This window comes from Marinilabilia salmonicolor (assembly GCF_003003035.1).
GTDB lineage: Bacteria > Bacteroidota > Bacteroidia > Bacteroidales > Marinilabiliaceae > Marinilabilia > Marinilabilia salmonicolor_A.
In genome coordinates, this window is record NZ_PVTS01000015.1 from 1 (window position 1) to 57671 (window position 57671).

Consider the following 57671-nt stretch of genomic DNA (forward strand, 5'->3'; position numbering starts at 1 on the left):
CTCTGGTTTAAAGATTTTCTGTGTTGCATGATTTTTTTTGACAAAGGTAGGCGTCTGGATCATGCCAGGAAAGATGTCATTGCTGGGGTGGATACAGTTAAGGACCGTGCATTCAAAAAGGAATTAAAGGAAATGTCGGATTCTACCCGCTTAGCAGCCCTGAAAAGATTAGGATTTGAAGAAAATCAAATCTTTGAAGAACGAATCATGCTCAACAAAGAAGAGATTCAGTCGATGGTTGAAAGCGGACTCGTGGAGTTTGGAGCACATACACTTACCCATCCGATTCTCCCCAGATGCTCCGATTCTAAAGCAGCAAAGGAAATTCAACAATCCAAAGAAAGTACGGAAGCATTAACCCATGCCCCCTGCAAACTCTTCTCATTTCCAAATGGAGAATACAGTGAACGGGACATCCGCATATGTAAAAAAGCCGGGTTTGAAGCAGCACTGACCCTTGACACCGGATTTAACACCGGTAATACAGACCATTTCAGACTAAAGAGATTATCGGCACCAGATAACGGGACCATCTCCGAGCTCCTGGTAAAAGCCTCAGGAGCCTGGGCATACTTCAAGGTATTTTCAGGCCAACAACAACGGGTTCGTCGTCACAGCGGCCTTTAGCCTGAATAATTCATAAATAATTTATTACGATGATCAACCAACTGCGAAATATGAACGTCCTCGATAAAATTGATTTGAAAATAGTTCACTATTTCCTTCATCAATTTCATCTGCGGTTGTCCATATTTCTTGCTGTTTGACCATCTCATCACAAAAATTCATGAATTAATCAGGTTAGAGAACGTTTGAAAAAAACAAGGGGGCCATCACAACTGACAGCCCCCTTTGGTAAATTTCTACGGTTTAAAATATAAGCCTTTTCAATTACAACTTCTTCAACCCTTTGGTTTCGCTTTTGTCTTGTGCTTCGATGAGGCTGATGGCATAACCACCTCCGGGAGCACATTTCTGCGACAGCTTGGACTTACTGGTTACCACATACTTTTTGATCTCATAAGCCTTGGGATTTTTCTTGTAATGAGCATCCTTTTTATCACTGTAAATCGTTGCCACATATTTTTTCCCTGGTTCCAGGAAATCAAATTTAATATTGGATACACGGGGTTCTTCATCATTGGTACGTCCCACAAACCAATTGTCGCTATTCTTATCCTTACGGGCATAAGTGATAAAATCACCAGGCTCTGCTTCAAGAACTTTGGTATCCGCCCAATCCACCGGAACATCCTTAATAAACTGAAGCGCATCCAGATATTTATTGTAAGTTTCGGGCAGGTCGGCAGCCATTTGCAAAGGGCTGTACATTGTGACATACAGTGCCAGCTGGCGGGCAATGGTGGTATTAACCCATGAATTGTTGTCGGGATTGTATTTACTCACATCCTGTTCGAAAATACCCGGCGTATAATCCATCGGTCCGCCAATCAGACGGGTAAACGGCAGAATGGTGGTATGCGCCGGCTTATTGCCTCCAAAAGCCTCATATTCGGTACCACGGGCCGACTCATTGGCCAACAGGTTGGGATAAGTACGTCGCAGTCCCGTTGGACGAACAGCTTCGTGGGCATTCACCATCACTTTATGTTTTGCAGCCTCTTTTACTGCATAGATGTAATGATTCACCATCCACTGACCGTAATGATGTTCCCCTCGTGGAATAATATCTCCCACATATCCACTTTTCACAGCATTGTAGTTATTGTCCTCCATGAACTTATAGGCCTCATCCATGTGACGTTCATAATTGCGAACAGAGCTGGAAGTTTCGTGATGCATCATCAATCGCACACCTTTACTTTTGGCATATTCACGCAGTTCATCCACATCAAAGTCGGGATATGGAGTTACAAAATCAAAAACATAGTCTTTGGATTTCCCGAACCAGTCTTCCCAGCCAACATTCCAACCTTCAACCAACACCTGGTCAAAGCCGTGTTTTGCAGCAAAATCAATGTGCATCTTCACATGTTCGGTATTGGCGGCATGCTTACCAGTAGGCTGAGCATTCGAAAAGTCGGTTTCACCTAATTTCACAGATGGCAAGTCAGCGTAGGCCCAGGAGCTTTTCCCGGTAATCATCTCCCACCACACACCAATGTATTTCACGGGTTTGATCCAGGAAACATCATCATAAGCGCATGGGTCATTGAGATTGAGGGTAATGTTGGATAAAAGAATATCGCCTGCATTTTTACTGGCAATAACGGTACGCCAGGGAGTTTGCGTAGGAGCCTGCATGTAGGCCATGTTCCCCACTGCGTCAGGAGTCAGATGTGATTCAAAAATCATATTCTCATCATCCAGTTCCAGGTGCATGCAGGAATACTCAATCAAGGCAGCTTCGTGCAGATTGATGTACAATCCGTCATCTGTCTTCATCATGAGAGCTGTCTGCACACCGGTGTCCGAAAAAGGAGTCTGTGAAGCATTGGGGGTAATAGCCTGATCCATCAAACCACGGATTTCGGAAAGCCTGGAAGTAGTATAATCATACTCCTGGGTATCGTAATCTCCCGGAATCCAGAATGCAGTATGATCGTCGGCCATGGCAAACTGCGTTTTTTCGTCAGTTACCACAAAGTAGGTAAGGTTGTCCTGTTGGGGAAACTCATACCTAAACCCAAGGCCGTCATCAAACAAACGGAAACGAATAACCATCGTACGTTCGGTCTCTTCCTGCTCCAATGTAACCGCCAGTTCATTGTAATGATTGCGAATCTCTTTGGTTTCGCCCCACACAGGCTCCCAGGTTTCATCAAAAGAGCTTTCATCAACTTTTGTAAGCTTAAACCCGTTGGTAAGATGCTCCAGACCTTTCAACTCGAGCCCCAGACGACTTTCAAGAATTACCGGTTGCCCCTCCAGCTGAAGGCTGTAAACCGGAACCCCGTCCTTCACCTCAAAACTGAGATGAAAACTGCCATTGGGAGACTTCAGCTCAGCTGCCTGTCCCCATACGGCCATAAAGGATATTGCCATAAAAACAAGTAAATTTTTCATTCGTTTAAAATTTTGTAATTATCTGATAAAAAACTAATTAAAAATTTGAGAACGAATGGAACCGCTTCGCTCTCGCATAATATTTTTTAAACATGTTCTCTTGTGATTTATATTTAAAAAATATCATGCTCGTTTCATCAGTATATAATTTATCTAAGTTATTGGTCTGATGGAACTCGCATGTAAGGAACTTATGCATTGTCTTTTGTGACATCCCTTGCCATGCTCGTTTCATATACACAAATATTTGGGATGTTGCATAAAACTTTTACGTCAAAGATACCGAAAAGAGCAGTAGATCAGGAAAGTGACCGAAATTCACAACATTACAAAGTACGGAAATAAAACACCTAAATTACCTGTATATCAAACAAAAAGCAACCAAAAGCTACTTGTTTTTCATTATAAAAGAAAGTGGAAAATAAATGGAATGGAAGCTTCGCAAAGGTTTTCGGAAAATCAACTACCCCTCTTTCGTACAAACAATTTCGTATTCAATATTCTCAATTAGTTTCCGATATTGTTTCTTTTCACTACCCTGCTCCATGGCTTCTGAACCGAAAGGATGAGCATCACCAACAAAAGAAGCATTTGTACTGTACCCCAAACAGCACTCTGCTGAAAGTTGTACTGAAAAACATCATTGGAAAAAGCATGCTCCCTCAGGGTGTTCGCCAATTTGACATTGCCATTGACCCAGGGGCCCAGAAAAAATGTACCGAAGAGTATTTGAGCCACGGTCAGCACCCACTTCACTGTTATCCAGTGATGTTTAAAGAATCCAAAACCAGTCCATACACCATAAACAGTGCCTATCAACAGATTGCCCATAGCACCGGGGATAATAATAAAATCGTCAATTAACTGAATAATACGGGACTTCATAAACAACTCATCGCCTGTTTCCGGCTGAACAAAAAAGAGAACAGTTAATAGCGCAATGGCTCCTCCAATCCACATCACCACAAAAAAGAGGTGAATCATTTTAAGAATTTTAAGGCCTTGTTTCTTTAGTTTTGGCATACCGTCTGTTTTTTTTTAATAGTTCCGACATTCTTCAGGAAAAGAATCACTTCATTCCCTCCCATTCTTCATAAAACTCATTAAGGAATTCCTCCATAAACTGGTGACGGTGTTCCGCCATTACCGTTCCGGTTCTTGTATTCATCCGGTCCTTGAGTAACAGCAGTTTTTCGTAAAAATGATTGATTGTGGGAGCTTTACTGTTTCTATACACCTCTTTAGTCATATTAAGATCAGGCTTTATCTCAGGATCGTAAATTTTCCTGTTTTTATACCCTCCATAATTGAACGTGCGTGCAATACCAATGGCCCCAATGGCGTCCAATCGATCAGCATCCTGCACAATATCCATTTCAGGCGACCGAAATTCCTGCTGATGATTTCCCCCTTTGAAAGAGACATGCCTAATGATCTCCACCACATGACCAATAATCTCATCCGTAACATTCATTTCGCTCAAGAAATCTGCTGCTTTCAGCGCTCCCGCTTCTTCGTCTCCATCGTTAAATTTAGCATCGGCAATGTCGTGCAACAAAGCAGCAAGTTCCACCACCAGTTTATTGCATTCTTCATATTCGGCAATACGGCAAGCCATCTTCCATACCCGGTAGGTATGAAACCAGTCGTGACCTCCTTCGGCTCCCACAAGCTCCTTTTTCACAAAATCAACTGTGGAATGAATTATTTCAGTAGTATTTTTCATCCGTATAAAATTTGTTTAAGTTATTGGCCTGATGGAACTCACATGGTTGATTGTTTACATTCTCTTTTGAGGCAATCGTTGCCATGCTCGTTTCATTTATTTCCCCAGATCATAGATAATGTATTCCAAAACTATCACTTTTCACCCTTTTTTTTACATTTAATTAGGAGTTGCTGAAAAAATCACCAGATCAATTTTTAATTTCTTTATAGATTTTCTTTTTGGCATTGCTCCATAAAGAAACAAAAAAATCTAGTCCGTTTAAACCTATCCACCCGCGAAAGCCTAAGTTTCCGGCCATTGCGCAAGGCCTTAGAAGTCGCCCATTTTGGTTTCCCCCTATTCTCCGGCCCGGAAAACGGTGGCTAAAGTTGCCACCGTACAGCAGGCAGCGGCCATTGGAAAGCTGAAAGTTCAGGAACTGGTGAACCGATTGAGAGCTGAAGTCGGACAGGATGCCATTTCCGAAGATGGAGAAAGTGGATTAACCATTAAGTATGATCAACCCGACTTGTACAACGAATCAAAAGTCACCAAATACCTTGATGCCCGCCCAATGCTGGATGCAGGCGAAATGCCTGTTCATCAGGTGATGGCCGATTTAAAAAGTTTGCCAAAAGGAGAAATTTACGAACTGACAGTTCCTTTGCTGACGATTCCGCTTATTAAAAAAGCTGCGAGTTTGGGCTTTGACCACTGGGTGGAGAAAAAAGAGGAAGATCTGTTTATTATTCGGTTTCTGAAGGATGAATGATCTTTAATCGAAAGCATTCATCAGCCGGGAGAAATTTCGTCCGGCCTATACACATACCTGCTTGGAGATTACGGATGCCGAAGAGGTATTTGAACGAGCAAAAAAACAGAACTATAAGACATACGTCAATCCGGGCGCCAATGGTAACACCTGGTTTGTTGCCGATAGCAACAAGAATCTGTTTGAGCTCAAAGAAAAAATATGAGAGCAGAACAAAGCCGGAAAGGGAATCCCCATCCGGCTTTCGTATTTTCGTTGGCGTGATATTGATAAATTGAGACTGCTTCACTACGCACCAATGACAAATTAGGTGCGGCGGATTCCAATCCGCCGTTTCGTCTCTAACGGCGGATCGGCGCTCAGCTTTGCTGCTATGCTGTCCAAAGAATCCGTCGTACCTGCTTCACAAATAATCTTTTCTGGAGTTTTAATTGAGCATCTCAGCTTGTTATTTTCCCATTATGCCCCAAAATATAATTGAGGTGCGAAATCGCAATGACGGGCTTTTACAAGATATTGGGAGTTGGCAGGGGTTGATTTTATAATCTATTTCCTTTCTCTATATCCTTAAAATACCTGTAGGTACCCACCTTCAATTCATCACAGGCAGCTTCATCACATACAATTATTCCTTTGGGGTGCATTTGTAAAGCGCTAATGGTCCACATGTGATTGACGCCCTGCTCTATGGCATAATGCAAAGCCCTGGCTTTGTTGTGCCCGTTCACAATAATCAGCACCTCTCTGGCATCAAGGACGGTTGCAACACCTACCGTCAATGCGGTTTTAGGGACTTTATTGGTGTCATTGTCAAAGAACCGGGAATTGGCGATAATAGTATCCTGAGTAAGCGTTTTCACACGAGTTCGGGACTGAAGTGACGATCCGGGCTCATTGAAAGCAATGTGTCCGTCAGGACCAATACCGCCCATAAAGAGGTCGATACCATCATATTGATTAATCTTCTCCTCATATTGCTGACACTCTTCCTCAACATCAGGCGCATTACCATTTAAGATGTTCACATTGTCCTTTTCTATATCCACATGATTGAAGAAATTGTTCCACATGAAAGAATGATAACTCTCGGGATGATCCTCCGGGATACCGATGTACTCATCCATATTGAAAGTAACTACATTTTTAAAAGAAACTTTGCCTTCCTTATACAAATCTATCAATGCTTTGTAGGTTCCGAGCGGAGAAGAACCTGTTGGCAATCCTAAAACAAAAGGACGACTCCCCTTGTGCTGGTTAATTTTTTCGGCAATATAGCCGGCAGTCCATTCAGAAACTTTGTCGTAATTAAGTTGGATGAGTAGTCTCATTTTTTATGTTTTTTGATTTATAGTAAGTTTCTGACCAGAAACAGCTCTAAAACCAGAATTTGCTTAGTTTCCGGACAAGAACTAGTTAAAATTACATCTTTTTAAGAAAACAAAGGTGTTAATCCCCCTAAAATGTTTCAGACTGCTTCCCGAACAATAAAAAAAGCCCCGTCACCAGTGGTAACAGGGCAGCTTTCTTCAAACAGATTCATCAATAAATTCCAATATAGTAGGAATCGGCACCTGCCTCGAGCGTTGTACCAACAGTAAACCCATCCGGTTCGGCAGAGTTGACATCAAACATATAGATATGTCCCTCACCTCCTTTGGGTCCCAAAGCCATACAGAATTTATCATCCACCAATATACTGTTTTGATATTGTTGAAGCCACAGATTATCGGGAACATCCAGTTCCACAGCTGTACCGTTATATAAATCAACACGGGCAACTGACCACACAGCATCGCTGGTACCTCCCAAATCTGACTGTGCAAAAGGCACATAGCCTATTCCGTTACCTACATAAAACCAGCCATTAGAGATGGTATTTTTCCCCAGTAGCTCAGATAAATTAAAACTATAGTCTTCATCGTAGGCACCATCAGTAATCTTCAGGATATGGGTGTCATAAGAATTGTCAGGAACAGTAACAATCTGATAGACATCGCCCTGCTCATCCTGGTAAGCCACGGAAGTCCGGTAACCATTGGTAGCACCTTTAGCTCCGCCGGTAGTTGTGGAGATCAGGCGTGGATTGTTCAGAGACGGATAATCCACGACAAGTGTCTCAACTGAATTATAATCCACCTGCTCCTGTGTGTCCGTATCCGGATTGTATGTTCTTTTCGCCATACCGTAATAAACTCTATCGCCCACCACCACAGGTGCATCAATCCTGAACACATAAGCACCTCTGGCTTCATCCTCCTCATTTACGGGGATTTCAAATTCCTGTATGCTGCGAAATGTCAGATCATCAAGATTGACAGAAACCAGTTGCGCCGTGGCGACGGTCTTTAAGTAATCACCACTGGTTTCATCATAAATACGCTCAGTGGTAACGTTGTGCAACAAAGCATAATCATCATTTACTTTTGTCCATCGTGGATAAGCTGTACCAATTGCATATTGCACATTGGTTTCGGAGATTTGGGTATAATCCTGCCCCCCATTGACTTCAAATTTATAGACCGATCCGCCTCCATAATCAAGGCCGTACAAAATAGTCCCGTCCGAAGAAGCAAAAATTCGGGCGGTGCGTGTGGAAGGTACTTCAAATCCATATCCGACATAGGAAATGGTGCCATCAGAAAGGTCAGTTACTGACTGGGTGTAGGTTGCCGAGGGACTGCCGGAGCCGTCGGCATATCCAATGGTATATAACCGATCCCCGGTGGGTTGCTCGACAGTTTCTGTGTTATCATCTTCGCTGCAGGCTACCAGCCCGGTAAGAACAAACCCGAACAACAAATATTTCAAATTGCGAATCATAACAAATAGTTTTTATGGTTTGAATGAATTGATTTTATAACTGATTTTGGCATACAAAGCTCTTCCGGGCTTTTGCAGTGCCCAATTATCAAAGACTTGCTCATTAAAAATATTCCGAACGTCGGCACTCAGCGTCAACTTTTGTCCCGGGAAGGTGTAGCGCATTCCGGCATCATGCACAATTTGAGTGGGAATTACATCTTTGTTCGCACCTCCCAAACTGGCCCAGTTGCGATAAAATTCATGCACATAACTGAAGTTGTATTGCAAACTCCACTCACTTCCTTTCTGAAAAAGGTCCCGTTTTCGAATCACCAAATTACTGTTGATGGTAAAATAGGGTTCATTCCGGAGCCGATCGCCGTAATAGTTATACTTTGCTCCCTCATCGTTAAATTCCCTGTTGAATCTCGGATTGGAAAGCGAAACCCCGCTAATCCAGCTAATTGATTGCTGATAATGGTAGTTGACTTCCACATCAACCCCGGTGCTTCTCACATCATCAAGATTCACGTGCGGGGTAGATTCTGAAAACTGGTCGGGAACACCCCGTTTAATCATCCCCGTAATATCTCGGTAGAAAAAGTTGGTTGTCAGCCCCATTTGGTGAAGTCCTAATTGAAACGGCCCGGCATCAAACCCAAGGTTCAGATTTCGACTTCTTTCGGGTTTCAGATCATAAGCAGGATCAATATTTTCCGAAACCACACCAAAAATTTCGGATCCCGATGGCAATCTGAGTGCATCTTCAGCTGAGGCCATCAGCTTAATTTGAGGAGTTATGGCATAAGAGGCCGCAATGCCATACCCTTTGTCCCTGGTATCATCATCCAGTTCAATGGAAGTAAGCCCCTCAGTGCGGGAGCGCACCGCATCTTTCAACCTCAGATTCTGGAAGTAATATTTAAAAAATGCGGTCGCCTTTAGTTTATCCTCCAATGCAGCGTGTTCATAATTAAATGTCCATACATTCTTAGTCAAATACCGGGTGTCTATTAGTTCCCGTTCACTCCGGGGCAGCAGGGGATCATCAGGGTTTCTGGAAAAATCAGATGCCAGCAGGTTAAATGCCACCTTATTCCGTCCATTCAAACGATATTGCATCTTAATCCTTCCTGACCACTTTTTTTCGTCGTCTTTGTTCAGCGTCGGGTCGCCTGCTTCGGCACCTCCGGACCATTCATACCATTCACCTGTTCGCTCATTATAGACACGGTTTCCGCGCCAGTTGTACATATAAGGAATGGTGTCCACAATCTGTCTTTCGAGTCTGGAGAAGGAGGTAAACAAATCCACATCCAAATGCTCGATGAGAAAATTGCGCTTTCTGTATTCCGCATGAATCAATCCGGTATTTTGAGCTGCTGCTCTGTTTCCATAAACAATTTCCATTGTCATCCCGTGCTGAATATCTTTTTCCATCTCAGAAATTAAACCACCTACCATAAAGCGATCCGCCCATGCTACATTGGTAAATCCCACATCAGCTTTTATTCCGGCAGATTGATAAGAATCATGAAAACGACGGGCAGTGATGTATTCCTTTTTCCCCTGTTCATCGACGGTGTACACTTTATCTCCCCACACCTCATAATCGTTATCAGAATAGTTGTAAAAAGCATTCCCGCTAAATGTAAAACCGGTTCGCTCATCTCTAAATCGTCCGTCGGCGGCAGCCTGATGAGTATTAAAAGAACCCGTGGAATAACTCACATTCAAACTATTGACAAAACTTTTCCGCGTAATCACATTAATGGCACCCCCCAAAGCATCATCCCCCAAATAAGCAGGAACAACCCCTTTATAAACATCGATGCGCTCAATCATAGAGTTGGGAATGCTGCTCAGCGAAAAAGATGCTCCATAATTATCGATGGGAATACCGTTCAAAAAAATCTTGATTGACTTCCCCGACAAGCCATTGATATTGTACTGAACATCAGAGCCCAATCCTCCCTCACGGCGAATGCGGACTCCAGCCGTTCTATCCAGCATGTCGGCGGCCTGCACGGTTTGTAACTCAAACTCCTGCATATCCACACCACTGATGGCAAACCCCTTTTCCCGCTGAATGGCAGCCTGATTTTTACCAATCACTTTTACTTCATCTATTTCCAAAGTTTCCTCTTCCATCCGAATGGTTACGTGTATTTGATCATCGGTGGGAACCTCAATACGGACACTTTTTCTTTTGTAACCTACTGCTGAAGTCAATAAGGTATGATATCCGCTTTCCACACCTCTGATCGCAAAGGTTCCATCAGCATCTGTGACAGTACCACGACCTGAGGTTCCCAATGCGACCGACACAGCAAACAAAGGCATCTCTGTCTCATCAACAATCTTTCCTCTTATGACTCCTGCGTCAGTTTGTGCGGTCGCAATAGAATGCTGAAAAAGGAACAACACCCCTGATACCAGCATAAAGCACCTGGAAATTTTGGTGATTTTATTGTTTTTATTTAGACTAATTTCATTGTGCATCACAAAAAATCTCTACCGTTAAAATTTTGTTTTCCGTCAACAGGATTATTTGGAAGTTCGCAATCGGATTTTCCCCAGCCACATGACGACACCCGTAACAGGAAGACTGGTTGCTATCAGCACCACAAAGAAGTATATGATTTTTGAAAAGGTTCCATATATCTCCCCGGTATGGAGAGGCTTGATCAGAGATGCTATCTGTTCATTAAGAGGCCTGTCCGAAAAGAGGTTTACTGCCAACACTTCTGATGTGTACGGATGAACCGACATTTGATCGGAACCGGCAAAGGCAAAGAACCCGGTGGCATACCTGGTAATGCGAACCGGAGTGTCCTCCTGCTGCACTACAGAAATCCGGAAGTCTGAATTATCGTCCCAGCGACCTTTGGCCTTTGCCAGCAAGTCGGCGTAAGGCAACTTTGAACTATTTTCGGGAACAACCATTTCAACCTTCTCAGTTCCTCCGCGATTAAAAACCGGAGCGCCAAGTACATTTCCCAAACCACTCCGATACCAATCGAAAGACCAGGCAAGTCCGGTAAGAGCCATAATCAGCAATATTGGAGCAGCATAAAATCCTAATACATTGTGCAATTCCCACATATTCCTCCGGAAGGTTCCACGAAGCGTAATACGCAGTCCGTTTTTCAGCATTCTGAGCTTTTTGGGGACCCATAAAACCAGGCCTGAGATTACCAGAATCACAAAAATTAATGTAGAAACACCCACTATTACTTTTCCGGTCTTCCCCATAAGCAACCACCGATGAAGTTTCATCACCCACAGGAAAAATGCTCCGGCCTTGCCCCCGGATTTGCCCACTATGTCTCCCGAATACGGATGAACATAAAAGATCGTGCCTCTCCTTTGTTCAGGAGACATTTTCACCACAGCTTCCAGTGTACGCTGTTCCATTCCCGGTACCAAAACAGAGGTTACCTCCCCGCTGTCCGAAAGGAGTTCAATCACCCGGTCAACACTGACGACCTCTGCTCCCTCCTGCTCATCGACCATATATTTATCCGGATCGGCCAACTGTTCAAATTCGGATCTGAAGGTATAAACCGCCCCGCTCAGGCAAATAATAAACAATACAAGTCCACTTACAATGCCAAGCCACAAGTGAACTTCTCCAAATATTCTTCGGGTCAAACTTTTACTGTTTCTCATTCGTCTTAAATTTGGTTTATGGTCTATTGAGCTTGCTGATCTTTTACATAAACTCGTCAGATTCTGAATCGAGGAGCACTACTCCCCGATTGTCTCCGGTTTTGTCACAGTCTGTTTAATCCTATCGGATTTCTCTGTAAAAGACTTAATCCTTTTCTTATAATTGTAATTTCGTGAATCTCGTATCACCCGGTAAAGAAGGTTTCCACCACAGGCTTCAAGCAAGTTTTGAAACAAAAGTATAGGTTGTTCCAATGGTCCACAATCCCAAAAACAGGGGATTTTACAGCGACACCGAAACCCCGGAACCGGGGCTGGAGCTCATCACGAACCGACAATAAACTGACCTTCAACCACTTAAAAGAAATACCTAAAAATAAGTACTTCCATAATCTTTTTGATGTCAAATCTAAAAATCGGATTGAGTTACACTGCAACCCAGTACAGGAAATTACCGGATTCTAAGAAAGTGGAAAGCTGGCATATGCAAACAAGAAATCGGGATCTTCCATATTTTTTTAACTTTACGTCAATAAAAACACACAACAATCCTATGAATTTTATGCTAAAAAGATTTTCACTCACATTCCTGATTATTCTGGGAATCACGGCCAATGCCTGTTCCGACCGGCAGGAGCCAACTATAGAACCGGAAGTTAAACTATCGCAAAAGGAATTCTCCTTCTCTGCAGAAGGAGAAACAAAAACCCTCACTGTTGAAACAAACATTCCGCTTGAAATGGAAGAGTCGGCCGAAGAATGGTGCACTACTACTGGAGATTTATCTGAAATCAAGGGAACTCTGCAGTTTGACATCAGCACAACAGCCAACAGCTCTGCAGACAATCGGTGGACCAACATCACCCTTCTGGGAACGGATTATGTTCGTGACATCAAAATAATACAAGCCGGAGCAGAGCAATCATCGGAAGATGAAGAAGAAACAGACATTGTAGAAGCAGAAGCCAGCCCGATCATCAAAAAACTGGGACTGGGATGGAACCTGGGTAACCAGCTGGACGCCCATAGCAATGGTGTTTCCAATGAAACCATCTGGGGAAATGACAAAACCACGCAGGAAGCTTTTGACAAAATTGCTGAAGCAGGTATTCATTCGGTTCGGATTCCCGTAACCTGGCTGGGACATATTGGCGAAGCTCCGGATTATACCATAGAAGAAAATTGGCTCAACAGAGTAGCTGAGGTCGTTGGATATGCCGAAAATGCAGGGCTCAATGCCATTGTCAATATTCATCACGACGGGGCTGACAGTCACTACTGGCTCGACATTAAAGGTGCTGCCACTGATGAAACAGTAAATACGCAGGTGAAGAACCAACTTTCTGCCATGTGGACACAGATTGCAGAAAAATTTAAAGACAAAGGAGACTTCCTGATTTTTGAATCGATGAACGAAATCCACGATGGCGATTGGGGCTGGGGTGACAACAGAACCGACGGAGGAGCGCAATATGCAACGCTCAATCAATGGAATCAGGTGTTTGTGGATGCAGTGCGCGCCACCGGAGGCAACAACAGCGATCGCTATTTGGGCGTTCCGGGCTATTGCACCAATCCCGAACTGACCATCGAACATTTCGAACTACCGGATGATGTGGTGGAAGACAGGCTGTTGATTGCCGTTCATTATTACGACCCGTATGAATATACCCTCAACGACAAATATTCGGAGTGGGGACACACCGCAGAGCCCTCCAAAAAGGAGAGTTACGGAGATGAGGCACACCTCAGGGAGGTCTTTAACAGTCTGAAGACAAAATTCACCGACAACGGAATCCCCGTCTATTTGGGAGAAGTGGGAAATGTCCACCGCAGCACCGAACGGGCCGAGTCTTTCCGGAAATATTATCTGGAATATATGTGCAAAGCCGCCAAAACTTATGGAATGGCACCTTTCTTCTGGGACAACGGAGCCACTGGTGCAGGGAAAGAGTGTTCGGGCATCATCAATCACAGTACGGGCGAATACATCAACAATGGTAAGGAGATTGTTGACGTAATGGTGAAAGCCATCACCACAGAGGATGAAGATTACACTTTACGAACGGTATATGACAATGCGCCTCAATAGGACTTCTCCTTCCCCTCGTTTCCGAACGAGGGGAAAACAGATAAGGTGGACTGGCTGTAATGAGAAAAATGAATTCACTGTGACAAGTTTTATTCCTTAATGGAATCACCCCGACAGAAACAAAAAAGGCACCCGCGCAGGTGCCTTTTTTTTGGTTTTACTTTAAAATAGATCAACTTATTTCCCACTTAAATCTTTAAGCGATTTCATGATAGAGTAGGTTGTTTGTTAACCAATATTGGATAATATATTATCAGTTTTTCCGCCCCCTGTAACGTCTCCGATACAACAAATAACCACTAATCACCACCATTACCCCGGCAAGTCCCACAAGAGGCACAATAAGAATATAAAAGTATAAACGAAAGTATAAGCCCCGGCCAGCGATGGAGCTTCTTAAAGATTTTTCCTTTTGCCATAAAATAAATGATTGCCCGAAAGCCTTCTTTGGAAATCTTCGAATCTCACATTCCCTCAATTCCGATTGAGAAACTCACAATCCGCCTGCGGCGACAGACTCTTCAACAATGTATAATGACAGCAGGCTCCAGTGCAAGTGAAAACAAGACCAAAACAATTAAAACTCCTCCCGGAAGTTTAGAGGCCCTTTCTAATCCAGCACGCTATTCAGAACAGCCTCTCCGTCTCTGATTTTTGAAGCCAAAGAACGGATGGTTGACTTTTTCACAATCTCTTCATAGCCGTTTCGCACAACTTTGTATTGATTATGCAACGGACAGGGATTATCGTCACTGCAATTCTTCATTCCGAAACCACAGCGGTGAAAGATCCCCTCTCCCTCAATTACTTTTACGATCTGGAATAGCGTAACATCGTCGTCATCATCCGAAAAAAAGAAACCACCACCACGGCCTTTGGCCGAGTGCAATAGTTTGCTTTTGGTCAATGCCTGCAAAATCTTAGCAGTAAACGCAACCGGAGCCTCAATATGATTGGCCACATCAGCAACTCCGGGACGTTTATGCTCCCAGTTTTGTAGTTGCACCGACACCATGGCGCGAATAGCATATTCCGAACTTTTTGACAACATTGTGCAAAATCTTTGGGTTTGAAGTGCTGCAAAGGTACTAATTTTTAGCAAAGTGCAGAGCGTGTCAGGCATGGAGCAGAGTGTATGGAGCATGGAGCTTATGGGCACTGCTCCTGCCCCTCGATTCCGATCGAGGGGCACACATCCCGTCGTCTCTAACGACAAACAACTAAAAGCAAATTTTCAAACAAGATACAATTCTTCATCTCAACCCGTCCTATTAGAAACTCATCGAGAGACAAGAACAAAAAAGCCCCTCGTGCTGAAACGAGGGGCCTGGAAAGTTGAAAAATCATCTATTTAATGTGAGGTCATAAATCATATTTCCATCCGCTGAAGCAAAGCAGTCTGCCGCTGAACATCTTCCGTAATGGCCTGAACAGAAATAGTGGCACCGGAAATGGCATCAATATTTTTGTTCACCTGAAGAGATTCTGACCCATCGTGACCTGCAAATTGCTTTAACCAGCCTCTGGACGTAATTTCATAACCATGCGTGGCCTGATAATTAAAGACTTTTACCACCTGAACACTTTTGTCAGCATCAAACAGAATAAAATAATCAAAATATTCACTGTTGCCTGCCGATTTAGCCTGAGTGGAACACCCTCCGGCCCGGCAACTGTTGACCCTCCCGGCATATACATATTTATATTGATCCCCGGCAGGAGAAATTTCGAAAAACTTTCCCATAGAAGTGGTCTGAATAGAGTCCGGAATACCTACCTCTGAAAGATTAGTAAATCCTGCAATTCCATCTTTGGCAAGGGCCCGTTCAAGGGCCCGATTCTGATATTCGGGTTGATCCTGGGCTAAAACCCATCCAAACATCAGGCCCAACAACACCAATAATCCACGCATTTTCATGGTTTTATTTTTTGCTTAAAACATTACCCCAAACCCGACATTGAAGGTCTTTTGGTATTCATCCTGATTGTCTGATTTAACAAACTGCATGTCGGCTTTAACCACAGCGCCTTGCGTAAGACTAAGTGTTAATCCGGTAGTGATAATATTTTTTTCGTAAGCCGGATTTTTACTGATATTATCCTCCACATCACTGTGCGTATCCAAATATTCGTACCGCAAAAAGGGCATCAGCTGTTTCTCTGTACTGTGAGATCTCAAAACATCGTAAGCTGCCTCCACATAATAACCGGTCATGGCGCTGCCCAAATCATTTAGCGTCCCATCCTCTGAGGTAAAAACATTGTATTCGTCCGTATTGGAGAGTCCGGCATAATAATACTGGCCACGTAACTGAAGTGCATTAATTGAGTATCGAGCATCAACACCAATCATGGAAACTCCCACTGCAGAAGAATCTGCCATTGCCAGGGCAGCATCATCACTTTCGCTTACCCCGTCATACAATGTCGTTTGTGTTTTGCCGAAATAACCTGACAAGCCGATATTCAAACCTCTGATACCGTAGTACTCAATTTTTCCTGTAAAATTGGGAGAACTAATGTAGGACTCAGCACCTTTTTGACGACCTTTCCGAAGTCCGTTTTTCCCGCCCAGATTGGCAGATCCGTCGAAACCATTGAATCCGTTCATAAGATAAGCCTGATACTTTAAGGAAGCTGGAAGAATATTCCCGGTTACTCCAAACCCAATTTCACGCCAGGTAGTGGGTGCAATGTATTTGTCAATCCATGGACGCTCAACCCCATGAAAGGTAGTTGGCTCATGGTACTCATTGACAATCCCCATGGGTACCAGCATCAGCCCTCCTCGCAAATTCACACTCCTGCTCAACTGATACTGAAGAAATGCCTGCTCGACATAAAGCTCTTTGACATGCTCAAATTCCAGTTCGGTAATAAATCTGGTTTTATCGCTAAAATTGTAACCAAACAGCATCACAATTCTGTGAACATCAAGTTTTCCGTTGTTTTTTGTATCGCCATCAAGTGGCTGATTGTAATGAACTTCTCCATATCCACCTACAACCAACTTACTGTCGTTCGACAATAAATTATCGGCAGCATTTTTATATATGTTGGTCTCCTCTGTGGCTTTTTGTGAATAACCCGGCACAGCCATCAAAACCAGCATCAAAAATAAAAACCCTCTCTTCATTGTATTACTTTTATTTGAACCCATTAAAATTAACGTTGCAAAACTACAATGATGGTAGGATTCCTAAAATCCCTAATTGTTGGGATTTTTTTGAAGGGAATGAATTAAAAGATACTTTATTAGGGAGTTACCTCCGGATTCTACCCCTGCCCCTATATTCCGATCGAGGGGCAAACACCCCGTCGTCTCTCACGACAAACAATAGCATACGAAGGTTCTGAAAGATACAATTCTTTTGTTCAACTTGTCTTGTGAGAGACTCGTCGGGAAACGATTAATAATGATAATCCTTAGTTTTACCTTGTTTTAAACAAACTCGTCGGGAGACGAGGGATAAGATAACCCTCTTTACAGTTTATTTCCTAAATTGCAGCTCCAAAAAGCAATACAATGACAAATACAAACAATAATACTCCCTTCCAATATTATTCCGCACGAACAAAAGAATACAGCGCACAATTAGCGAAACTGGCCCGGTATTTCCGCTTTACGGCTCCTGCCCGCCTGCTGACATTTGCAGGGCTTATCATTTCGGGCTTATGGTTCATCAAATCAAAGTTTGATGACACTTTTATCTGGCTTTCCCTGGGGTTTCTCGTTTTGTTTGTGCTGGCGGTTATCCGGGATTTGCAATTGGTGAAAAAACAACGGACACTGAAAGCACGGCTCAAGGTTAATGAAGACGAATTAAAATACCTGCAACACCAATTCAGCGAATTCGATGATGGCAGCGATCTGGCAGCAACTGCCCCGGAACTGTCCGGGGATTTTGACCTGTTTGGTGCCGGATCTCTTTTTCAATACCTGAATCGTTGTGTTACAGACCAGGGACGAACGCTTTTTGCCCATGAACTGACTAAGGGAAAAACGACCACCGAGGCCATCATAAAAAAACAGGAGAGCATCAAGGAGTTGTCCAAAACTCCGAAGTTCATAGAACATTTTCGCGCTTTAGGACTACAAACCAACATGGAGAAGGACGAAGTAAAGAGGCTGAAGGAGTGGCTCCAAAGTCCTGCACTCAAAATATCCGCGCTGAAATGGGCAGGCAGAATCTGGCCTTTTATGCTGACCGGATGGATTACTTTAACAGCACTGGGCTTTATCACTCCGAATCTTATTTTTATCCCCATCATAATACCACTTCTTATCGTTAGCCGCAAAAACAAAACCATACAGCAGGCACACAATCTGCTGGGACGAAGCGCCCAAACGCTGAAGAAACATGCATCATTAATCCAATTAGTGGAGAACCAACCTTTTTCATCGGAATTATTGAAATCGGTTCAACAACAGTTAGCCGTCAAGAACAAAACTGCCAGTGGCGCTCTCAAAGAACTTTTCAAATTGCTGGATCGGTTTGATCTCCGGCTCAATTTTATTATGGGGCCACTGTTAAACATTCTGTTTCTGTTTGATTTCCATATGCTGGTCAGTCTGGAAAAGTGGAAAGCTGCACACAAGAAATATGTTCCGGATTGGTTCGAAGCCATCAGCAAGCTGGATGCAATAACCGGCTTTGCTGTATTTGCCTTTAACAACCGGGACAAAACATCTTTCCCTGAAGTCATTGACACACCGTTCACCTACGAAGCCCTCGCACTGAAGCACCCGCTACTACCTGATGCGGAATGCGTGGCCAATGATATTTCTTTTTCCGGACAGCCCAAAATCCTGATTATCACCGGAGCCAACATGGCGGGGAAAAGCACTTTCCTGCGCACCCTTACGGTCAACCTCATTCTGGGAATGAGTGGTGCCCCTGTATGTGCACGACAAATGCGATTCTCGCCATGCGACATTCGGTCAAGCATCAACATCCGGGATTCACTCGCGCGCCATGAGTCATACTTCTATGCGGAACTTCAAAGGCTCAAGGGGATTGTTAATCATGTGAAAGCACAACCCAACACCTTTGTGGTGCTTGACGAGATCCTGCGCGGAACCAACAGTCTGGACAAACACAACGGGTCTTACGGACTACTGGAAAAACTCATCAGCCTCAAAGCCATTGTGGTCATTGCCACGCATGACCTGGGTATTGGAGAACTGGAAAAACAGTATCCCGGCACAGCCCACAACTATTGCTTTGAGGTGGAACTGGAAGGCGACCAACTGGCATTTGACTACAAATTAAAACCGGGTATCAGTCAGAAATTGAATGCGTCGTTTTTGATGACAAAGATGGGATTAACTTCAAGGATCTAAAATAGTTTTCAACACCTTAAAAGTCCACTATAAAAACATGGATCTACAATTGTGACATTAAATTACAATGCTGCATTAATCTTCTGCCCGTTGGTTTATTCCCCTTATCCACTCCCAATAGCCCCCCATCAAGAATAGGTTTACATTGGTTGCGATTTGACTTAATTTTACTTTTCAGATTAATCAGTTCCTGTAAAAGTAAAATATTCTTTTAAGTTCAATTCCTATGCAGCCATATACTTTTATTAAAAAGTTCCTTTTTGGAGTCCTACTTTCTTTATCGGGTTTATGGGCCAATGCTCAGAATATAACTTTAAACATTTCAGATGCATCCATCAATGAAACAGGGGGGATCGCAACTGTAACAGCTACAACTGACGTCACGAGTTTATCTAATATAATTGTAAATCTTGCCTTTTCAGGAACAGCCACCAACGGAACCGATTACACATCTGATAACCCCATCGTTATTCCTGCCGGTGCATTCTCTGAATTCATCGAAATCACAACACAGGAAGACACCCAGAATGAATTGGACGAATCCATTATAATTGATATTTCTTCTGTTATAAACGGAACCGAAAGTGGATTCCAGCAAGTATCAACAACCATTTTTGATAACGACCCGGAACCGACCGTCTCCATTTCAGCAAGTCCCATCTCCTTTGGTGAAAATGGAGGCTCTTCAACAATCACAGCATCCTTGTCCAATTCAACCTATCAACCCATTACCGTTTCCATTGAAGCAGTCAACGGAACAGCTTCGAATACCGATTACATTCTTACAAGTTCCGAGATTACCATTCCGGCAGGTGACCTTATGGCAACCACCTCAATCACTGGAACAGATGATGGTATTTCGGAAGGCAGTGAGACGCTCTCCATTGACATCACTGGTGTCTCTGCAGGAGCCACCGAAGACGGTACACAGTCTCAACCTCTCACCATTACAGACAATGAGAATGTCCCCACTGTTTCTATTTCTGCAAGTCCAACTTCTTTCTCAGAGAATAATGGTTCTTCCACTATCACAGCAACTCTTTCCGGAGTGTCTTCTCAGCCAATCACTGTCACCATTGAAGCAGTCAACGGAACAGCTTCGAATACCGATTACATTCTTACAAGTACCGAGATTACCATTCCGGCAGGTGACCTTACTGCAAACACTTCTATAACAGGATCAGATGATGGCATTTCGGAAGGCAGTGAGACGCTCTCCATTGACATCACTGGTATCTCTGCAGGTGCCACCGAAGACGGTACACAGTCCCAGCCTTTGACCATTATCGATGACGAGGGTACTCCAACAGTTTCTATTTCTGCAAGTCCAACTTCTTTCTCAGAGAATAATGGTTCTTCCTCTATCACAGCAACTCTTTCCGGAGTGTCTTCTCAGCCAATCACTGTCACCATTGAAGCGGTCAATGCAACAACTTCGAATACCGATTACATTCTTACAAGTACCGAGATTACCATTCCGGCAGGTGACCTTTCTGCAAACACTTCTATAACAGGAACAGATGATGGCATTTCGGAAGGCAGTGAGACACTCTCCATTGACATCACTGGTGTCTCTGCAGGTGCCACCGAAGACGGTACACAGTCTCAACCACTCACCATCACCGATGATGAAGGCGTTCCTACGGTTACCATTTCAGCCAGTTCTACGTCTTTCGCCGAAAACGCAAGCACCACGATCACCGCAACCCTTTCGAATCCTTCAACCCAGGATATTGTAGTCCATCTTCAGGTCAACAATCAAAATGCAGAACCGGAAGACTATACCGTGTCAGCCAATCCTGTGACCATCGAAGCCGGCAACACCACCGCTACCACCATAATCTCGGGGGTGGAAGATAATTTCTATGAAGGCAATGAGCATTTGAATATTTCCATCTCACACACATCCGGCGGGGCTGTGGATACAGGCAGCAATACGCCTGTTACGCTTTCCATTACAGACCTCCAAACACCTCCTTTGGTTTCACTCAGTGTGTCTCCAGCTTCCATCACGGAAAACGGAAGCTCCACCATCACAGCCACCTTATCCAATCCCACTTTTGAGGAGGTAACCGTCTCTCTCTCCTATTCAGGCGATGCCACCAGGGGAGAAGATTATTCGCTCAGTTCAACAAACATTGTCATCCCTGCCTTTTCATCATCAGCATCAGTCACACTTTCAGGCACAGATGACAATATCTATGAAACAACAGAAAACATATATGCATCCATATCAGCGGTTTCGGGCGGATCAGCTTCTAAAAACGGTACCCAACAACAAACCATCGTGCTCTCAGACAATGACAGCGCACCACTCGTTACCCTGAGTGCCTCTCCCTTGTCCATTTCAGAGAATAGCAATACAACACTTACCATTGCATTGAGCAATCCGACTTTCGAGAATGTTCTGGTCAATCTGGAAGCTTCCACTTCCGGTGCCTCAGAAAATGACTATATCCTCTCAGCCACATCTGTGACCATTCCGGCCGGAAGTGAAAATGCAACAACCACGCTGGAGGGCATTCCTGACAATATTTTTGAAGGAGATGAGGCGGTTGTCGTGAGCATCTCCGGAACAGGAGGAGGTGGGGCTTCCATTGACAACCCTCACGAGGTGACCATTACTATCGAAGACGCCCAGAGCATTCCCACCGTTTCTCTCTCTTTCACTGGCACACCTTTTTCGGAAAATGGCGGGACAGCATCCCTGATTGCGCAACTGAGCCATTCCAGTTACCAAACGGTTACGGTAAATATTGCTTATTCCGGAACCGCAAGCGCTTCTGATTATTCCGGTGAACAAGCACAAATAGTCATTCCGTCCGGGAATCTCTCCCAAAGCATCAGCATTGCAGGAGTCAATGATCTTACCGCCGAAGGAGACGAAACCATTGTAGTAACGATCTCCTCGGTCGAAAATGCTTTAGAAAATGGCATTCAGGAAGTGTCTGCCACCATACTCGACGACGACGTCCCTGGGATCAGACCAACCATTTTTGATGCCAATACAATTACCTCCGAAAATGGATTGTCAGACTCGTTTACAATTCAGCTCAACACCCAACCATCTTCCAACGTAGTAGTGGAAATAACCGGACTGGACAATTCGGAAGGAGCTTTAAGCACCACCGAAATCACTTTTACCCCTCAAAATTGGAATGAAGCACAGTTGATTACCATAACAGGAGTTGACGACAACGAAGTAGATGGCAACATTACCTATACACTCACACTAACCGTGGATGATACTCAGTCCGATGCAGCCTACCACGGCATTGAAACAACCGTAGAGGTGACCAACAACGACAATGACAGTGCCGGGTTCGACCTGAATATCACCAACTCCCATACACAAACCAATGAATCGGGAACCCGCGATGTTTTCACTGTTGTTTTGCTGAGTCAGCCCACTTCTAATGTTGTTTTTGCCATTTCGGGGCTGGACGAAACCGAAGGCGCTTTAAGTAGTTCAGCACTCACCTTTACTCCCCAGAATTGGAATACTCAACAAACAGTTACCATCACTGGTGTGGATGACGATGAAGTGGATGGCAATATTGATTATACACTTACCGTAGCGGTGGTCGATGAACAATCGGATGCCACCTACCACGGTCAGAGTGAAACACTTTTGGTAACCAATATTGATGACGATCTGGCCGGGTTGGTAGTCTCGACAACCAACGAAACACTTACAACTGACGAAACAGAAACAAGCAGCTCTTTTGAAGTCTCCTTAAGCAGCCGTCCGGCTTCGGAAGTGGTCATTTCCATCTCCGGATTAGACACATCCGAAGGAAGCCTGGACAAAGAGCAGCTCACCTTTACCCCTGACAACTGGAGCCAGCCTCAAACGGTCACCCTCACAGGTCTGGATGATTTCCTGGTGGATGGCGACATCAGTTTCACTCTTTCTCTGACTGTGGAGAACAGCCTTTCCTCGTCTGATTATCATGATTTAACCACCGAAATATCAGCCACCAACACAGATAATGATGAAGCTGCCATAGTGATTACTCTTGCCAATGATGAACTCCACACTTCGGAAGACGGCACTCCGGACAGCTTCACCGTTCGCCTCAACAGTCAGCCCATTAATCAGGTGGTCATAAATATTTCAGGGACCGATGCCTCAGAAGGAACACTAAATACAAACGAGCTCATCTTTTCTGAAGAAAACTGGAACACAGAACAAACAATAACAATTACAGGAGTGGACGATGAAGCAGTGGATGGAGATATTCGATACACCCTTACACTCACCGTTGACTCTGACAATTCGGATGGTTCATACAGAGATCTCTTTTCATTGGTCGAAGTACTAAATACAGATGATGATGAAGAAGTGAGCAACCATGCTCCGACCCCCGGCGATGACACCTACGAGATGCTGCGTTACGACACGCTGGAAGGAAGTTCTTTGCTGGACAATGACAGTGATCCGGACGACGACACTTTCTACATTGAAAGGACGCCTACAGTCTTTCCTCAAAACGGGACAATAACCATATATGACGATGGGACTTTTATTTACATCCCTGATCCGGAATTTACCGGCACCGATTCCTTTGAGTACGGTATTTGCGACAACGGAACTCCCACCCTGTGTGCTACTGCAACTGTTACCATCACGGTAAATGATCGTTTTATGGATCCGGGTGGTGACACTGATGGCGACGGTATTCCCGATGCAACAGAGGGAGATGACGATTGCGACAATGACAGTTACCCGGACTGGATTGACCCGGATGGCTGCTATGAGGAGTTTCAGGTCACACAAGGCTTCTCTCCAAACGGCGACGGGCTCAATGATGAGCTAACCCTTGGAGCATTCAAAGATTACAACCGTGTGGGAATTGTGGTTTTCAGCCGCTGGGGAGAAGTGGTGTATGAAAACAACAACTTCAGAAGTGGTGACTCCTGGGATGGCACAGCAACCTCCGGCTTTAATAAAGGAGAAAAACTTCCCTCAGGAACTTATTATTATGTCATTACCATTTACGATATCAACAAAAAACTGAACGGATATTTTTATATCGCGAGATAACAAAAGAAATATACAATCATGCGGCCAACAAAAAAATACATTCTCAGAAACATACATCTGTGGCTGTTTCTGCTGATAACCGGGTTGACATCAATGGCATCGGCACAGCAGGAACCCCAATACACCCAATATATGTTCAATACCATGAGCGTGAATCCTGCCTATACCGGAACCCGCGATGCGCTTAGCGCCACATTTCTCACCCGACATCAATGGGCCGGCATGGACGGAGCTCCGCGCACCTATGATTTCTCTGTCCATACCCCGCTTAACAACTACAATATGGGTGTAGGCTTCTCGGTCGTATCGGACAATTACGGTCCTGTCAAGAATTTATTCTTTAACGTCAACTATGCCTATCGGGTCAGACTGTCTCAAAATACCATCCTCTCCATGGGCATAAAGGGGAGTTTATATAATTACCACGTCAATTTGAGCGGACTCGATACTGATGTTGCAGACCCGGCTTTTGACAAGGACCTGGAGCAAAAATTCAGTCCGGGTTTCGGCGCAGGAATATACCTCTATTCCGATAAATTCTATGCAGGTATTTCCGTACCCCGACTTCTGGAAACAGACCTGAACGGGAACCAGTCCACAACCGGAAAAATCGCAGAATTAAAGCGTCACTATTACTTCATGACCGGAATCGTACTGGGCAACAAAGACTCATTCCGATTCAGACCCTCACTTATAACCAGGGCAGTGGAAGGAGCCCCCTTTTCCGCAGAAATCACAGGTCAGTTTATTTTCAATCAGATGATATGGGCAGGCGTCTCCTACCGAACCAATAAGGCCGTTGCAATGTTGGCGGGAGTCAGAGTTTCTCCACAATTGATGGTCGGTTACGCCTTCGACTTTCCTGTTGCTCAGCTAAAACCCTTTGATAGTGGAACACATGAAGTGGTCATCAGCTATGATTTCAAAGGATTCATGAGAGAAAAACTGGTTTCTCCAAGATATTTTTAAATTTACAACGCATAAATTCAGTTTCCCTGATGTTTAGAACACTCTCCATAATATTCTTTTTTATTTCCATCTCAACACTTTTCGGCCAGGACCGGGAGCAGTTTCAACATATCGTACCCTCTTCCGGAAAATCAGGCAAAGCCATTCGTGCTTTCAACGACATGGCATACCCCAAAGCCATCAGAATATTTGAAGACCTCCTTCAGGAAGGGGAACTTAACAACTCCGAAAAAGGGCTTCTTGCCGTGACCTATTACCGCTTGAACGAGCCAGTCAAAGCCGCTTATGTATTTACTCAGATTGGGGAAGAAAATCTCTCCGGCGAATTTCTTTACACCTATGCCAGGGCCCTTCAGACATTGGGCAAATACCGTTCGGCCGAACGGATCATGAAACGATATGCACGGGAAAATCCGGATGACACACGAGCCCGAAAACAAATCAACACCCTTAGCTTTGTAAACTCTGCCACCGCCACCAAACGCTACGAGATAAGCCTGCTCGATATCAACAGCTCAAATTCAGATTTTGGTCCTTTTATGTCCAACGGAACCTTATTTTTTGCATCCGACAGAGATTTGGAAACAGCCATCAAACGAAGAACCGCCCGCGATCACAAACCATATCTCAATGTCTTTAAGTCAGTCAGTCAGGGCCAGGGTTTCTCACAACCCGAGCTCCTCTTTCCAAAACTCAAATCCATCTTTCATGACGGGCCCCTATGTTTCAATGCGGATGGAACAGAAATTTTTCTTACACGCAACACCTTCCATTCGGTCTTTAAGCAGAAAGGTAATGACGACTACAACCGGCTGATGATTATCCATTTCTCGCGCGATGCAAATAACAAATGGAACTCCCCTACAGAGCTGCCTTTAAACGAACCCGGCTCATCCAGCGGGCACCCTTTTCTGACACCGGATGGCAAACGTCTCTGGTTCACTTCCAACCGTGAAGGAGGGTTCGGAGGAAGTGACATCTGGTATGTGGATCGTTCCCCGGATGGATGGCATCGACCTGTTAATGCAGGGAAAGAAATCAATACCGAAGGGGATGAGATGTTCCCATTTGAAGACCAAAACGGGATCCTCTATTTTTCTTCCGATGGCCACCTGGGAATGGGTGGGCTCGACCTGTTCATGGCAAAAAAAACAGAGGGAAAATATGTCACCAAAAACATGGGACACCCAATCAACTCCGGGAAAGATGATTTCTCCATATTTGTAAATGACGATGGAAAAACCGGATTCTTTGCATCCAACCGACCGGGAGGTCAGGGCGATGACGATCTTTACCACTTTACCATCATTAAGCCTGTGGTGTTTGAAGAGGATGCCTCTCTGCAAGGCCTGAAAAATCAGAATCAATTGCCATTCAGAATAATCGATCAGGAAACCGAAAATCCGATAGAAAATGTGGATGTAGGAGTACTTGATAACCGGGGACAATATATGGGAAAAGCAATCTCTGATAAGGAGGGGGAATTCATCATCAATGGATCCACAAAAGGAGAAGTTACCGTCATGGCTGCCGCCGAGTTCTATTACCCTTACGAAAAGACCCTTCCGGTCACGGAAAGTCCTGTTGTAATCAGGTTAAATCCTATTCCGCTTTATGGAATCCATGGCCAGATTACACGATCTGACAATGGATCTCCCCTTTCTGATGTGACCATTACCGTTGCTTCGGCATCGCGCGACACCAGAACATTTAAGACCGATTCGGAGGGAAGATTCCGAATCAGGCTGCACCCTTACTCCAATTACAAACTGGAATTCAGCAGAACCGGGTTTACCTCCATTCAAACCAACTATTCTACCTTTTCAAAAAACACAGGGTACCAGAATCTGAATCTAACTGTTTCTTTAAAAATGAGACCTGCTTTTTAGCCTGCCATGTAAATCAGACAAACAAGATATAAACAAGCTGAAAGCCTGATAGCAACAGCCCAGGGCGTTGCCCTGGGTTTTGAGGTATCTCTCAAGCTCCCTCTCATTATTGGTCGCGACGCGACCAATAATGAGAGGGGAAATTATTACAATTTCCCTGGGGCGCTGCCCCAGGCTATTGCTCTCAGGCCGTTGGCCTGTTGAAAAATCGTTTTTGAGAGAAAAACCGTTGCCATCAGGAGAATTCATCCCAATTAAAACCGCAATAAGTAACAATAAAAGCAGATCCTTTTCTTGCTTGAATGCCTTCACCCATTCAGGACTCTATTTTGAACACATTTATTTGTCATAGGACACTGCATCAGACTATTGATTAAAGACTTTCGGCCTTTTAAAAACATATGAATTTAAGTCAGGCTACCTTCGGCTTAAACGAGGTTAAACTCTTTGATAAAGTCTTTTAGGCGCTGCCATTAGCCGGGATTATTTTTGAATAACCCTGCTAATGGCAGCACCACAAAAATCAGCAAAACAATTTTAATCTTTCCCGGTGTTTTGTATTTTTATGGCAAAACACAAATATTATGAACGAATTATTTACTTCCGCCTTTTGGTCAAAACTTTTAGACAGCACCCTGAATTGGACAATCAATGAACTACCGGGCATTTTCATCCTCATCATTGCACTTACGATAATGCTGAGGGTAGTAAAATTTTCCATCTCCCGGTTGAAAAAGATTCTTCTGAAAAGAGCGGAAAATGACAAAACTGTAGATGTGGCTGAAGCAGAAAAACGGATTCTCACACTTACCGGCATAATTTTGGGAGCCGTTCGCATTGTATTGATGACGGTATTTATCATCATGCTTTTAAGTAAGTTTTCCATCGATGTAGGCCCCCTGATTGCAAGTGCCGGAATACTTGGACTGGCAATAGGTTTTGGTGCTCAGGAACTGGTGCGTGATTACATTTCCGGATTCTTCATGCTTCTGGAAGACCAGATTCGCACCGGCGATGTGGCCATCATCAATGGCACCGGAGGACTGGTGGAGAAGATAGAATTGCGCACCATCTCGCTCAGAGACTTCAACGGAACGGTACATATTTTTCAGAATGGAAAAATAAGTACCCTTGCCAATATGACCAAAGAGTGGTCTGCCATGGTATTTGATATTGGTGTCGCATATAAAGAAGATGTCGATCAGGTTATGCAAATCATGAAAGAAGTGGGAGAAGACCTGCAGAACGATCCCGAACATGGAAAAAACATTCTTGAACCCATTGAAATTTTCGGATTGGATAAATTTGGCGACAGTGCACTGGTAATCAAAGCGCGACTCAAAACCCGTCCCATCACTCAATGGAGTACCGGACGTGAATACCGGAGACGGCTGAAGATTGCCTTTGACAAGCAGAATATTGAAATTCCATTCCCACACACCACTGTTTACTGGGGCGAGGAAATCAATCCACTTAAACTATCCATGGACCAAAAAGAAAAATAAATTCTTTTTACTTAGTTTCTGTCCATAAACAGCTCTAAAAACAGAATTTGCTTAGTTTATGGACAGGATACTTAACCATGTTTATTCTGCAACAAAGCCCGGGGTATTGCTCCGGGCTATTGTTTTTCAGGCTCCTAACTTGTTAATTCATTCCCTGCTTTTTGTAATCAATGAGTAGCACAAAAGTTATTGATCCATAAAAGATTTTCCAATGTCGGATGGAATTCATCCTGAACATTCGGGACTCGTTTCATTCCCCAATTTGATTAAACATCCATTTCCCTCCGTTAACTTCCGTGCACTTCCCATAAGAATAATTCACACTTTCAAGTTTGTATTGTTTTTTTCCTATTTTTGCTAATCCTAATTATTCCAACTGAAAACCAAAACATTTCAAAAAAAGTTACGTATAAACTTTAAAGGTTTATTCTCTATAACTTTTTTTAACCCTTTCCCTTAACCTGAATGCATTATTTTGCATCCTACTTTCTTCTTGTCTTTTCGGGAAGAAAGATTTTTTATGCAATAACAAAAGATGATATTATTTGACTATTAAAACTACCCCGTAATGAGAAACTCTACAACCCGTCTTTTCTTTTTTGCTGCATTGCTTACTTTTTTTGCAACTGCCAATTCCGTTGCCCAGGTAGGACAGGAATTTTGGTTCGTGGCACCGGAAGTAACCTCCAATCATGGAGATGATCCGGTAGTGTTCAGAATAACCGCTTTTGATCAACCAGCCTATGTGGAGATATTTCTGGGAACGGATCAGACCAATCCCATCGCCCAGTTTACAGTCCCGGCAAACTCACAATACACCTACGAAGGGCCGAACAACCAAACTTTCAAAGACTTAATTGAAAACAAGCCGTATAACCAGATCAACGATATGGGAATTCATATCGTTTCAGATCAGGACATTTCGGTTTATTACGAGGTTACTGACACAAACAACCCTGATAAATTCACGCTTAAAGGTGAAAATGCTTTAGGAACAGAGTTTTTTGTACCTTCTCAGGACGAGTTCTACAACCATCACTTTGATACTCCTGCAAGAGAACGCATTGATATTGTTGCTACTGAAGACGACACTGAAGTTACCATCGACCTTACCGGTGACGTCAATGGACATTCGGCCGGGGAAACCATCACAGTAACATTAGACCGTGGACAGACTTATTCCATTTGGGCTTTAGGAGAAGATGAAGCAGATCAATTGGGAGGAACTTATATTGCATCAAACCACCCCATTGCAGTAACAATATCTGATGACTCCATTCAAAGAGACGGAACCGGCCCCCACGACTTAATCGGAGACCAACTCATACCCACCGATGTCATCGGAACAGAATACATCGCAATGAACACCATGTACGGCCAAAAGGACCAAAGAAATTCCTGGACTCCGGAGGAACCTATCAAAACAGATCAAAAGATATACATTTTAGCCACCGAGGATGACACCAATATAGCGCTTAACAATAGCGGAGGCGTTGACATTACACTGGATAAAGGAGAGTCCTATTCCCTTGATATTGCATTAGATGAGAATGCTGTACACATCAATAGTGACAAGCCCGTTTACGTTTACCATGTCACCGGTATCCCCGACAGGTGGGAACCACATGTCCCGGACGGCAAAGAGTTAGGTAGTGCTATCCTACCCCCTATCACATGTACCGGATCAACAAGAATCTCTTTTACCAGAGTTCTGGAAGAACGTTTTTGGGTTCAGATAATGACCAAAGATTCGAACAAGGGAAGTTTTACGCTGGAGGATAACAACGGGGTTGAGGTAACCGGTTATTTTAACGACCCCTCTGTTGTAAACTGGGTAACAGTCCCCGGAACCGAGACCTTTGCTGACCCCTGGGTTACCGCAGTTATAAAAATGGGAGACGGTACTGACGGCCTTTCCACCACAAATCCTTATACAATCAGTAATCCCGGTCTATTTCACATGAGTATTCTGGACGAAAACAACAGCAGTATGAGCTTCGGTTATTTCTCCAGTTTTAGCTCCTTAAGAATCAAAGGCCCGGATATTTTCTGCGCAAGCGATGGAAGCATAACATTGGAAACACAGGAACCAATGAATGATTACGAATGGGTCCATTATGTAGATGAATTTACCACCGAGAATTTGGGAAACGCCCCTTCAATAGTTGTAGAGGAGCCGGGAATTTACGGACTTACTGCCTCTTCAGCCATTGACCCGCAATGTGTGCTGGAAGATGTTATAGAAATTCAATCCGTCACCCCGGATTTCACCATTGAAGGAGATACCGTTTTATGCCCGGGAGAGCCCATTGAATTTGAAGTAATTGCAGAGGAAGATTACATCTACACCTGGCCCGACGGAAGCACAGGAACCACCTACACCATTCCTGAAGGACTGGAAGCCGATGAAGAAATAGAAATTGCGCTAACGGCAACCTATGAAATATCTGCCAACAATGATGTTTGTACCACTACAGACATCACAACAGTTAAAGCCCGTACCATTCCGGTGGTAGAATGGAATGTTGAAGCAGATGCCATTTGTCTTGGCGACACCTTAAAAGCAGAAATTATTTCCGGCGAGGACTTAATTCTTGAATATCAATGGTATCTCGATGGTACACTTGTAGAAAATTACAACGAACCCTACATTGTCCCAACACAGTCGGGAGTCGAATACTCCCTTACAGTGGTTACCAAAGAGCAGTGTGATGTAAATAAAACAAAACAACTAACCGTTCATGCACTGCCCGACATTGACATCACTGATGAGGCAGTCTGTCCGGGAGCATCACATACTTTCACTTTGGATGCCGGCTTTACCAACTACATCTGGCAAGGGGCAGGTCGCGGGACCACACTTTCTCAAACCCATGAACTCACAATGAATCAGACCGACTCGGTGTATGTTCAGGTTGAAGATGCCAATGGATGTATCAACCAGGACAGCGCTTTTTTTGAGGTTTACAACGAACAGGTATTTTCTTTTGGTGCCGACACAAGTGTTTGTATCGGAAACTCCATAGACATTGAGATCCATGACAATTTCTCGAATTATCAATGGGAATTTGAAGGAACATCATTAACCACCACTCCTGATCACATTTATTCAATTGGAACTGCTGATAACTCTCATGAAGGAACCTACTCCATTACCGCCGTTGATGAAAACGGATGTAACGTATCCGGATCCTTTAATCTGGATGTTCAGGATGTACCCCCTATCGGTATTGCCCAGGAAGCAAGCATTTGCAATGATGATGAAGCCAACCTGATTAAAATCGGGGTGGAAAATCCCCTTTATACCTCTTTCGAATGGGTGGAGGACAGTGACCCGACAAACATTCTTAGTACCAACAACTACTTGCTTATCGACGATGCCGGAACTTATCGTCTGACTGCAACTCAGGACAATGGTTGTTCAAACACCGCAACAACTACAGTAACCTCATGGTCAAGCCCCACTTTTAATATCCCTGATGAAACATTTTGCCCAAACGAGGAAGTCAGGCTGGCATTGGATGAAACGGTACATAGCTGGCAATCTCCACAAACCAATGCTGCTGATAAGACACCACGAGATTACAAATGGTACACGATAAATAAAGACGATGAATTAGAGCTTTATTACGAGGGGGATGATTTGGGAGATGCTGCAGCCGGAAACCCTGAAGCAGGAGTTTACTTTCTGGAAGTGCATGATGCTGTTTGTAAGTATATCGACGAAGTGGAAATCTCCTATCATGAACTGACAAATGTGGAGTTGGAGGATGCCGAATTCTGTGACAACGATTCTTATACGTTGGAAATTCCCACGGCTTTAACCCCGGAAGTTACTACCTATCACTGGAGTCAGGATGGGACTACCAATGAGGGAAATCCTGACTTAAACTGGACTGTAACAGATGAAGGAGAATACACCCTTAATATTACGGACAACAATGGCTGCACCAACGAGGGAACAATGACCCTCAGCCACCTTCCGGCCCCAAAATTCGTACTGGGAGCCGACGATGACAAGTGCCTGTATGACACCCTGATGGTAATGACCGAACCCTCTTTCACCCGCTACGAATGGAATGGAAATACAGACGATGGTCAAACCAATGTCTTTAAAACCGAAGCAGCAGGTCTCAATTTAACTTTCTCGCTGCAGATATGGGATGAAAACGGATGTACAGCCACCGAAACTGCTAATATTGATGTTTTTGAATTACCGGTTGTAGATCTGGGGGAAGACAGAGAGGAGTGTCCCGGACATGAGATTACGCTTACAGTGGATCCCTTTAAAGAAATCTACTGGAACTCATACCAGCAAAATGTTACTTCCATTACCGTGGGTAATGGTAAACACAAAGTAAAAGTAGTGGACGACAACGGTTGTATTTCGGAAGATTCCATGACCTTTACCTGGCGAAAGTTGCCCAATGTGGACCTGGGACCTGATGAATTTATCTGCCCGGTGGATTACCCTGTGCAGATAGAAGCAGAGGAAGGATTTAACGACTATACCTGACACAACGGCGAAAAGGGGCGGTTTATTACAGCCGACCTGGTAGATACCCTCAATACGGTATATGTGATTGATGAATTCGGATGTATTGGTTGGGATACCAAAGTAGTGGATTTATTAGGCTATCCCGGCTATACACTGGGCAACGACACCACTGCGTGCGATTCGGATGAACTGATTATAGACGCAGGTGCCGAACGCATCTCTGAATACTCCGGAGAGCAGACCATCACGCCATTTATTGATTACACCTGGAACACCGGCAATCAGGAGCAGACACAGGAAATCACCGAACCCGGCGATTACTGGGTAGAAATTTTTGATGGTTGCTTCTATTTGCGTGACACCATTCATGTGGATTATTACCCATCTCCTGAAATTACCAGACTCGATACATTGTATTATGCTCAGGTAAGTGTATTTGCCGACAACGGCACAAGTCCATACCAATTTGCCATGGACGATGAAAACCGTCTGCAGAATGAGAATACATTTAAAAATGTTCAGAATGGAGAACATACCGTGTATGTGGAGGACAAAAACGGATGTACCGCACTGAAAGTGTTCAGCCTTAATTCCACCTACGACATCAATGTTCCCAACTTTTTCACACCCAACAACGATGGCTTCAATGACACGTGGGTTATTGACGGTGTGGAGCGGCTGCCGGATTCCGAAATTTTCATCTACGACAGGTATGGAAAATTACTGCGAAGATTTAAAGCTTCAGAATCCATTTCATGGGACGGAGAGTACCAAAACAAACCTGTCCCTTCTGATGATTACTGGTATGTGATTCATCTGCAACCGGTGGACAAGCTCATCAAAGGAAATGTAACTATTAAAAGATAAAACAAAATACAACGGAGGCTGACCTATAAACTTCAGCCTCCGTTTTAAACAAACAATCCCCGGCACACCCAAAAACTGTTTTAATGAGAAGACTAATCCTATCACTCAGTTTACTGCTCTTTACACTGACCACCTTTGGCCAGAATTATTTTATAACCAATCAGTACGCTTACGATTTATTCCTTGTAAATCCTGCCGATGCGGGAAACAACAGTAAGTGCATTACCTTCAACGGATTTTACCAGAAACAATGGTTTGGCGTTGATTTGGCACCCACCACTCAACTATTTGCTTTTCAGGCACCCCTGATGAACAACCTGGGTTCCGGAACTTATGTTTTCAACGATCGAAACGGGAACTATAACCGGATGGGACTTCAACAATCTTTTTCGGTGGAAATAAAGTTACGTGAAAACAGGAACGGATTTACATCATTGCACTTTGGTCTCTCGGCCATCATTGACCACACCTCCCTGGACTATGGTAATTTTACAGACGGAGCCGCATTGGACCCTGTTATTTCAGGAGCCGCAGAAAGCGGAACCAGTTTTAATGCTAACACCGGCTTAATGCTTGAAGTGAACAACTATCACATTGGCGTTGCCATCTCGGAACTTTTCGCCCAGAACAACCCAATGTACCAATCGGAGTGGGAGCCAAAAACAGGACCGGTCATTCATGCACATGCAGGAACATCCTGGAAGTTTCCGGATCGTGATTTATACATTGAGCCCCTCTTTTATTACAGAAGAGACGCAAACTCCGACACCCGTTTTGACGCAAACCTCAAGCTTTACATGCCCACACCAGATCCCAATTTCGCCCTTTGGGGAATTTTGGCTTACCGCAGATCCATGGATGAACAATTGGGACGTGATTTAGGACTTGGAACCACCGTGGGTATCGACTACAGAAGCTTTTCATTCGGTGTGGAACATCAACTGGGACTTACTTCTGCTCAAAAGCAATTTGGAAGCGCCTTGCTGTTGGTGGCCGGCTACCGCATTTGTTCCGATAAGAGTAAGCGGGCCATGCCTTGCACACAAAAAGACGCCATCATCAAAGCAGCACAAAGAGATAAAAACCGAGGATTGAAAGGCATCAAGGATGCCACTGCAAAATAGTTTCTGTCCATAAAGTACCACTTGCGTCCCCGAAGGATCGGGGCAGGCTGTTACGCTTGCCGCCAAAATACGCAGTTTACTTGAGTAAATGAGTAATTTTCGGGCAAGCGTAACGCAGTAAATGGTACTTTATGGACAAACACTTAATAGAGGTTCAGAATAACTTATCAGACCAAACATGAGACAAACTTACATTTTTCACAGAAAAAATGTAAGTTTGTTGTCGTTTATACGTTATCATAACAATGATTACGGAATTTTACTCATGAAACGAGCATGGCAACGATTGCCGCAGGAAAAATTGCATAAATTTCTGTATGAGAGTTCCATCAGACCTTATAAAATAAATATTTTTTTACGGATGAAATGAGTCCCTGTTAGCCGGGACGAGCCCTATCCGGCCTTAATCAACAATTTCACACGGATGAATAACATCACTAAATACATCCTTTTTATCATTGCCTTCACCTCCGGACATGCAACGTATGGCAGCTTCGGCAACCATTCGGGGATTAACAAAACCCCGCAAAACCAGGGAATCTCCGTTGTTGCCAACAACGACGTCATCTCCATGAATGAAAATGCCACATGGATTGCCAACGTCACCAACAACGATTACGGGTTGCAAAACGGAATCAGTCAACTCACCATTACCACCGCTCCCCGTAACGGAGTTGCAAAGGTTTTAGATGACAATACCATCTCCTACACACCTGATGAAAGTTTCTTTGGAACCGACCGATTGGTTTACCGGGTGTGCAACACGCAGGGAAATTGTGATGAAGCAGAAGTTAATATCGTAGTCTCGGATGTGGATTACACACCAAAATTACTGAACGACACGGTAATATATTACACCGACAGCAGTTCGGTATTTAAAGTGTTGATCAACGACAAGGATTTATACGACAAACCCCTGAATATGAATATCCTTCAGGATCTGAACAACGGATTTTCAGAAATCACCAGTCAAATGAGTATAAAATTGACCTTTACCAGTTATTTTTATACCACAGACTCATTGATTTATCAGGTTTGTGACAATGACGGGGATTGCGATCAGGCCACACTTTTTGTAAAGCCACCTCGCGAAACCGATCAGCCATATGTGATTCCCGAAGCCTTTTCTCCCAATGGAGACGGTTTCAATGATACATTTTGGATTCCGCAATACGATTATTACCAAAACCTCTCTTTCATCGTTTACAATCGCAACGGGATGAAAGTTTTTGAGGAGTCCAATTACGAAAACAACTGGGATGGTTTCGCCAATACCGGGGAGTTAAAAGGGAATCTGGTGCCCAGGGGAATCTATTTCTATGTGCTGACAGTTACAGGAAGTTCGGAAACAACAAAAGGGAGTGTTTACATCAGCTATTAAGTTGTAGCAGAAGCATTAGTGAACAATGGGAAAAGTGCGCAAATTTGTTTTACTCTTATTTATTATCTGGCAAGGACTCTCTACAGGGCTCTTGTCACAACAGAGTGCGCTCTTAACTCAATATATGGATAATCCGCTTTTGCTCAACCCTGCATTTGCCGGCAACCGAAATTCTCTGGCTGTGGATGTTCTTTCCCGGCAGCAATGGGTTGGCATCGAAGGAGCACCGGCATCCTATTACGCAGGCATACACCTTCCGTTCAACCACTCTTCTGCCAGTGCCGGAGCAACCATTCTCAGCGAACACACCGGCCCCCTGATGTACAACAAACTCACACTTGACTACGGTTATCTTTTAAGAACCTCGCGCCGCTCTTTTCTTTCATTGGGCCTCCGTGCCGGGGTAGATCATTTCAATCTCAACTACGGCCAGTTGCCGGTAATTGACTTCAATGACCCGGAATTTTCCGGAAATATGGAGAATCAGGTCCGACCCTCATTTGGTGCCGGGCTCGTTTATATCAGACCATCCCTATATCTGTCAGCCTCGCTGCCGCATTTTTCATTTGCCTCCGTTCCGTGGGCTTCCGAAGAAGCCTCTGAATTTGAAACCTACTACAACCTCCTCTTCACCGCAGGATACCACATTCCCCTTACCCGGGATCTCAATCTCAAGCTTGCCGGTATGCATTGTATGGTTCCGGACGGAATATCCTCCACCGATATCAGTCTGATGATCAGTCACGAAGAGGGCTTTCGGGGTGGGGTCACTCACAGGCTGCAGCAAGCTTTCGGCATTATCCTGGGGATGCAGGTGACAGATGAAATAGGGGTAACCTACTCTTACGAGCTTCCTGTGGCTATGGATCCCATCGTGAAAAGAGGAATTCATGAGCTCTCCCTCTCCTTCGACTTTACCAAACACATCATTCCCAACAGAAACAGGCGTTTCCTGCATCGAAAGAAAAAAGAGAAAGAACAGGACGAAGAGATGAATTCCATCCGTTACTTCTGATTTTAACCTGATTTACTATTGATAATGCCCGTATTTTAATGTAATATGGCTACTAAAACATCAGGGATATTATGTCAGAAAAACAAACAGCATGGCCGGGCAAACCATATCCGTTGGGAGCCATATACGACGGAGAAGGTGTAAACTTTGCCCTCTTCTCAGACAATGCACACGGAGTGGAACTTTGTCTGTTCGACGAGCAAGGAAAAGAGACCCGTATTAAAGTCAATGAAAGAACACATAATCACTGGCACATCTATCTGCCTGGAATAAAACCGGGTCAACGATACGGTTACCGGGTTCAAGGCCCCTACGAACCCGGAAGGGGAGTTCGCTTCAATGCCTCAAAGCTGCTTTTAGACCCTTATGCCAAAGCCATTGACGGCACCATCGAATGGAACGAAGCGCTTTACGGCTATAATGTTGGAGCTGAAGAAGAGGATCTATCCTTTAATGATGCCGACAGTGCCCCTTTCGTTCCCAAATGTGTGGTAATTGAAGACACCTTTGACTGGAACGGAGACAGGCGGCTGGACACTCCCCAGCACGAAACCATTATTTATGAAATGCATGTCAAAGGTTTTACCAAACTGGCTTCCGACATCCCGGAAAATCTGCAGGGAACTTATGCCGGTCTGGCTCACCCAAAAAGCATTGAATACCTGAGAAATCTCGGAGTTAATGCCGTTGAGCTCATGCCGGTTCATCAGTTTGTTTCCGATCACCGGTTGCAGGAAATGGGACTGAACAATTACTGGGGGTACAACACCATCGGATTCTTTGCTCCTGATGTTCGCTATGCATCTGCCGGAACCAATGGCAATCAGGTGACAGAGTTCAAACAGATGGTCAAAGATCTCCACAAAGCAGGAATAGAAGTCATACTCGACGTGGTTTACAACCATACCGCAGAGGGCAATCATATGGGGCCCACCCTCAGCTTTCGGGGAATAGACAACCAGGCATATTACCGGCTTTCGGAAGAAGATCCCCGTTATTGCGTGGATTACACAGGAACCGGAAACACCCTGAATACCGTACATCCAACCATCCTGCGTCTCATCATGGACAGCCTGCGCTATTGGGTTACCGAAATGCATGTGGATGGATTCCGTTTTGATCTGGCACCGGTTCTGGCACGCGAATTCGACGATGTGGATAAATGGGGCTCTTTCTTTGATGTACTACACCAGGATCCGGTGCTGTCGCAGGTGAAGCTGATTGCCGAACCATGGGATCTGGGCGAAGACGGATTTCAGGTGGGCAATTTCCCGGCCGGATGGATGGAGTGGAATGCCAAATACCGCGACTGCATGCGAGAATTCTGGAAAGGAGATGATGAAATGCTACCTGAATTTGCCAACCGCCTAACCGGAAGTTCCGACCTTTACTTCGACAACTGGCGGACACCAACCGCAAGCATCAACTTCATTACGGCACATGATGGTTTCACGCTTCTCGACCTTGTATCGTACAATCAGAAACACAACGAAGCCAACGGAGAGGATAACAATGACGGAGAAGACCATAACAGATCATGGAACCACGGCGCAGAAGGCCCTACCGATGATGAAGGAATCAACCGACTCAGAAAACAGCAGGTTCGCAACTTCCTGTCCACCCTGTTCCTTTCGCAGGGTGTCCCCATGCTGGTTTCAGGAGATGAACTGGGCCGTACGCAACAGGGAAACAACAACGCCTATTGTCAGGATAATGAAATATCGTGGATCAACTGGCCTCATAAAGATGCTCAGTTGATCGATTTCACCTCAAAACTCATCCATTTTCGAAAAAAACACCCGGCCTTCTGCAGGCGCAAGTGGTTTAAATATCAACCCATCAAAGGAAAAGACGTCACCGATATCGAATGGTTTACCATCGGGGGCGAAGAGATGAGCGAAGAGCACTGGAACTCCTCTTTTGCCAAATCACTGGGCGTCTTTTTATCAGGTCATGGTATAAGATCTGTATCTCCCACAGGAGAACCGGAGATGGATGACAGTTTCTACATCATGTTTAACTCCTACCATGAATCCCTGCCATTCAAACTACCTGATGAAAAGTGGGGAAAGAAATGGAAAAAAATCATGGATACCTTTGACTCCTCATTCGATGAAAACGGAATCGGAGAATCGGTGCCGGCTGCACAGGACATTGAGATACAGGGAAGATCCGTTGTATTATTGAAGGAAGAAAAATAATCCAAACCGGCCAGTCTATGACCATCAAACAATTCAGCCAACGACCGGGAATAAGCATAAACCGGGACAGCAAAACAGCATCAGCCCTGGTATGGGCGCCTTTTGCCAAAACAGTTGCCCTCGAAATAAATTCCACCAAAAAGATTGGATTGTCTCAAAGCACCGGCGGATACTGGGAGGGACATGACCTCCCTCTCTCCCCTGGCGATCGTTACCGCTGTGTAATTGATGACGAAGCATTACCCGATCCTGCTTCGCTCTCACAGCCCGCTGGAGTTCACGCCCCGTCAGAAATCATTGACCTTTACCAACATCCCTGGGATGACCAAAACTGGTCCGGCATCAGACCAGAAAAACTCATCATCTACGAATTACATGTGGGTACCTTCAGCCAGGAAGGTACTTTCTCCGAAATAATACCCCACCTGAACAGGCTCCGGGAGCTGGGCATTAACGCCATTGAACTAATGCCTGTTGCACAGTTTCCGGGAATCCGAAATTGGGGATACGATGGCGTCTTTCCCTACGCTGTCCAAAACTCATACGGTGGAGCCGGAATGCTGCAACTCCTGGTAGATGAATGCCACAAACAGGGGATTGCCGTAATTCTGGATGTGGTGTACAACCACCTGGGACCGGAAGGAAACTATTTGAATAAATTCGGCCCATATTTTACATCAAAATACAAAACACCATGGGGAGATGCAATCAATTTTGATGATGCCTTCAGCGATGGAGTACGCCACTTTTTCCTGGAAAATGCAATGATGTGGTTACGCGACTTTCACATAGACGGGCTCCGCCTGGATGCAGTCCATGCCATCAAGGATTTTGGGGCACGACATTTCCTGGCTGAATTAAAACAAAAGGTGGAAGAACTAAACGCAGAATATCATCGCAATCATTTTCTCATTGCCGAATGCGACCTCAACGATGTCCGATACATCAATCCTTTCGACAAAGGGGGATACAATCTTGATGCCCAGTGGTGCGATGAATTCCACCATGCCCTTCATGCCCTCACAACCGGAGAGAAAAACGGATATTACAGCGACTTTGGCGGAACCGGACCTTTGGAAAAGTCCTACAATCATGCCTTTGTTTATGATGGCATCTACTCCCCGCATCGCAAGAAAATATTTGGCAGCAGTACCGAAAGCCAGCCGGGCTGCAAGTTTGTGGTTTTTGCCCAAAACCATGACCAGACGGGCAACCGAATGCTGGGCGACAGGCTCAGCCAACTGGTCAGTTTTGAAATGCAGAAAGTTATTGCCGCTGCTTACATCCTGTCTCCCTTTACTCCGATGCTCTTTATGGGCGAAGAATACGGTGAACATAATCCGTTTCTTTATTTTGTAAATCATTCTGATCCAAAGCTGATTCGAAATGTTCAGAATGGACGTAAGAAAGAGTTTAAGGATTTTATGACCGATCAAGAGCCTCCTGATCCACAATCTGAAGAGACTTTCAAAAACTCAAGACTCACATCTCCGGAAAAATGGAACAGCGCACAACAAAAACTTTATGACTGGTACCGCTTTTTAATCCGTTTACGCAAGGAGCAGCCCTTTTGGCAGGAGGACCCCCGAAAACATTTCAAGGCCGAAACCATCGGCAGCAAACTCATAAGGCTGACTTATCAAAATGCAGCAACAACCCTGATATGCCTCGGGAACTTTGGCAAGGAAGCAGAATCGGTCCGACAGTCCGGGAAAATCCTCGAAAGTTCAGCATCGGAAAAACATGGAGGACCTGCCAAATCCTCCGAATTGCAAGCTGACTCCGGCAGCTTAAACCTGCCATCCGAATCATTTACCATCATTTTAATCTCCTGACACCATTCAAGTTAACAACTATGTACAATCCCGTTTCCACATACAGACTTCAGTTCAACAAAACTTTCACCTTTGAGGATGCCCGCTTACAGGCAGATTATTTTCACCTGCTGGGCGTCGGAACCATTTATGCGAGTCCGGTGTTTGAAGCAACTCCGGGAAGTACGCATGGATATGACGTAACCAATCCTCATGGAATCAATCCGGAAATAGGCACAGAGGAGCAACTCAGGAAGCTATCCGGAAGCCTGGAAAACAAAAGAATCGGGTGGCTGCAGGACATCGTCCCCAATCACATGGCCTTTAACAGCCACAATAAATGGTTGGCGGATGTTCTGGAAAAGGGAAAAGACTCCGAGTTCGCCTCTATATTCGATATTGACAGACAGCATCAGGATTACCGAAATAAACTGATGGTGCCATTTCTGGGTAACGACACCGAACAGGTCATTGAAAATAAAGAACTCAGACTGGTTTTCCTCAATGGTAATTTTGCACTCGATTATCACGGAAACTCATGGCCTTTGAGATTTGAGTCGTTCCTCTGGATTATGGAGCAGTCGCCCAAAACACCCCCTGCGAAACTTTCATTACTGTGGAATCAGTATCGTCCCGAAGAGAAGTCTCCGGACTACCTTTTCCTCAATGGCGAATGGGAACGAATGAAGGAACAACTGAAAGACCTGGCCTTTCGGAACTCCGATGTATCGGATTTTATGGATCAATTAACGACCCACATTTCTGAAAACCCTGATTTAATCAGCCTCCTGCACAACAATCAGCATTACCGTCTGATTTGCTGGAAAGAAACCGAACACACCATCAATTACCGCCGGTTTTTCACAGTAAATGACCTCATCTGCCTTCGCATGGAAGATGAAGAGGTATTCAAGCGTTATCACCGGGAAATATACCGGCTTGTAGCCAATCACACGTTTAAAGGATTACGAATTGATCACATCGATGGACTCAGAAATCCCACAGATTACCTTGCCCGGCTTAGAAAACTTACGGGCCAGGGGTGCTACCTGACTGTAGAGAAGATACTGGAAGCTCAGGAAGAATTACCTTCCCATTGGCAGGTGCAGGGCACAACCGGTTACGATTTTCTGGGACTGGTCAATCAGCTTTTCACTCGTCGTAAAGGAATGGAGCCGTTAAAAAACCTTTACTACAACATTTCGTCTGATGAGCTACCACTAACGGATCTTATTTACGAGTCTAAGAAATTGATTCTTAATAAACGTATGAGCGGAGAGTTGGAAAATCTCACATCCTTGTTCTTCCGTTTGCGGATTACCGATAAAAAAGTTCCTCACGAAGATTTAAAGAATGCCATCAGGGAAGTCCTGCTGGCCTTTCCGGTCTATCGCTTGTATCCTGAGACCCTCCCATTGACGGGGCAGGAAAGAAAGATGATGAAACAGACATTAACAGAGGCTCTTTCAAGAAATGACAGCCTCGAACCACTTATGCCACTCTTTGAGGAACTCTTTTTCAACGACCGGCGAATAAAAGGAGACCGGGATGACCGAATTCTTAATTTTTTGAGCCGTCTGATGCAACTGGCAGGACCGCTGATGGCAAAAGGCGTTGAAGACACAGCCATGTACCGCTATTCCTGCTTCATTGCACACAACGAAGTTGGCGATACACCCCAAACAGAAGGCTTAACTTTTGAGAATTTTCATCAGTCCATGACCAACAGGCAGAAAAAGTGGCCACTGACACTGAATACAACCTCCACACATGACACCAAACGTGGCGAAGATGTAAGAGCGCGATTAAACATCATCAGTGAATTTGCAGAAGAATGGGAAGAGAACATCCGGCATTGGAGAAATATCAATCAAAGTTTCAGGAGAAAAGTCAATAACCGAACCGCTCCTTCACCAGAAGAAGAATATTTCATTTATCAAACTTTAACGGGTATATTCCCATTCGACGAAAACACAGATAAAATCTTTATCCAACGCATTACCGAATACCTTCAAAAAGCATTACGGGAAGCCAAGGTAAATTCGGCCTGGAATGCACCAAATACTGAATGGGAAGAGGCAGTTAGCCTGTTTATCCAACGAATTCTCAATCCGGAACATGATTTCCTTAACTCCTTTCTGCCTTTTTTCAGAAAAACAGCTCATTACGGAATCTTTAACAGCTTATCGCAGCTTACACTGAAATGCACCTGCCCGGGAATTCCCGACATATACAGAGGCACGGAGATGTGGGATCTGACACTTGTAGATCCGGACAACCGGAGACCGCTCAACTTCCCGGAGCTACACCGAACACTCAAAAATCTGAAAGAACATTATTCATTAAGCCCTGCGAAGCTTTTCCCGTCGTTGCTCAACAACCGGCAGAACGGACACATCAAACTATGGCTAACCCACAGATTGCTGCGATACCGAAAAGAGAACCAGGCTCTTTTCACTTCCGGAGAATACCTCTCATTGAAGGTAAAAGGAATACACAAACACAAGATTCTTGCCTTTGCCCGCCATCACAAAGAAAAATGGCACCTGACCATACTTCCTTTTTACTTCTCTTCTTTAAGTGAGAGTAACCAACTCATCTGCCCGAATGAGATAGATTGGAAAAATACAAGAATTGTAATGCCTGAGAAGTCCCCTTCCGACTGGATAAATGTCTTCACAGGGCGTCCATACTCCACAAGCAGAGATATTTCGGTATCTGAAATATTTGAAATGGCACCTGTGGGTATTCTGCATGCCGATGCCGGCCGAAAGTCACGCTCAGCCGGGGTACTAATGCACATCACCTCTCTGCCGGGCAGGTTTGGATCAGGAGATTTTGGGCCTGAAGCTTTTCGCTTTGTAGATTTCCTGAAGGAATCAGGACACTCCTGCTGGCAGGTTTTACCCTTTACACAGACCACTTCATCCAATGAATGGTCTCCATACGCATCTCCATCAGCCTTTGCAGGCAATATATTACTGATAAGTCCGAGAAAACTTGCCGAAGAATCTCTTATCAGCAAAAAAGAACTGAAAGAAAATGAACATTCCCTTTCGGAAAAGGCGGATTTTAATAGAGCACTTGCCATCAGAGAAGAACTGACCCGCTCAGCTTACGAGAACTTTATTACCCATTGCAGCGCACCTCAACGTAAACAGTTTGAAACCTTTTGTACCAAAGAAAGCAGCTGGCTCAATGATTATGCTCTTTTTACCATTCTCAAAAAGAAATTCAACAATGCTTCATGGAACAATTGGCCAAAAGAATTCAGAGACAGAGATGAATCACATCTGGAAGAGTTTAGCAACCAAAACCACCGTAAACTGGATTTGGAGAAATTTCGCCAGTATCTTTTTAGCATGCAATGGCAGGAGCTCAGGAAATATGCCAACCATCACGGCATTCGCATCATCGGAGACGTCCCGATATATGTCAGTTTCGACAATGCTGACGTATGGTCGAATCCCCATCTATTTAAACTAACCGCCAACAAGACCATGAGTGCAGTGGCCGGTGTCCCCCCTGATTATTTCAGCGAAACAGGCCAGCTGTGGAACATGCCCGTTTACCAGTGGAAGAACCATGAAAAAGAGCAATTTGACTGGTGGATACGACGCATCAGAAAAAATCTTGACCTTTTTGATATGATCAGGCTGGATCATTTCAGAGGATTTGCATCCTACTGGGAAGTTCCCGCAGGTGAAGAAACTGCGGAAAATGGTTCATGGGTAAAAGGTCCGGGAAGAAATTTCCTGAAAATAGTGCAAAAAAATTTCCCGGCCATGCCTTTTATCGCTGAAGATCTGGGTGAGATAAATGAAGACGTTTATCGCTTACGGGATGATTTCAAGCTACCCGGCATGCAGGTCCTCCAATTCTCTTTTGGAGATGACACCCCCGACTCGGTTCATTCGCCACACAACCACCAGGAAAACAGCTTCGTTTACACAGGAACACACGACAACAACACCGCCAGAGGCTGGTTTCGCGAAGAAGCCGGCAAACCTGTAAAAAAAAGGCTGAAGCTTTATACCGGAAATAAGGTAAAGTCATCCAACGTCCATAAGGTCCTCACACGTCTTGCCTGGGCCTCCCAATCACGACTGGCAATCATCCCGGTTCAGGATCTCCTGGGCAGGGGAACCGAGGCTCAAATGAACCGTCCGGCGGTGGCCAAAGGAAATTGGACCTGGCGCCTGAAAACCATGGATGAGTTAAAGGAAATTGCCGGAGAAATCAGAGAGTTACTAAACTTGTTTGCAAGATAGAGTGAAACTTTTTAAAGCATCCCTCCGTTCAGTAGATTGTTAGATTTTTAGAAATTAGAAAAGCCGTATGACATAGACATTATGAATTTTATCAGAAAATCATTTGCCCCAAAAGGCCTGCTTTTCAGATGCTTGAAACACATTAAGACTTAAGTTCATGGTGACGTCTGTATGTTTAAAGATTGCATAAACGTTATTTTAAACTACAACGAAAGTTAACGTACTTTTGTCTGCTAATAAATTTGGAATTAATTATTTACCACGCAACTTCACTGCATGAATAATTCTAATAAAACAGCCCTGATAAAACAGCATAAACTTGACCGCTTTTGTATCGACAATGCAGGAATCGGCATCTATCAGATATCGGATACAGACGGACAAATACTTTCAGTAAATCAACAAGCATGCAATGACTTAGGCTTTTCCAAAGAAGAATTGGAGAGCATGACCATTTTCGATCTGGATCCTAATTTCTCTGAACCTCAAAACGGAAAATGGCACGCTCACAGAAACAATATCAGAAAAAGAGGAACCGGAACTATTGAAACCTTTCATAAAAGGAAGGACGGAAGCCTGATGCCGGTAGAAGTAACCATCACTTATCTGGAATTTGAAGGAAAAACAATTTCCTTCTCTTTTGCCCGGGATATTACCAAAAGAAAAGAAGCTGAACAAACACTTCGCAAAAATGAAGAAGCGCACAGAAAAGAACTTCAACAAAGCCGGAATTACTTTTCCAACCTACTAAACAATCTTCCGGGAATGGCTTTTCGTTGCAGAAACTCCAGATCCTGGCCAATGGAATTTGTCAATGACGGAGCAGAAAATATTACCGGTTATGACAAATCAAATTTTATCGAAGGAAAGGTAACGTATGGCGCCCTCATTCACCCCGAAGATCGGGAGAAAGTATGGAACACCATACAGAATGCCATAAAAAAGAGGGAAAATTACCACCTTGAATACCGAATTTCCACCCGGACCGGAACTGAGAAATGGGTTTGGGAACAGGGCAGCATTGCCGGCAGTTCAGAGTCGGAGGACATTCTCGAGGGCTTTATTACCGACATTACAGAACAAAAAAAACTGGAACAAAAACTGAAAGAAAATGACCGTTTAAAAACTGCGTTCCTTCAAAACATATCACATGAAATCCGCACCCCCCTGAACGCCATTCTTGGCTTTTCCGAATTGATAAAACACCCTGGACTCAAAGACTCAGAAAGAGCTGAATACGTTGAAATCATTCAATCCGGCGGAGAAAAATTACTTTCAATCCTTAACAACGTTTTAGAATTGTCGCGCATTGAAACCGGATCGGTATCAATGCAACCATCAATCGTCCCGGTTAATAAGCTATTTAAAAACCTTCACGCTCTATTCTCGAATCAAGCCGGGGAAAAAAATCTGGAGCTTCTATTGAATATCCCCCAAACAGAAACAACCATTACATCCGATTATACAAAACTCGATCAGATACTGACCAACCTCATCAACAATGCCATCAAATACACGGAAAAGGGGCTTGTTGAGTTTGGTTTTGAAAAAAGGGAACACGAACTTCTCTTCTTTGTAAAAGATACCGGTCCCGGCATTTCAAAAGAGCAACAGGAAAAAGTCTTTGAACGATTTTACCGCTCTGACGATCCCAAACTTTTGAAACATGACGGAGCTGGTCTGGGACTCTCCATTTGCATGGGCTTCATTAAAATTCTTAAAGGCAGGATGTGGCTGGAGTCAGAGCTCGGGAATGGTGCAAGTTTCTACTTTTCGTTACCCCTTTTCTGATTATTTGATTACATTTAAGGTTCAACTTTGAGTTCTCCCCGGAAATCCAATCCCGGAACATACCCATTTTAAGAAGACCATGAAGCTGAACCGCAAACAAAAAGAGACCACACTTAAGCTGATTGACTGGTGGGAAGAGGAACACCTTCTTTCGTCAGAACAAAGTAATGAGCTAAAAGAAAGTTTGGAGATAAAAACCATCAACTGGAAAAAGGTTGCCGAGTACCTGATGATTCTGGCCATCATCAGTGTGGTAACAGCTTTTCTCACCCTGGTAGCCGATGAATGGATTCTGGAATTGTTTGAGCGCCTGTTCAATCTGTCCGACCTGGCCATTCTTATTTTGCTACTCATCTTATCTGCAGGTTTTACCTTTGGTGCCCGCAAAATGCCTTCTCACCGTAAAAAGCAGCACATCTCGATGCAGGCACTACTGGTATTGGGAAGCATTGCATTTGGCGGAGCACTCAACTACTTCGGAAAAATATCCGGACTATCCGGCTTCGGAGAGACATTTCTAATTGTCATCTTTGCCGTTCATGCCTTTTTCCTGTCGTGGTTTTTCAAAGTCATCCTGTTTTCCGGAATTGGCTGGGCGGCCATGATGTTATGGCTGGGCATAGAAAGTTCGCCCGATAAAAACAGTGAATCCGGATGGCTGGGAATGAACCTTGCGTTACGATATCTGTTTTTTTCATTGATACCCCTCTTTACCGGAATGTGGCTAAAAAGGACCAGAAAACAAGTTGAATTTGCCAGACTTACCGAACGTACAGGGTGGCTCTTTCTTTGGCTGGCCTTATGGGGAGTTGCCCTGTTTGGGAACCACAACACCATAGACTCATGGGAAGAAGCATCATCGCTGTCGTTGCTTCCATGGGGACTGCTGATGGCAGGACTTGGAGTGACGGTGTGGTTTGCCGGACGGAATGTCAGCAACAAAGAGTGGATGTGGATGGGAGGACTGGCATTGATTGCCGATGCTTACACCCAGTTTTTCCTGTTTCTGTGGGAACCGTTGCACCCGGCACTCTTTTTTGCCTTACTGGGAGGCTCATTCTGGTTATTGGGCCGACGAGCAGAAATAATTAAGTAATCATTGCCTTAGCTACCTCACACTCAAAGCCATTAACACCCTTGTACTCGATTAATTGTTTTAATGCACACCATGATTAAAATAACATTTTTGCAATTCACACCCAACTATAACGTTAAACCTAATACATCCCTTTAAAAGGAAAAACCCCGTTATGGGGGAAACTGATAAATTCACAAAAAATATTGCACCATGTTTTCAAAAGAAACCTACATCAACCGACGCAACGAGCTAAAAAATAAAATCAACAATGGCATTGTACTCATCACCGGCAACAACGATGCCCCGATGAATTACAAATCGAATACTTATCATTTCAGGCAGGACAGCACTTTCCTTTATTTTTTTGGCATTGACCTACAGAATTTGGCAGGGGTTATCGACATCGACAACAACGAGGAAATTCTATTTGGAGATGATTACACCATTGATGATATCATCTGGATGGGCCCGCAAACTTCTCTTAAAGATAAAGCAGCCGGCGTAGGAATTGAGAAAACCCGACCATTTGCCGAGCTTTTTGAATACATCAGGGACGCTGCCGCAAAAAAACGGACCATTCATTTCACGCCCCCTTATCGAGGAGAAAACATCATGCTTCTGGCCGATCTGCTAAACATTCATCACAGAGAGGTAGAGAAAAATGCATCTCTGGAACTGACAAAAGCCTGTATCGACTTGCGGAGTATCAAAGAGCCCTGCGAAATTGAAGAGATGGAACGCCACATGAGCACAGCATGGGAAATGCACACCACAGCAATGAGGATGGCACGGCCCGGAATCTCCGAGCAGGAAATTACCGGCGCCATTGAAGGAGTTTCCATGTCGGGAGGAGGAATGGTATCTTTTCCGGTAATTTGCTCAGTCAGGGGAGAAACACTGCACAACCACTATCATGGCAACACCTTAAAAGAAGGAGATCTTCTTCTGACAGATGCCGGAAGCGAATCTCCTCTCCATTATGCCACTGATCATACCCGCACCACACCAGTATCCGGAAAGTTCACAGAAACTCAACGCCAGGTTTACCAAATTGTGCTGGATGCCAACAACAAAGCCAGGGAAGCCACCCGCCCGGGTGTTCCATACCGAGATGTTCATCTCCTGGCCTGCAAGGTAATAGCCTCAGGTCTTAAAGAGCTTGGACTAATGAAAGGAGACCCCGACGAAGCAGTCAATGCCGGTGCCCATGCATTGTTTATGCCCCACGGACTGGGACACATGATTGGCCTTGATGTTCATGACATGGAAGATTACGACGACACACTGGTAGGGTACGACGATGAAATTAAACGTTCCTCTCAATTCGGTCTGGCTGCCCTCCGACTGGGACGCCGCCTTCAACCGGGATTTACCATTACCAACGAACCCGGAATCTATTTCATTCCGGCACTGATTGACAATTGGAAAGCTGAAAATAAATTCCCTCAGTTCCTTAATTATGAAAAAATTGAAGCGTTCAAAGGATTTGGCGGAATCCGCCTTGAGGATGACATTCTGGTAACGGGAGATGGCTGCAGAATCCTGGGTGAACGGATTCCCATCACCATTGAGGAGGTAGAGGCCATTGCGGGGAAAGGAGCGGTAAAATAATTTGGTTTCTAGCGGCGGATCGGCACTCAGCTTTGCTGCTTTGCTTGCCAAAGAATCCGCCGCACCTAATCCTTCATTCGTAAAAGAGCAAAACAATCCTCTTTCAAAATAATAGTTTTTCCGGACATTTGTTTGAAAAATTACGGATCTTTACACTAATCTCCTGTATAAAATTACGGAATTATGGAACAGAAAGTACATCTCAACAAAGAGAAAAAGCGCTTTGAACTTAAAGCCGACGGACACATGGCTACGCTTTATTACGATCCTTACGAGCCATCCGTATGGTCATTGACCCACACTCTGGTGCCGGATCCGCTGAAAGGTAAAGGCATTGGATCGGGACTTGTAAAACAGGTATTTACCTACTGTCAGGAAAACCAGATTCGGATTATACCGGAATGTACCTTTGTGGTATCCTACATACAGAAACATCCTGAATGGAAGAAATTATTGTTTGAACAGGAATAGATTTAACCAGATTAACCTGCATCATGAATGAGGCTCTCCTGGCGTTTTAACCGTCGCCACTCGTAAACCAGGAAAAGGGCACTAACCACCCCGGAGACAGTATCGGCAAGTGGAGCAGCAATCCAAACGCCCAAAAGCCCCAACGATCGCGGAAGAACAATCAGGAGCGGAATCAGCACCAACACCTGCCGAAGTAAAGTGACGAAAATCGCCTTGCCCGCCTTGCCCACAGATTGAAAATAGTTTCCTACCACAATCTGATACCCAACAATGGGCAAAGCAATCAAAAAGTAGCGGAGTCCCTCAACACCATAACGCATTATTTCAGGACTATCAGACACAAATAATGAGATAACGGCACCGGGAAATGATTGAATAAGAACCCATGACACTACGGCAATAGCTGTGGCAAAAATGATGCTTGTTTTTAAGGTCTGACGTACCCTGCTGAAATTACGAGCTCCGTAATTATACCCGATTATTGGCTGTCCTGCCATATTTAGTGCCACAATACTCATCGTAATCAGGACCACCACACTCATGATAATTCCCATGGCGCCAACTGCCAGATCACTACCGTACTTTATGAGGCTTAGGTTAAGCAGAGCCTGCACAGCACTATTGGCAATCTGCATGGCAAAAGGGGCCAACCCGACAGTAACGATCGACCCCAAAATGGTCAAATCAATACCGATGTATTTTTTCTTCAGCTGAACAACGCAACGCTTACTTTTAAAGTGAATCAAGACCCAGAGAGACAGACAAGCCATCGAAATAATGGTTGCCAGGGCGGCTCCCTGAACCCCCATGTCGAGATAAATGATAAAAAATGCATCCAGGGGAATGTTAATTCCCGCACTGATAAGCATGCTGATCATTGCAATACGGGCATTTCCCTCTGCTCTGATCAGGGAGTTCATGGAGAAACCAAACTCATGTAAGACCACTCCCCATAAAATGTAGTTAAGATAATCATTGGCATATTGAACGGTGGAGTCGGTAGCCCCGAACAAGCGCAACATCGGATCTTTGATTGCAAAGCCGATGCTCGTTACCAACAGTGAGACAATTATTATCAGCAGAACAGTATTTCCAACCACCTTACGCGCGCGCTCCAAATTCTTGCGCCCCAAATTCAGAGACAACCGGACGCTTGCTCCTACTCCGATCAGCATCCCAAAAGCCATCATTATTACCATTACCGGAAAAACCGCAGTTACTCCGCTCAACGCTTCCGGCCCAACAAATTGACCGATAAAGATGCGATCGATGATGTTGTACAACGAATTGGCCATTACACCAATGAATGCAGGCCAAAAGTAACGCCACATCAATGCCCCTACAGGGTTGTTTTCCAGTTCAAAAAGATTCTTATCGTTCATCCTCTAACCTTGATCTCAATAAAAACAATCTACAAAGATGCGACTTATTTTCTATGCACTCATTTAAAACTTTGTAAAATACTTTAATCTAAAACCTCATCAGCTCATTAAACCAGAAGACAAAACGCTCCAGGGTATGCACATTGGTAACCTTCTCACGGGCTGCACGCCCCAGGGTTTTGCGGAGTTCCGGATTCTCCATCAATGAACGAATGGCTTCTGCAATCCCGGCAGGATCAGTATTTACCAACAGCCCTTCTTTTTCAATAACCAACTTCCGGGTATCACCCACATCGGTAACCACCACCCCGTTTTCACAGGCCATTGCTTCCATTAGCGACTGACTGGGATAGTTTTCATTGCTCTGCAGAGAAACAAATACCGAGGATTGTTGCAAAATCTCCCAGGGATGGGGATGAAGCCCTGAAAAGACAACATTCTTCATACCCCGGTCGGCCACAAACTGCTGCAACGACACTTGCTCACTTCCGGTTCCCATTACAAAAAAAGTGACTTTTCGAAAAGATGGCTCATCAGCCAGAAGAGCAACCGCTTTCAAAAAAAGATCAGGATTCTTAAGGGGTTCGAGACGCCCCAGAAACACTACCCACGGCTTTTTCGGCTCTACCGGATAATAATTGGAGTAATCGATAAAACTACAAGGTGTAACCAACACCTCCCCCCTTAACTTATACCCCATTGCCTCCCGGTATGCAGGAACCAGAGAGGGCGAAAGAAAATCCAGCTGTGAAGCGTGCTGTAAAACCCAATACTGGCTATCAAAGAATTTAAGAATATTCGTATCAAGCATCAGTTTGCCCGAGGCATTCACGCTGTAAACAAGATCAATACCAAACAACCTGCACCACATCCAGGTCCAGGTACCTCCCTGCCAAACAGCATATATTTTTTTAATATTCAGTACTTTTACTTTTCGGGCAAAAAAGAATGAAAAGCGTAACCAAAGCAAAAAAGTTTTCAGGAAATATTTACATGACCCTGCAAAACGAATGAACTGTCTGCCAGGGGAAGCTTTTACTCCTCCTGTCGAAACACTCTTGTTCCTAATCTTACCGGGCACTCCGTCACCCCCGTCATTGAACAATATTATGCGATGATGGGGCAAAAGAACAGCACTATTGACCAAAAGTCGGTACAAACGGGTATTCATAACCAAATAATAATCCTCACCATCCGTCATTAGCCGATTAAAAAGAGTGGCATACCGTTTCTCGGCACCTCCGAATCTTCCTGAAAAATTCAGGACACACATTACCTTATTTGGGCTACTGCTATCCATTATTAAAGAGAATCAAGGATTCCGGCCAAAGATGAAGCATTGTTTTGCCATGACAATTTTTCACGGGCAAACCGGGCACAATCTCTTTTTTTCTGCCAGTTGTTGCGATACCAACGCAAACGCTCATACAGATCCTCAGCCGTTTCTTCATCACTCCACACCTCCCCGAGTCCGTTTTTCCGAACCATCGAAGCCAGGGTATGCACATGGGGGGTTACCAACACGGGAACTCCGCCTGCGAGATATTCCGGAAACTTAGTGGGGAAAGCCTCATGATTCAAAGGCAGATCCTCACGAATCAACAAGGCCAGATCTGCCACTGTCTGATATCGGTTCAAATCATTCTGAGAAAGATGAAAAACACGAAACGAATCATCGGGCAAATCCCACTTTTGAAGCTCTCTCTCAAAAACCTCCGACCTGAGAGGGATATTAATCATAAAAAAAGCATCGGGACAAACTTTCCGAAACCCGGCAAAAAATGCAACCATCTGCGGCACCATCTGATAATATTTATCGGTACCACTATATACCATGACAAATCGGTTAGCCAGACCTGACTCGTCCTTCATCCGACGTGCCTCCTCTTCATTAAAAGAAAAAAGTGTGGCATCGTAAAAGTTGTATTTTGCCACATGCCTCTGACCTTCCGGCAAATCACGGCACTCATTGGAAACCGTAAACACCAGGTCGCTTTTACTGAGACAAAGTTTCCGGATAAAGTTGTAAAGCCGAATGCGCCAACCGGGAGCACCCTGAACAGCCATTTCATTTACGCGGTCTCCCCGCATATCATAAACCAGGCGGAAACGAAAAATCAATTTGAGCAAAACACCGTACAAAGTCCCCACATCGTTGTAACCATAAAGCACATGAGGTCTGACATGCCGCATTACCTGAAACAACCAACGCAGATTAAACAAAAACTGCAAGAGTTGTGGAAACAGCCTTCCTCTACCCGCTTTTCGCTCAAAGAAAAAGGCACGGCAAGCCCCGGACAAGCCTGCCTTAGCCAGATAGTCACGTCCATACTCAATCTGCCGTTCATTGTTATTCAATGAAACCAGAGCCACTTCCATACCTTTTTCTCGAAGTTCCGGAGTCATAAAGCTGAAGGCAGTCCTAAAGTTCAGTGTCTGCACCTGAAACCCGGGCTCATCAGATTTTTGAAAAAAAGCAACAGGCAACAGATACAGGATTGTCCGGGATCTGCCGGCAGATTCTTCTGTTTTTGACACGATATTACCAGTTTATGAAACCTCTACCGGCTTCATTTATTACAAACTCCAGTAATCCAATTCCTTGATCTTCTCTTTAAAGACCCCTTTCACATCAACAAACAGGGCATCATCAATGGTTATGGACTTGAAGTAAGACTCATCAAGTTTCATATATTCATCATGATTTACAGCCAGAATAACTGCATGATAGGACTCTTTGATTTCATCCACCAATCCGTAGCCATACTCTTCCATCAACTCCTCGGAGGAAGCATGAGGGTCGGCAACGTCCACATCCACACTAAAGGAGCGCAGTTCGTTATATACATCAGCCACTTTGGAATTACGAATATCACTCACATTCTCCTTGAAGGTTGCTCCCATAATCAGGACTTTGGAGCCATTAATTTTGTGACCTTTGGAGATCAGTTTTTTCACTACCTGCTTAGCCACATAGGGGCCCATGGCATCGTTGATCACCCGGCCACCGGTGATGATCTTGGAGTGATAGCCCAACTCGTTGGCTTTGTAGGTTAAGTAGTAAGGATCCACCCCAATACAGTGACCTCCAACCAGGCCGGGGAAGAATCGCAGAAAATTCCATTTGGTTCCGGCTGCCTCCAATACTTCATAAGTATTAATATTCAAACGATTGAATATCAAAGACAACTCATTCATCAGAGCAATATTCACATCACGCTGTGTGTTCTCGATAATTTTAGCCGCCTCTGCAACTTTAATGGAACTGGCCTTATGGATTCCTGCTTTTATAATAGAACCATAAACATCAGAAATTACCTCCAGAGCTTCATCATCACTACCAGAAACAATTTTCAGGATTTTTGTCAGTGTATGCTCCTTATCGCCGGGATTGATCCGCTCGGGAGAGTAGCCCACTTTAAAATCCTTATTGAATTTCAGTCCCGATTCCTCTTCCAGAATAGGCACACAATCCTCTTCGGTACATCCGGGATAAACAGTGGATTCAAAAACTACAAAATCACCCTTTTTCAATGCTTTACCAACAGTACGGGATGCACTCAGCAAAGGATTAAGATCCGGCAGATTGTGTTTATTAATTGGCGTAGGAACGGCCACCACATGAAAGGTCGCCTCCCTCAGATCTGATGGATTGCTGGTAAATTCAATGTCACAACCATCGAAATCGGCAGTTTCCAACTCATTACTGGGGTCAATTCCCTTTTTCATGAGTTCTACGCGAGACGGTTTGATATCAAAACCGATTACCTTCATTTTCCGGGCAAATTCCAATGCGATGGGAAGCCCTACATATCCCAGGCCTACTACTGACAGCTTGGCCTCTTTGTTAATTAGTTGCTGATACATAAGATTTGAATGATTTATTTTTTCTATGATGATAAATTCTCTCAATAATATCCACGACTTTCATTCCCTCCAGGGCATTAGTGGTAACGAATGTCTGTTCCCTGAGGGTTTGAATAACATTGTCTATAACAAAATGATGATTGGCCGCTGACCCTTTGTACCCCCCATAATCATTAGGCGGGGCGGAAGCAGGCAGTTCAGGCTTCTGATAATCCCTGATATTACACTCCACCACTTCATTCATATACTGTCCGGCCACTTTAATGGTACCGTTTTCACCGATAATGGTAATAGTACTTTCCAGGTTGCGGTCCCACACTGCTGTGGAAAAATTGATATTACCCATTCCGCCATTGACAAAATTAAACATCACAGAACCACTATCCTCGAAATCGGTGGAATGTTGATGTGCAAAATCATTAAAATTTGCCTGAATATCGGTAACATCTCCAAACAACCAATACAAAATATCAATGAAGTGGGAAAATTGGGTATAAAGTGTACCTCCGTCAAGATCGGCTGTTCCGTGCCATCCATTATTCTGATAATAACGATCGTCCCGATTCCAGAAGCAATTGAGTTGCACAAAGTAAATCTCCCCAAGCAGTTTTTTATCCATTACCTCCTTCAGCCAAACTGAAGGTGGGGAATACCGGTTTTGCATCACTGTAAACACCTGCCGGGAGACCTGCAATGCTTTATGAATAACCGCTTCAGCCTCCATCCGCGTCAATGCCATGGGCTTCTCCACAACAACATGCTTCCGTTGTTCAAGGGCCTTCACCGCCTGCCCCGCATGAAGTCCGTTGGGCGTGCAAATATTCACAACATGACAATCGTCCAGGTTTTCCAGCATCTGCGCATAATCATTAAAGTACGGAATATGATCCTGATCCCATCCGGTTTCCGCCGCACTTCGCACATCGCACACCGCGCAAAGTTCTGCTTCCGGATTTTCCTGAATCATAGCCGCATGCCTTTTACCAATTCTACCGAGACCTACAATTGCGAATTTGATTTTATCTGATGTTACCATTTTTGCTTGATTTATAAACTGACTTTAACCACTTTCCCCTCCTGAAACTTGTATTGGTCGCCACTTTCCGGACAAACAGCCATACGATTATCCCCGAACACCAATGGGTGGCCGAATTCGCTCATCCAGCCGGTATGCCTGGCCGGATTCCCAACCATCAGGGCATAATCAGGTACATCATGCGTTACCACAGCACCGGCGCCGATAAAAGCAAACCGACCAATGGTGTGACCACAAACAATGGTGGCATTGGCTCCGATGGTGGCTCCCTTTTTAACCAAAGTTTCCTCGTACTGATTACGGCGGGGCACCGCGCTCCTCGGATTAGAAACATTGGTAAAGACACACGAGGGTCCCAGGAAAACATCATCTTCGCAAATGACACCGGTATAAACAGAGACATTATTCTGAACCTTAACATTGTTGCCCAGCACCAC

37 protein-coding genes (1 of these 37 running past the window's edge) are annotated in these 57671 nt (G+C 44.4%); 20 read left to right on the forward strand and 17 right to left on the reverse strand.

The genetic code is table 11. The features are described from left to right. Positions 1–627: polysaccharide deacetylase family protein (locus BY457_RS14160; protein WP_106153987.1), on the forward strand; the 627-nt coding region annotated here is incomplete at its 5' end. A 264-nt stretch (positions 628–891) separates the two neighbouring features. On the opposite strand, the gene BY457_RS14165 is transcribed toward BY457_RS14160, so the two are convergent. The 3 genes from BY457_RS14165 to BY457_RS14185 all read right to left on the reverse strand — a co-directional run bounded on the left by BY457_RS14165 (position 892) and on the right by BY457_RS14185 (position 4753). Then, the gene (locus BY457_RS14165) at positions 892–3027 is read right to left on the reverse strand and encodes a glycoside hydrolase family 97 protein (protein WP_258176745.1); all 2136 of its coding nucleotides are present in this window, start codon (positions 3025–3027) and stop codon (positions 892–894) included. Positions 3028–3534: 507 nt separating this feature from the next. Then, the gene (locus BY457_RS14180) at positions 3535–4050 is read right to left on the reverse strand and encodes a hypothetical protein (RefSeq protein ID WP_258176746.1); all 516 of its coding nucleotides are present in this window, start codon (positions 4048–4050) and stop codon (positions 3535–3537) included. A 46-nt stretch (positions 4051–4096) separates the two neighbouring features. Beyond that, on the reverse strand, positions 4097–4753 hold the full coding sequence (locus BY457_RS14185; protein WP_106153990.1) for an HD domain-containing protein: 657 nt from the start codon (positions 4751–4753) through the stop codon (positions 4097–4099). A 361-nt stretch (positions 4754–5114) separates the two neighbouring features. On the opposite strand from BY457_RS14185, the gene BY457_RS14195 reads away from it, so the two are divergent. Further along, the gene (locus BY457_RS14195; protein WP_106154066.1) at positions 5115–5507 is read left to right on the forward strand and encodes a hypothetical protein; all 393 of its coding nucleotides are present in this window, start codon (positions 5115–5117) and stop codon (positions 5505–5507) included. A gap of 539 nt (positions 5508–6046) precedes the next feature. Here the strand turns inward: BY457_RS14195 and nagB are convergent. From nagB to BY457_RS14220, 4 genes are all read right to left on the reverse strand, one after another. After that, the gene (gene nagB / locus BY457_RS14205; protein WP_106153991.1) at positions 6047–6835 is read right to left on the reverse strand and encodes a glucosamine-6-phosphate deaminase; all 789 of its coding nucleotides are present in this window, start codon (positions 6833–6835) and stop codon (positions 6047–6049) included. Between the two features lie 211 nt (positions 6836–7046). Continuing rightward, complete coding sequence (locus BY457_RS14210) at positions 7047–8327, reverse strand: hypothetical protein (RefSeq protein ID WP_106153992.1); 1281 nt, start codon at positions 8325–8327, stop codon at positions 7047–7049. 12 nt (positions 8328–8339) lie between these two features. Next, on the reverse strand, positions 8340–10751 hold the full coding sequence (locus BY457_RS14215) for a TonB-dependent receptor (protein WP_258176747.1): 2412 nt from the start codon (positions 10749–10751) through the stop codon (positions 8340–8342). Between the two features lie 105 nt (positions 10752–10856). Beyond that, positions 10857–11981, reverse strand: a complete 1125-nt coding sequence (locus tag BY457_RS14220; RefSeq protein ID WP_106153994.1) for a PepSY-associated TM helix domain-containing protein — start codon at positions 11979–11981, stop codon at positions 10857–10859. Between the two features lie 562 nt (positions 11982–12543). On the opposite strand from BY457_RS14220, the gene BY457_RS14225 reads away from it, so the two are divergent. Then, positions 12544–14073 carry a cellulase family glycosylhydrolase gene (locus BY457_RS14225; protein ID WP_258176748.1) on the forward strand — a complete coding sequence of 510 codons (1530 nt, stop codon included), beginning with the start codon at positions 12544–12546 and terminating at the stop codon, positions 14071–14073. A 610-nt stretch (positions 14074–14683) separates the two neighbouring features. On the opposite strand, the gene BY457_RS14230 is transcribed toward BY457_RS14225, so the two are convergent. From BY457_RS14230 to BY457_RS14240, 3 genes are all read right to left on the reverse strand, one after another. Further along, the gene (locus tag BY457_RS14230) at positions 14684–15124 is read right to left on the reverse strand and encodes an RrF2 family transcriptional regulator (protein ID WP_106153995.1); all 441 of its coding nucleotides are present in this window, start codon (positions 15122–15124) and stop codon (positions 14684–14686) included. A gap of 318 nt (positions 15125–15442) precedes the next feature. After that, a complete protein-coding gene (locus tag BY457_RS14235) occupies positions 15443–15985 on the reverse strand; it encodes an FMN-binding protein (RefSeq protein WP_258176749.1) in 543 nt (180 codons plus the stop codon). 21 nt (positions 15986–16006) lie between these two features. Further along, positions 16007–17209 carry a hypothetical protein gene (locus tag BY457_RS14240; RefSeq protein ID WP_106153997.1) on the reverse strand — a complete coding sequence of 401 codons (1203 nt, stop codon included), beginning with the start codon at positions 17207–17209 and terminating at the stop codon, positions 16007–16009. Between the two features lie 390 nt (positions 17210–17599). Between BY457_RS14240 and BY457_RS14245 the strand changes: the two genes are divergently transcribed. The 4 genes from BY457_RS14245 (at position 17600) to BY457_RS14260 (ending at position 27322) form a co-directional block, all read left to right on the forward strand. Next, a complete protein-coding gene (locus BY457_RS14245; protein ID WP_106153998.1) occupies positions 17600–19417 on the forward strand; it encodes a MutS-related protein in 1818 nt (605 codons plus the stop codon). 226 nt (positions 19418–19643) lie between these two features. Next, complete coding sequence (locus BY457_RS14250; protein ID WP_106153999.1) at positions 19644–24464, forward strand: Calx-beta domain-containing protein; 4821 nt, start codon at positions 19644–19646, stop codon at positions 24462–24464. An 18-nt stretch (positions 24465–24482) separates the two neighbouring features. Then, positions 24483–25433 carry a PorP/SprF family type IX secretion system membrane protein gene (locus BY457_RS14255; RefSeq protein ID WP_106154000.1) on the forward strand — a complete coding sequence of 317 codons (951 nt, stop codon included), beginning with the start codon at positions 24483–24485 and terminating at the stop codon, positions 25431–25433. A gap of 29 nt (positions 25434–25462) precedes the next feature. Continuing rightward, entirely contained in the window at positions 25463–27322 is a 1860-nt protein-coding gene (locus BY457_RS14260) for a carboxypeptidase regulatory-like domain-containing protein (protein ID WP_106154001.1), read from the forward strand. Here BY457_RS14260 and BY457_RS14265 read toward each other — a convergent pair. Further along, a complete protein-coding gene (locus BY457_RS14265) occupies positions 27299–27634 on the reverse strand; it encodes a hypothetical protein (protein WP_106154002.1) in 336 nt (111 codons plus the stop codon). The genes BY457_RS14260 and BY457_RS14265 overlap by 24 nt on opposite strands. Before the next feature lie 272 nt (positions 27635–27906). Between BY457_RS14265 and BY457_RS14270 the strand changes: the two genes are divergently transcribed. The 13 genes from BY457_RS14270 (at position 27907) to BY457_RS14330 (ending at position 50949) form a co-directional block, all read left to right on the forward strand. Further along, entirely contained in the window at positions 27907–28827 is a 921-nt protein-coding gene (locus BY457_RS14270; RefSeq protein WP_106154003.1) for a mechanosensitive ion channel family protein, read from the forward strand. Between the two features lie 568 nt (positions 28828–29395). Beyond that, complete coding sequence (locus BY457_RS14275) at positions 29396–33343, forward strand: IgGFc-binding protein (protein ID WP_258176750.1); 3948 nt, start codon at positions 29396–29398, stop codon at positions 33341–33343. Positions 33344–33406: 63 nt separating this feature from the next. Further along, positions 33407–34192 carry a T9SS type B sorting domain-containing protein gene (locus tag BY457_RS19265; protein ID WP_258176751.1) on the forward strand — a complete coding sequence of 262 codons (786 nt, stop codon included), beginning with the start codon at positions 33407–33409 and terminating at the stop codon, positions 34190–34192. Positions 34193–34275: 83 nt separating this feature from the next. After that, positions 34276–35316 carry a PorP/SprF family type IX secretion system membrane protein gene (locus tag BY457_RS14280; RefSeq protein WP_106154004.1) on the forward strand — a complete coding sequence of 347 codons (1041 nt, stop codon included), beginning with the start codon at positions 34276–34278 and terminating at the stop codon, positions 35314–35316. Between the two features lie 424 nt (positions 35317–35740). Further along, on the forward strand, positions 35741–36697 hold the full coding sequence (locus tag BY457_RS14290; RefSeq protein WP_106154006.1) for a T9SS type B sorting domain-containing protein: 957 nt from the start codon (positions 35741–35743) through the stop codon (positions 36695–36697). Positions 36698–36722: 25 nt separating this feature from the next. Next, complete coding sequence (locus tag BY457_RS14295) at positions 36723–37712, forward strand: PorP/SprF family type IX secretion system membrane protein (RefSeq protein WP_106154007.1); 990 nt, start codon at positions 36723–36725, stop codon at positions 37710–37712. Between the two features lie 71 nt (positions 37713–37783). Next, positions 37784–39913, forward strand: a complete 2130-nt coding sequence (glgX, locus tag BY457_RS14300) for a glycogen debranching protein GlgX (RefSeq protein ID WP_106154008.1) — start codon at positions 37784–37786, stop codon at positions 39911–39913. Between the two features lie 17 nt (positions 39914–39930). Then, positions 39931–41748 carry a malto-oligosyltrehalose trehalohydrolase gene (treZ, locus tag BY457_RS14305; RefSeq protein ID WP_106154009.1) on the forward strand — a complete coding sequence of 606 codons (1818 nt, stop codon included), beginning with the start codon at positions 39931–39933 and terminating at the stop codon, positions 41746–41748. A 20-nt stretch (positions 41749–41768) separates the two neighbouring features. Next, positions 41769–45998, forward strand: a complete 4230-nt coding sequence (gene treY, locus BY457_RS14310) for a malto-oligosyltrehalose synthase (RefSeq protein ID WP_106154010.1) — start codon at positions 41769–41771, stop codon at positions 45996–45998. A 276-nt stretch (positions 45999–46274) separates the two neighbouring features. Beyond that, positions 46275–47789, forward strand: a complete 1515-nt coding sequence (locus tag BY457_RS14315) for a sensor histidine kinase (RefSeq protein ID WP_106154011.1) — start codon at positions 46275–46277, stop codon at positions 47787–47789. A 79-nt stretch (positions 47790–47868) separates the two neighbouring features. Continuing rightward, positions 47869–48885 (forward strand): DUF2157 domain-containing protein, encoded by a 1017-nt coding sequence (locus BY457_RS14320; protein WP_106154012.1) that lies wholly within the window; start codon positions 47869–47871, stop codon positions 48883–48885. A gap of 192 nt (positions 48886–49077) precedes the next feature. After that, the gene (locus tag BY457_RS14325; RefSeq protein ID WP_106154013.1) at positions 49078–50478 is read left to right on the forward strand and encodes an aminopeptidase P family protein; all 1401 of its coding nucleotides are present in this window, start codon (positions 49078–49080) and stop codon (positions 50476–50478) included. 183 nt (positions 50479–50661) lie between these two features. Further along, positions 50662–50949 (forward strand): GNAT family N-acetyltransferase, encoded by a 288-nt coding sequence (locus tag BY457_RS14330; protein ID WP_181256490.1) that lies wholly within the window; start codon positions 50662–50664, stop codon positions 50947–50949. Positions 50950–50960: 11 nt separating this feature from the next. Here the strand turns inward: BY457_RS14330 and BY457_RS14335 are convergent, their stop codons facing one another. The 6 genes from BY457_RS14335 to BY457_RS14360 form a co-directional block, all read right to left on the reverse strand. Then, positions 50961–52331, reverse strand: coding sequence for an MATE family efflux transporter (locus BY457_RS14335; RefSeq protein WP_106154015.1), 1371 nt, complete (start codon positions 52329–52331; stop codon positions 50961–50963). 88 nt (positions 52332–52419) lie between these two features. Beyond that, the gene (locus BY457_RS14340; protein ID WP_258176752.1) at positions 52420–53604 is read right to left on the reverse strand and encodes a glycosyltransferase family 4 protein; all 1185 of its coding nucleotides are present in this window, start codon (positions 53602–53604) and stop codon (positions 52420–52422) included. 29 nt (positions 53605–53633) lie between these two features. Next, positions 53634–54869: a glycosyltransferase gene (locus tag BY457_RS14345; protein WP_106154017.1), complete on the reverse strand. Its 1236-nt coding sequence runs from the start codon at positions 54867–54869 to the stop codon at positions 53634–53636. Between the two features lie 39 nt (positions 54870–54908). Beyond that, positions 54909–56198, reverse strand: coding sequence for a nucleotide sugar dehydrogenase (locus BY457_RS14350; RefSeq protein ID WP_106154018.1), 1290 nt, complete (start codon positions 56196–56198; stop codon positions 54909–54911). Next, positions 56179–57234 carry a Gfo/Idh/MocA family protein gene (locus BY457_RS14355; protein WP_106154019.1) on the reverse strand — a complete coding sequence of 352 codons (1056 nt, stop codon included), beginning with the start codon at positions 57232–57234 and terminating at the stop codon, positions 56179–56181. Before BY457_RS14355 ends, BY457_RS14350 begins: the two co-directional genes overlap by 20 nt. An 11-nt stretch (positions 57235–57245) precedes the next feature. Further along, a protein-coding gene (locus BY457_RS14360; RefSeq protein ID WP_106154020.1) for an acyltransferase crosses the window boundary here: on the reverse strand, positions 57246–57671 show its 3' portion. Its footprint extends 162 nt past the window's final position; only the last 426 of its 588 coding nucleotides appear in the window; its start codon lies off the right edge, out of view — the gene reads right to left on this strand; its stop codon occupies positions 57246–57248.

What these genes read in the sequence shown, in the direction of transcription:
- nagB (WP_106153991.1), bottom strand. Translation starts at nt 6,835, where the DNA reads ATGAGACTACTCATCCAACTTAATTACGACAAAGTTTCTGAATGGACT.
- BY457_RS14225 (WP_258176748.1), top strand. Translation starts at nt 12,544, where the DNA reads ATGCTAAAAAGATTTTCACTCACATTCCTGATTATTCTGGGAATCACG.
- BY457_RS14275 (WP_258176750.1), top strand. Translation starts at nt 29,396, where the DNA reads ATGAGAAACTCTACAACCCGTCTTTTCTTTTTTGCTGCATTGCTTACT.
- BY457_RS14220 (WP_106153994.1), bottom strand. Translation starts at nt 11,981, where the DNA reads ATGAGAAACAGTAAAAGTTTGACCCGAAGAATATTTGGAGAAGTTCAC.
- BY457_RS14290 (WP_106154006.1), top strand. Translation starts at nt 35,741, where the DNA reads ATGAATAACATCACTAAATACATCCTTTTTATCATTGCCTTCACCTCC.
- BY457_RS14260 (WP_106154001.1), top strand. Translation starts at nt 25,463, where the DNA reads ATGTTTAGAACACTCTCCATAATATTCTTTTTTATTTCCATCTCAACA.
- BY457_RS14185 (WP_106153990.1), bottom strand. Translation starts at nt 4,753, where the DNA reads ATGAAAAATACTACTGAAATAATTCATTCCACAGTTGATTTTGTGAAA.
- BY457_RS14335 (WP_106154015.1), bottom strand. Translation starts at nt 52,331, where the DNA reads ATGAACGATAAGAATCTTTTTGAACTGGAAAACAACCCTGTAGGGGCA.
- BY457_RS14255 (WP_106154000.1), top strand. Translation starts at nt 24,483, where the DNA reads ATGCGGCCAACAAAAAAATACATTCTCAGAAACATACATCTGTGGCTG.
- BY457_RS14210 (WP_106153992.1), bottom strand. Translation starts at nt 8,327, where the DNA reads ATGATTCGCAATTTGAAATATTTGTTGTTCGGGTTTGTTCTTACCGGG.
- treY (WP_106154010.1), top strand. Translation starts at nt 41,769, where the DNA reads ATGTACAATCCCGTTTCCACATACAGACTTCAGTTCAACAAAACTTTC.
- BY457_RS14165 (WP_258176745.1), bottom strand. Translation starts at nt 3,027, where the DNA reads ATGAAAAATTTACTTGTTTTTATGGCAATATCCTTTATGGCCGTATGG.
- BY457_RS14355 (WP_106154019.1), bottom strand. Translation starts at nt 57,234, where the DNA reads ATGGTAACATCAGATAAAATCAAATTCGCAATTGTAGGTCTCGGTAGA.
- BY457_RS14235 (WP_258176749.1), bottom strand. Translation starts at nt 15,985, where the DNA reads ATGCGTGGATTATTGGTGTTGTTGGGCCTGATGTTTGGATGGGTTTTA.
- treZ (WP_106154009.1), top strand. Translation starts at nt 39,931, where the DNA reads ATGACCATCAAACAATTCAGCCAACGACCGGGAATAAGCATAAACCGG.
- BY457_RS14340 (WP_258176752.1), bottom strand. Translation starts at nt 53,604, where the DNA reads ATGTGTGTCCTGAATTTTTCAGGAAGATTCGGAGGTGCCGAGAAACGG.
- BY457_RS14295 (WP_106154007.1), top strand. Translation starts at nt 36,723, where the DNA reads ATGGGAAAAGTGCGCAAATTTGTTTTACTCTTATTTATTATCTGGCAA.
- BY457_RS14270 (WP_106154003.1), top strand. Translation starts at nt 27,907, where the DNA reads ATGAACGAATTATTTACTTCCGCCTTTTGGTCAAAACTTTTAGACAGC.
- BY457_RS14245 (WP_106153998.1), top strand. Translation starts at nt 17,600, where the DNA reads ATGACAAATACAAACAATAATACTCCCTTCCAATATTATTCCGCACGA.
- BY457_RS14330 (WP_181256490.1), top strand. Translation starts at nt 50,662, where the DNA reads ATGGAACAGAAAGTACATCTCAACAAAGAGAAAAAGCGCTTTGAACTT.
- BY457_RS14320 (WP_106154012.1), top strand. Translation starts at nt 47,869, where the DNA reads ATGAAGCTGAACCGCAAACAAAAAGAGACCACACTTAAGCTGATTGAC.
- BY457_RS14230 (WP_106153995.1), bottom strand. Translation starts at nt 15,124, where the DNA reads ATGTTGTCAAAAAGTTCGGAATATGCTATTCGCGCCATGGTGTCGGTG.
- BY457_RS14350 (WP_106154018.1), bottom strand. Translation starts at nt 56,198, where the DNA reads ATGTATCAGCAACTAATTAACAAAGAGGCCAAGCTGTCAGTAGTAGGC.
- BY457_RS14240 (WP_106153997.1), bottom strand. Translation starts at nt 17,209, where the DNA reads ATGAAGAGAGGGTTTTTATTTTTGATGCTGGTTTTGATGGCTGTGCCG.
- BY457_RS14315 (WP_106154011.1), top strand. Translation starts at nt 46,275, where the DNA reads ATGAATAATTCTAATAAAACAGCCCTGATAAAACAGCATAAACTTGAC.
- BY457_RS14215 (WP_258176747.1), bottom strand. Translation starts at nt 10,751, where the DNA reads ATGCTGGTATCAGGGGTGTTGTTCCTTTTTCAGCATTCTATTGCGACC.
- BY457_RS14280 (WP_106154004.1), top strand. Translation starts at nt 34,276, where the DNA reads ATGAGAAGACTAATCCTATCACTCAGTTTACTGCTCTTTACACTGACC.
- glgX (WP_106154008.1), top strand. Translation starts at nt 37,784, where the DNA reads ATGTCAGAAAAACAAACAGCATGGCCGGGCAAACCATATCCGTTGGGA.
- BY457_RS14250 (WP_106153999.1), top strand. Translation starts at nt 19,644, where the DNA reads ATGCAGCCATATACTTTTATTAAAAAGTTCCTTTTTGGAGTCCTACTT.
- BY457_RS14180 (WP_258176746.1), bottom strand. Translation starts at nt 4,050, where the DNA reads ATGCCAAAACTAAAGAAACAAGGCCTTAAAATTCTTAAAATGATTCAC.
- BY457_RS14325 (WP_106154013.1), top strand. Translation starts at nt 49,078, where the DNA reads ATGTTTTCAAAAGAAACCTACATCAACCGACGCAACGAGCTAAAAAAT.